This window comes from Akkermansia sp. (genome assembly GCF_020860705.1).
Lineage (GTDB): Bacteria > Verrucomicrobiota > Verrucomicrobiia > Verrucomicrobiales > Akkermansiaceae > Akkermansia.
The window spans coordinates 1-57,671 of record NZ_JAJBTT010000036.1 but is presented as its reverse complement, the minus strand read 5'-3'; the positions used below and the strand labels follow the sequence as shown (position 1 = coordinate 57,671).

Annotated in this window: 45 protein-coding genes, 1 tRNA gene and 1 pseudogene (1 of these 47 running past the window's edge); 23 read left to right on the top strand and 24 right to left on the bottom strand. The window is 56.7% G+C overall.

Features of this window, described 5'->3' with window-relative positions:
* Positions 1 to 134: the 5' portion of an NADP-specific glutamate dehydrogenase gene (gdhA, locus tag LIO64_RS08005; protein WP_290548919.1), read on the bottom strand. Its footprint begins 1,222 nt before the window's first position; 134 of the gene's 1,356 nt are visible here — the first part of the coding sequence; it begins with the start codon at positions 132 to 134; its stop codon lies beyond the left edge, outside the window.
* A 459-nt stretch (positions 135 to 593) separates the two neighbouring features.
* Here gdhA and LIO64_RS08000 point away from each other — a divergent pair, with 459 nt between their 5' ends.
* Complete coding sequence (locus LIO64_RS08000; RefSeq protein WP_290548918.1) at positions 594 to 1,319, top strand: hypothetical protein; 726 nt, start codon at positions 594 to 596, stop codon at positions 1,317 to 1,319.
* 156 nt (positions 1,320 to 1,475) lie between these two features.
* On the opposite strand, the gene LIO64_RS07995 is transcribed toward LIO64_RS08000, so the two are convergent.
* From LIO64_RS07995 to LIO64_RS07985, 3 genes are all read right to left on the bottom strand, one after another.
* Complete coding sequence (locus tag LIO64_RS07995) at positions 1,476 to 2,486, bottom strand: transposase (RefSeq protein WP_290548917.1); 1,011 nt, start codon at positions 2,484 to 2,486, stop codon at positions 1,476 to 1,478.
* 515 nt (positions 2,487 to 3,001) lie between these two features.
* Positions 3,002 to 4,792, bottom strand: coding sequence for a chloride channel protein (locus LIO64_RS07990; protein ID WP_290548916.1), 1,791 nt, complete (start codon positions 4,790 to 4,792; stop codon positions 3,002 to 3,004).
* On the bottom strand, positions 4,789 to 5,232 hold the full coding sequence (locus LIO64_RS07985; RefSeq protein ID WP_290548915.1) for a PTS sugar transporter subunit IIA: 444 nt from the start codon (positions 5,230 to 5,232) through the stop codon (positions 4,789 to 4,791). Before LIO64_RS07985 ends, LIO64_RS07990 begins: the two co-directional genes overlap by 4 nt.
* 216 nt (positions 5,233 to 5,448) lie before the next feature.
* Between LIO64_RS07985 and LIO64_RS07980 the strand changes: the two genes are divergently transcribed.
* Positions 5,449 to 5,988, top strand: coding sequence for a hypothetical protein (locus LIO64_RS07980; protein WP_290548914.1), 540 nt, complete (start codon positions 5,449 to 5,451; stop codon positions 5,986 to 5,988).
* 98 nt (positions 5,989 to 6,086) lie between these two features.
* The gene (locus tag LIO64_RS07975; protein WP_290548913.1) at positions 6,087 to 6,707 is read left to right on the top strand and encodes a hypothetical protein; all 621 of its coding nucleotides are present in this window, start codon (positions 6,087 to 6,089) and stop codon (positions 6,705 to 6,707) included.
* A 145-nt stretch (positions 6,708 to 6,852) separates the two neighbouring features.
* On the opposite strand, the gene LIO64_RS07970 is transcribed toward LIO64_RS07975, so the two are convergent.
* From LIO64_RS07970 to LIO64_RS07945, 6 genes are all read right to left on the bottom strand, one after another.
* The gene (locus tag LIO64_RS07970; protein WP_290548912.1) at positions 6,853 to 9,879 is read right to left on the bottom strand and encodes a GDSL-type esterase/lipase family protein; all 3,027 of its coding nucleotides are present in this window, start codon (positions 9,877 to 9,879) and stop codon (positions 6,853 to 6,855) included.
* Positions 9,880 to 9,974: 95 nt separating this feature from the next.
* Positions 9,975 to 10,748, bottom strand: a complete 774-nt coding sequence (locus tag LIO64_RS07965; RefSeq protein ID WP_290548911.1) for a PEP-CTERM sorting domain-containing protein — start codon at positions 10,746 to 10,748, stop codon at positions 9,975 to 9,977.
* Positions 10,749 to 11,451: 703 nt separating this feature from the next.
* Positions 11,452 to 12,885 (bottom strand): efflux transporter outer membrane subunit, encoded by a 1,434-nt coding sequence (locus tag LIO64_RS07960; RefSeq protein ID WP_290548910.1) that lies wholly within the window; start codon positions 12,883 to 12,885, stop codon positions 11,452 to 11,454.
* A 43-nt stretch (positions 12,886 to 12,928) separates the two neighbouring features.
* On the bottom strand, positions 12,929 to 16,144 hold the full coding sequence (locus LIO64_RS07955) for an efflux RND transporter permease subunit (protein WP_290548909.1): 3,216 nt from the start codon (positions 16,142 to 16,144) through the stop codon (positions 12,929 to 12,931).
* Positions 16,145 to 16,216: 72 nt separating this feature from the next.
* The gene (locus LIO64_RS07950; RefSeq protein ID WP_290548908.1) at positions 16,217 to 17,488 is read right to left on the bottom strand and encodes an efflux RND transporter periplasmic adaptor subunit; all 1,272 of its coding nucleotides are present in this window, start codon (positions 17,486 to 17,488) and stop codon (positions 16,217 to 16,219) included.
* A 196-nt stretch (positions 17,489 to 17,684) separates the two neighbouring features.
* A complete protein-coding gene (locus tag LIO64_RS07945; protein ID WP_290548907.1) occupies positions 17,685 to 19,889 on the bottom strand; it encodes a M3 family metallopeptidase in 2,205 nt (734 codons plus the stop codon).
* A gap of 61 nt (positions 19,890 to 19,950) precedes the next feature.
* Between LIO64_RS07945 and cimA the strand changes: the two genes are divergently transcribed.
* Entirely contained in the window at positions 19,951 to 21,585 is a 1,635-nt protein-coding gene (cimA, locus tag LIO64_RS07940; protein WP_290548906.1) for a citramalate synthase, read from the top strand.
* 251 nt (positions 21,586 to 21,836) lie between these two features.
* Here cimA and LIO64_RS07935 read toward each other — a convergent pair whose 3' ends face one another.
* Positions 21,837 to 22,256 (bottom strand): hypothetical protein, encoded by a 420-nt coding sequence (locus LIO64_RS07935; protein WP_290548905.1) that lies wholly within the window; start codon positions 22,254 to 22,256, stop codon positions 21,837 to 21,839.
* A gap of 252 nt (positions 22,257 to 22,508) precedes the next feature.
* Positions 22,509 to 23,252, bottom strand: coding sequence for a hypothetical protein (locus LIO64_RS07930; RefSeq protein WP_290548904.1), 744 nt, complete (start codon positions 23,250 to 23,252; stop codon positions 22,509 to 22,511).
* A gap of 545 nt (positions 23,253 to 23,797) precedes the next feature.
* Here LIO64_RS07930 and LIO64_RS07925 point away from each other — a divergent pair.
* The 3 genes from LIO64_RS07925 to LIO64_RS07915 all read left to right on the top strand — a co-directional run bounded on the left by LIO64_RS07925 (position 23,798) and on the right by LIO64_RS07915 (position 26,844).
* Positions 23,798 to 24,010 (top strand): RNA-binding protein, encoded by a 213-nt coding sequence (locus LIO64_RS07925; RefSeq protein WP_128220696.1) that lies wholly within the window; start codon positions 23,798 to 23,800, stop codon positions 24,008 to 24,010.
* 240 nt (positions 24,011 to 24,250) lie between these two features.
* Positions 24,251 to 25,327, top strand: coding sequence for a P-loop NTPase (locus LIO64_RS07920; RefSeq protein ID WP_290548903.1), 1,077 nt, complete (start codon positions 24,251 to 24,253; stop codon positions 25,325 to 25,327).
* Between the two features lie 140 nt (positions 25,328 to 25,467).
* Positions 25,468 to 26,844: an MATE family efflux transporter gene (locus LIO64_RS07915; protein WP_290548902.1), complete on the top strand. Its 1,377-nt coding sequence runs from the start codon at positions 25,468 to 25,470 to the stop codon at positions 26,842 to 26,844.
* A gap of 25 nt (positions 26,845 to 26,869) precedes the next feature.
* Here the strand turns inward: LIO64_RS07915 and LIO64_RS07910 are convergent, their stop codons facing one another.
* Positions 26,870 to 28,057 carry a hypothetical protein gene (locus LIO64_RS07910; RefSeq protein ID WP_290548901.1) on the bottom strand — a complete coding sequence of 396 codons (1,188 nt, stop codon included), beginning with the start codon at positions 28,055 to 28,057 and terminating at the stop codon, positions 26,870 to 26,872.
* Between the two features lie 260 nt (positions 28,058 to 28,317).
* On the opposite strand from LIO64_RS07910, the gene LIO64_RS07905 reads away from it, so the two are divergent.
* The 7 genes and pseudogenes from LIO64_RS07905 (at position 28,318) to LIO64_RS07880 (ending at position 35,654) form a co-directional block, all read left to right on the top strand.
* Complete coding sequence (locus tag LIO64_RS07905; RefSeq protein WP_290548900.1) at positions 28,318 to 29,412, top strand: sugar kinase; 1,095 nt, start codon at positions 28,318 to 28,320, stop codon at positions 29,410 to 29,412.
* 19 nt (positions 29,413 to 29,431) lie between these two features.
* Positions 29,432 to 30,601, top strand: a pseudogene (gene uxuA / locus LIO64_RS13040) (mannonate dehydratase); the annotation flags it as partial.
* The gene (locus LIO64_RS13035; RefSeq protein ID WP_345779580.1) at positions 30,590 to 31,432 is read left to right on the top strand and encodes an SDR family oxidoreductase; all 843 of its coding nucleotides are present in this window, start codon (positions 30,590 to 30,592) and stop codon (positions 31,430 to 31,432) included. The pseudogene uxuA and the gene LIO64_RS13035, both read left to right, overlap by 12 nt.
* Positions 31,433 to 31,447: 15 nt before the next feature.
* Entirely contained in the window at positions 31,448 to 32,848 is a 1,401-nt protein-coding gene (gene uxaC, locus LIO64_RS07895) for a glucuronate isomerase (protein WP_345779579.1), read from the top strand.
* A gap of 4 nt (positions 32,849 to 32,852) precedes the next feature.
* On the top strand, positions 32,853 to 33,497 hold the full coding sequence (gene eda / locus LIO64_RS07890) for a bifunctional 4-hydroxy-2-oxoglutarate aldolase/2-dehydro-3-deoxy-phosphogluconate aldolase (protein WP_290548897.1): 645 nt from the start codon (positions 32,853 to 32,855) through the stop codon (positions 33,495 to 33,497).
* Positions 33,498 to 33,517: 20 nt separating this feature from the next.
* Entirely contained in the window at positions 33,518 to 34,801 is a 1,284-nt protein-coding gene (locus LIO64_RS07885; RefSeq protein WP_290548896.1) for an MFS transporter, read from the top strand.
* Between the two features lie 145 nt (positions 34,802 to 34,946).
* Entirely contained in the window at positions 34,947 to 35,654 is a 708-nt protein-coding gene (locus LIO64_RS07880; protein ID WP_290548895.1) for a hypothetical protein, read from the top strand.
* A 112-nt stretch (positions 35,655 to 35,766) separates the two neighbouring features.
* On the opposite strand, the gene LIO64_RS07875 is transcribed toward LIO64_RS07880, so the two are convergent.
* Together LIO64_RS07875 and cls are read right to left on the bottom strand one after the other, a co-directional pair.
* Positions 35,767 to 37,290 carry a pyruvate carboxylase subunit B gene (locus LIO64_RS07875; RefSeq protein ID WP_290548894.1) on the bottom strand — a complete coding sequence of 508 codons (1,524 nt, stop codon included), beginning with the start codon at positions 37,288 to 37,290 and terminating at the stop codon, positions 35,767 to 35,769.
* 106 nt (positions 37,291 to 37,396) lie between these two features.
* Positions 37,397 to 38,851: a cardiolipin synthase gene (gene cls, locus LIO64_RS07870; protein WP_290548893.1), complete on the bottom strand. Its 1,455-nt coding sequence runs from the start codon at positions 38,849 to 38,851 to the stop codon at positions 37,397 to 37,399.
* A 143-nt stretch (positions 38,852 to 38,994) separates the two neighbouring features.
* On the opposite strand from cls, the gene LIO64_RS07865 reads away from it, so the two are divergent.
* Both LIO64_RS07865 and LIO64_RS07860 read left to right on the top strand, forming a co-directional pair.
* Positions 38,995 to 39,810 carry a thymidylate synthase gene (locus LIO64_RS07865; RefSeq protein WP_290548892.1) on the top strand — a complete coding sequence of 272 codons (816 nt, stop codon included), beginning with the start codon at positions 38,995 to 38,997 and terminating at the stop codon, positions 39,808 to 39,810.
* Positions 39,811 to 39,830: 20 nt separating this feature from the next.
* Entirely contained in the window at positions 39,831 to 40,301 is a 471-nt protein-coding gene (locus LIO64_RS07860; RefSeq protein ID WP_290548891.1) for a dihydrofolate reductase, read from the top strand.
* Positions 40,302 to 40,411: 110 nt separating this feature from the next.
* Here the strand turns inward: LIO64_RS07860 and LIO64_RS07855 are convergent, their stop codons facing one another.
* From LIO64_RS07855 to LIO64_RS07845, 3 genes are read right to left on the bottom strand one after another with little or no spacing between them, the layout of a single operon-like run.
* Entirely contained in the window at positions 40,412 to 43,519 is a 3,108-nt protein-coding gene (locus LIO64_RS07855) for an efflux RND transporter permease subunit (RefSeq protein ID WP_290548890.1), read from the bottom strand.
* A gap of 7 nt (positions 43,520 to 43,526) precedes the next feature.
* Positions 43,527 to 44,663 carry an efflux RND transporter periplasmic adaptor subunit gene (locus tag LIO64_RS07850; protein WP_290548889.1) on the bottom strand — a complete coding sequence of 379 codons (1,137 nt, stop codon included), beginning with the start codon at positions 44,661 to 44,663 and terminating at the stop codon, positions 43,527 to 43,529.
* A gap of 6 nt (positions 44,664 to 44,669) precedes the next feature.
* Positions 44,670 to 45,140, bottom strand: coding sequence for a MarR family transcriptional regulator (locus LIO64_RS07845; RefSeq protein ID WP_290548888.1), 471 nt, complete (start codon positions 45,138 to 45,140; stop codon positions 44,670 to 44,672).
* 236 nt (positions 45,141 to 45,376) lie between these two features.
* On the opposite strand from LIO64_RS07845, the gene LIO64_RS07840 reads away from it, so the two are divergent.
* From LIO64_RS07840 to ruvC, 5 genes are all read left to right on the top strand, one after another.
* Positions 45,377 to 45,454, top strand: a tRNA-Asp gene (locus LIO64_RS07840).
* A gap of 396 nt (positions 45,455 to 45,850) precedes the next feature.
* A complete protein-coding gene (gene pyrC / locus LIO64_RS07835) occupies positions 45,851 to 46,852 on the top strand; it encodes a dihydroorotase (RefSeq protein WP_345779578.1) in 1,002 nt (333 codons plus the stop codon).
* Positions 46,853 to 46,943: 91 nt separating this feature from the next.
* Positions 46,944 to 47,573: an MBL fold metallo-hydrolase gene (locus tag LIO64_RS07830; protein ID WP_290548886.1), complete on the top strand. Its 630-nt coding sequence runs from the start codon at positions 46,944 to 46,946 to the stop codon at positions 47,571 to 47,573.
* A 61-nt stretch (positions 47,574 to 47,634) separates the two neighbouring features.
* Complete coding sequence (locus LIO64_RS07825; RefSeq protein ID WP_290548885.1) at positions 47,635 to 48,837, top strand: DEAD/DEAH box helicase; 1,203 nt, start codon at positions 47,635 to 47,637, stop codon at positions 48,835 to 48,837.
* A gap of 41 nt (positions 48,838 to 48,878) precedes the next feature.
* Positions 48,879 to 49,382 carry a crossover junction endodeoxyribonuclease RuvC gene (gene ruvC / locus LIO64_RS07820; RefSeq protein ID WP_290548884.1) on the top strand — a complete coding sequence of 168 codons (504 nt, stop codon included), beginning with the start codon at positions 48,879 to 48,881 and terminating at the stop codon, positions 49,380 to 49,382.
* A gap of 118 nt (positions 49,383 to 49,500) precedes the next feature.
* On the opposite strand, the gene LIO64_RS07815 is transcribed toward ruvC, so the two are convergent.
* Positions 49,501 to 50,022, bottom strand: coding sequence for a hypothetical protein (locus tag LIO64_RS07815; RefSeq protein WP_290548883.1), 522 nt, complete (start codon positions 50,020 to 50,022; stop codon positions 49,501 to 49,503).
* A 249-nt stretch (positions 50,023 to 50,271) separates the two neighbouring features.
* Here LIO64_RS07815 and LIO64_RS07810 point away from each other — a divergent pair, with 249 nt between their 5' ends.
* Complete coding sequence (locus tag LIO64_RS07810; RefSeq protein ID WP_290548882.1) at positions 50,272 to 50,622, top strand: hypothetical protein; 351 nt, start codon at positions 50,272 to 50,274, stop codon at positions 50,620 to 50,622.
* 173 nt (positions 50,623 to 50,795) lie between these two features.
* On the opposite strand, the gene LIO64_RS07805 is transcribed toward LIO64_RS07810, so the two are convergent.
* Positions 50,796 to 51,851, bottom strand: a complete 1,056-nt coding sequence (locus LIO64_RS07805) for a DUF2971 domain-containing protein (RefSeq protein WP_290548881.1) — start codon at positions 51,849 to 51,851, stop codon at positions 50,796 to 50,798.
* A 368-nt stretch (positions 51,852 to 52,219) separates the two neighbouring features.
* On the opposite strand from LIO64_RS07805, the gene LIO64_RS07800 reads away from it, so the two are divergent.
* Positions 52,220 to 52,696 carry an NUDIX domain-containing protein gene (locus LIO64_RS07800; protein ID WP_290548880.1) on the top strand — a complete coding sequence of 159 codons (477 nt, stop codon included), beginning with the start codon at positions 52,220 to 52,222 and terminating at the stop codon, positions 52,694 to 52,696.
* A 94-nt stretch (positions 52,697 to 52,790) separates the two neighbouring features.
* Here the strand turns inward: LIO64_RS07800 and LIO64_RS07795 are convergent, their stop codons facing one another.
* The 4 genes from LIO64_RS07795 to LIO64_RS07780 all read right to left on the bottom strand — a co-directional run bounded on the left by LIO64_RS07795 (position 52,791) and on the right by LIO64_RS07780 (position 57,543).
* Positions 52,791 to 53,240, bottom strand: a complete 450-nt coding sequence (locus LIO64_RS07795; protein ID WP_290548879.1) for a hypothetical protein — start codon at positions 53,238 to 53,240, stop codon at positions 52,791 to 52,793.
* 254 nt (positions 53,241 to 53,494) lie between these two features.
* Positions 53,495 to 54,514, bottom strand: a complete 1,020-nt coding sequence (gene meaB, locus LIO64_RS07790) for a methylmalonyl Co-A mutase-associated GTPase MeaB (protein WP_290548878.1) — start codon at positions 54,512 to 54,514, stop codon at positions 53,495 to 53,497.
* Between the two features lie 16 nt (positions 54,515 to 54,530).
* Positions 54,531 to 56,009, bottom strand: a complete 1,479-nt coding sequence (locus tag LIO64_RS07785) for a beta-N-acetylhexosaminidase (RefSeq protein ID WP_290548877.1) — start codon at positions 56,007 to 56,009, stop codon at positions 54,531 to 54,533.
* Positions 56,010 to 56,061: 52 nt separating this feature from the next.
* Positions 56,062 to 57,543 carry a beta-N-acetylhexosaminidase gene (locus LIO64_RS07780; protein ID WP_290548876.1) on the bottom strand — a complete coding sequence of 494 codons (1,482 nt, stop codon included), beginning with the start codon at positions 57,541 to 57,543 and terminating at the stop codon, positions 56,062 to 56,064.
* Between the last annotated feature and the right edge of the window lie 128 nt (positions 57,544 to 57,671).

Sequence of the window (57,671 nt, the reverse complement as noted above, 5' to 3'; positions counted from 1 at the left end):
TCATACTTGGAATTCGCGGACAGAACCGGCTCAATCGTGTTGAGCACTTCCTGAACGGCCTGGATGAATTCTTTTTCGTGGCTGTTCTTGGCTTTAACCAAGTCGAGCACGCGCTGGGAATATGTCTGTGCCATCTTTCTGTTGTTATCTATTTGGGTTGACGCTTTGCGCACGATGGTTCGCACGCGCTTTCCGTTTATCATTCCACAGCGCTGACTGGCAATCATTTTTTTCCCGGGAAAGCATCAGGGGTCAGCAGGAAAATAGAAAATATTTTTACCTGTTGTGATTTTTAAACTGACCCCATTAAGAAGGGGACGGCCGTTCATGCACCATACTCCTGAAGGCGGAAACCGCAGAGTGGTCCTGACGATTCGGTTTCTTTTTTGATGGATGCGGATTTTGAATCCGTTGTCAATAAAGAAGAAATAAAAAAGAAAAAGTTATTAGAAAACGCCGTTGCCATCATGATGGAATTCGTCCGTGGCAAATAGGCGGGGTATTTTTCATAAGCAATCTTTTTTGTATGCCTTGCGTGATATCCGGATTCAAAATCCTTACATTGAATCCATCGTTAAAAATAACAAAAAACCATGAAGAAAACATTATTCCTGCTTATTGCCGGAGGGACTTTTTCCCTCGCTCAGGCGGCTTCCGTTTTTGTAGATGTGTACAAGGATGGTACGGGAAGGGAGGGCATGAACCAGTACACTTCCAATACTGCAGCCATTCTCCCGTTGCAGGATGCTTCCGGAAATGATACTCCTTATACGCTTAAAATCGTTAAAAGCGGCGGGAATTTTTTTAACACGGGTATTACCGCCGTTACTCCCGGAGAAGAAGACCCGGCTTACTGCGTTTATTACCAGAACAAGGCGGCCATGGCGGACCTCGTCAACACCCTCGGTTCCTTTGATGCCGGCGCGTTGTCTTCCTACATGGCTCCCGGGGCCGGAGGCTCAACCACGTCCTCCATTCAACTGGGAGGCCTGTCCGTGGGAGACACAGTGACGTTTTACATGTTTGTTTCCAGCACGGCGGCCGCTCCCGGGGCCACCACCATGACAGGGGGAACGGGGGCCTTTGAATATGCGGCAACGGACGGGGACGGATTCTCTCCGGATCCTTCTTTCACCAATGGAAGGCTTACCCTGGTCAAGTGGACGGGGAAGGCAACGGCCAGCACCCTTGATTTCCACATCGGCGGCCAGAAGGCCGGCGCTGCGGCTATCGCCTTTGCGGTTGTTCCCGAGCCGGCCGCGGCATCCATGGGGATGCTGGGCCTGGCCGCTCTGCTGATGCGCCGGCGCAGGGCGTGACTTCTTCCTCTCCGGCAGGGGGGGCATTACAAGACTCGTCCACCACACGGAATGCGCCCCGTTCTCCGGCGCTTTCCTGGTGATGGAAGGGAAGGGGCGGAAAGCGGGAAGGAAAGAGGAAAAGTACCTTCCGTTCCTCCGGTCCGTAAGATGGAGTCAGGCGGTCAGCCGTTCAATCCATGCCCGTGTTTTCAGATCCGTTTCCGCCATTTTCTTGGCACGGTGGAGCAGGGTTCCCATGGATTTGGAGATGCCCATGTGCAGACGGTTGCTGATCCAGGCGTACGGAACCAGAGTGCTTTGCCGGACGGCCAGGGCGATGATGAGCTTGGACGGGTGGCTGTAGGGCGTGACGAGCAGGTCTTCTTCTGACAGGCCGAATGCTTTCAGTCCGTTTTTCACAATGATTTCCGCCTGGTATTCCCCTATTTCCAAGGCGCGGATGCCCGTTGTGACAGGTTTTCTGCGCGCCAGACGGGGAAGCTCGCTCACCAGCCTGGCGCGGAAGGCGCTGGACCCGTAGCACCACCCCCGCTGGACGGTGCCGGGGCCCACGTGGCCGGCCGGGAGCAGGGAGCGTTCATCCATGCGTTCCGCTTCAAAGCGGCCCATCAGGTGGTTGAGGTATTTCTGGCGGCCGTCCTCCGTATCATCACAGCCAAAGCAGACGAGGCCGCGCTCCGGATGAATCCATTTGGGCCTTTTGGCGGGCGCGTCCAGCCATGCGGGCAGGCTGGTCCATTTGCAGCCGGAAAGGAACGTGTGGCGGCGCGCCAGGCCGGAGCGGGCCGGGTTTAAGTGGATGTAATCAATGATGGTGGAAAAATAGTGGGCGTTCTCCGCTTCCACCACCATGGCGTGGTATCTGCCTGCAAACAAGTGGCCCCTCATGCGGTGGCGCGCGTTAAAACGCTGGGTGTAGGCGGTCTGGAGCCATTTCATGCCGTCAACCAGATTGGCGCGCGCGGTCTGGAAAAGAATATGGTAGTGGTTGGCCATCAGCGCATAGGCATACACGGTCCAGCCGCTTCTGCGGGCGGCTTCCTGGAAGGTGCGCAGAAAGGTTTCCCTGTCTTCGTCATCCAGATAAATGGCGTCCCCCCGGTTGCCTTCGCTCTGTACGTGGTAGACCGCTCCGGGGTATTCTATTCTCAGGGTCCGGCTCATGCCGGAAGCGTACCGGATGAGAGTAAAAATACAAGCCTGTTGTTATTTTTAACCTGACCCCTATGTATTAAAAGAAAGGTGAAAAAAATGCTTCTTCAGGCGCGTCCCACGGTAGGGACGGGGCAATGCCGCGGGAGAAATGAGGGAAACGTTTCCTGCGTTTTCCGGATAGGCTGTTGAGTGGAGTTACTATTACCTATCAATTTTTAACTCATAGTGGAGTGTGGAGAGTGTGATGAGGGGCGGGAGCCCCTCATTCCCAAGGGCCGGAGGCGAAAACCAGCTGTTATTTAATACGGAGAGTTTCCGGAAAATTCCTTCTCATGGCCGGGAACCTCTTGACCGCCTGACCTTCCGGGTCGCCAGTTTACCCAGATCACACAGTCCACTCTTAACTCTTAACCATTAACTCTTAACTATTAACATTGACAATTAACCCTGCCCATTCCTGCTTCAATCCTTCCGCTTCTCCGGCGGATTCAAAAATCCGGACCGGTTCCGGACAGAGGGGGCCTTTATTGCAGTTTCTCCCTACGCATGATTTCGGAGAGCACCAGATAGAGGTCCGTCTTGTTGACGACTCCCAGCAGCAGGTCGTTGTTCGGATTCACCAGCGCCAGGGACTCCGCGCAGTGGGGGCGGGAGAAGATGCCCAGGGCTTCCGGAAGGTGCATGTCCGCGGGCAGGGTGGGCATGTCGCTGCGCAGCACGTCCATGGCCAGGACGGCCTGGGCCAGTTCCTTGTTGCGGGCGAAGGCCGCCACGTCTTCCGCCACCACGCTGCCCAGGTATTTGCCCGCCGGGGAGGTGACGAAGATCGGCTGGGCCGGGTTCTTAATGAGCATGGAGGCAATCGTGCCGAATTTGTCCAGGGGGTGGACGACGGGCGGATCCTTGCGTGCCACGTCCTGGAGCTGCACCTGGGACAGGGGTTTGTCAAAGGTGCTTCTGGGCCCGAAGGCCAGTGAGTCATGATACATGGACTGGGCCTTGGTCAGCCTCGCCATGCCGTAGGAGACCAGAACGCCAATGATCAGGGGGAACATCATGTGCCCGGCCATGGTGAATTCCACCACCAGCACCAGGGAGGTGATGGGGGCGTTGGCCGCCGTGGTGAAGAAGGCGGCCATGCCCACCAGGGAATAGGCGATGGCATGGTCCCCCGGCACGCCCATCTGGGTGAGCGCCGTGCTGAACAGGAAGCCGCAGACGCTGCCGATGGTCAGGCTGGGCGTCAGGGCGCCCCCGACCGTCCCCACGCCGAAAACGATGGCGACGGTGAAGATTTTCAGGAACAGCAGGATGCTTGCCCTCGTGGCGTCAAATTCATAATGAATGAGGGAGGTGATGATATTTTTACCATTGCCCACGATTTCCGGGTAAAAAATGGCGATGACGCCCACCAGCATGCCCGCGGCCATCAGGCGCACGGGCAGCCACTGGCGTTTCCCGTTCAGGTACTGGCGCGATTTTTTAAGGATCATCAGCCAGAAACTGGCGACCAGGGAGGCCAGGGCCCCCAGCAGAACGCACCAGAGCACATGCTGGTTGCCCGTCAGGGAAACCTCCTGCTGGAGCTGGTAGATGGGGGACGGTTCATGGAACAGGCCCATGGTGAAGTACCCCGCGCAGCTGGCCACCAGCAGGGGGGCCAGGAAATCAATGGTCAGGGCGCCCAGGACGATTTCACTCACAAACAGGCCGCCGGCCAGGGGCGTGTGAAAGGCGGAGGACATGCCGGAGGCCGCCGCGCACGCAACGACCAGGCGCAGACGCGGAGCGGAAAGATGGAAAAAGCGCCCCAGGGCGGATCCTGCCACGGCGGCGGCCTGCACCAGCGGGCCTTCACGGCCGATGGAGGCGCCGGACCCCACGGAAAAAACGGCGGACAGGGCGCGCAGCAGGCTGGGCTTGGGGGGCACGTAGCCATTGCCCAGCGCCACGGCTTCCATGTATTCCGTCGCCTTGGCCGGAACAAAGCGGTGGGTGAAGAGAAGGGTGAGGCCCGCCAGCAGACCGCCCGCTGCCGGGACGAAGATGCACCAGGCCCAGTCCTGGCTGGCCATTTCCTGGAAGACCTGGATCTGCTTGTAGCTGGTGCGGCCCGTCAGGAGGTCCTGCACCAGTTCCACCCCCATTTCAAAGACAAGGGCCGTCAAGGCGCCCAGCGCGCCGACGACGACCGCCCAGATGAAGATGACCTGCTTGTCCCCCAGCTTGACTTTTTCACGCAGGCTCAGCGCCATGCGGAGCCATGACCAGGAAATGCGCGTGTTCGCCTCAGGCTGGTTCTTCTTGTCCGTCATTGCAGGGCGTGTTGAAGGGATGCCAGCAGGCTGGCTTCATCTCCCGTCCATTCCCCGTTGGGGCCCAGGGGAGCGTTTTTATGCCACCGCAGCAATTTCTGCATGGTTGTCAGGTAGCCGGTCACCATGGCGGTTGGAACGCCCAGCATGATGATGAGATGGGCATTGCTGTCTCCGTCCGGCCAGAGGATGCCCTCCGGGCTGATGCCTACGGTGACTTGCATGGAGTCCAGCGCGCTGGTGCGCCCGTGGGGCACGGCCAGGCCGTGGTCAAGATAGGTGGTTTGCGTTTCCTCGCGCAGGAGGACGGCATTCTTGATGTGCCTTAGCTGACGTTCGTCAAGGACTTCCGCCATGGAATCCGTCAAAGTTTCCAGGGCCTGTTCCTGAGTGGTCGCGGGCTGGAATGTGCGTACGTGAATTTGAAGATTGTCTGCCACCGGATCTGCTAAAGGCTTTTGGCTTTTAATTCTATGACGGGAACCATGATTATCAAGGAAATTCTGGCTTGCGTACGGGGAAGGGGGCTTTCCCGGGGAATTGGGAGCAGGGAAAAAGGGCGGAGGCCTTTCCACGGCGTCCTTTTTGACACAAACGCGGGGAAAGGGCCTGTTTTTAGGCTTTCTCTTCCGCGGGAATGAAGCTACCCTTCCGCCATGATGCAGGATTCAGAGGTCATCAAACTCGTCAAGCCCGTGCCGTCCGACCGGCTGGCGACCCAGGTGCTGGTGATGTGGTACAATACGGTGCGGCCCAGGTGGAAGAAGCCCCTGGACCTGTCCATTACCGCCTTCTTTGTGCTGATGACGCTGTATTCCTTTTCCCTGCGTCCTTTGCCCCTGTTTGCGTGGCTCTCCCTGGCCGGGGCGCTGATGGCGATCATCCTGTCCTGGTTCTACGTTCCCTTCCTGGCTAAGGCCGCTCTGGCCGCCAACAAGAAGGTGCCCATGTACCATCAGGAAAAGGATTACGTTTTTCACGAGGATTACCTGACTTTTTCCAGCAAGGGCGTTGACCCCATGAACATTCCCTACGACCGCTTCACCACCCTGTGCAAGACCCGCCACGCCCTCCTGTTCCTGTTTGGCAAGAAGCTGGTGCTGTGGCTGCCGCTCCAGCTGATGAGCGCGGAACAGCTGGAAAGCATCATGAACAGGTTCCGGAACCATGGCGTGGAGGTCCGGGAGCTCTCCTGATCCGGAAAGCTGTTTGCGGCTGGTCCGGAGGGGATTCAAAATTTCCGTTGCTGCGCCTTTTTTGTTGAGCGCAGGGGTAAAACGGGTAGGGTATCCCCATGTCACGTTACAATGGAGAACAGGTTCTGGTGGTTCCCCGCGCCACCTTTGAGGAGGCAGGCTATTTCCAGGGCCACCGGGAAGGCGGAGATCATTATTTGGATGCTTTCATGAAGCCGGGAGTGGCCTCGTTCATGGACCGGGAGGCGGCGGAGAACGATCCCTCCCACAAGCAGATCATCGCCTACGCCATTTTCTGCCACCGGGGGCGCATCCTGCATTACACGCGCGGCGGCTCCGGCGGGGAGGCCCGCCTGCATGACAAGGGCTCCATTGGCATTGGCGGCCACATCAATCCGGTAGACCGCCAGTCCGGCCATGACGACGTTTCCACTTATCTGGCCGGTGTGGAGCGTGAAATCCGGGAGGAACTGGTCATTGACGGGAATTGCACCCAGCGGGTGCTTGGCGTGATCAATGATGATTCCAATGAAGTAGGGGCCGTTCACCTGGGGATCGTCCATTTGTTTGAACTGGATACGGACCGGGTGCGCGCGAATGAAGCCGCCCTGGACAATCTCCGTTTTGTGACTCCGGAGGAATTGTCCGGAGAGATGTTTGACAAGCTGGAAACCTGGTCCCAGCTGGCGCTGGAATTGTTTAAGAACAGGGGAGCCTGAAGGGGCCGCTCCATGGAGCGCCGGAGAAGGGGAGGCATTCCCTTTCTTACCTTTTGATCATTTCTGCAACGGGAAAGCCCCCGCCGCGTGATGCGCCGGGGGCTTTCTTTTGTCCATTCGGGCCTGAAGAAAACAAAGGGCCTTCTCAATGGGACATTTTTCTGCGTCTGCGCCACAGCAGGGCGGCCAGTCCGGCCAGGCCGAGCGTGGCGCTGCCCGGTTCCGGAACCTGGGCGAAGACCATGGCGGAATTGGCCTGCGGGTCCGTCGTCATCTGCGCGTCATAGAGGACGCCGTTATTCAGGAATTTGATATTATCCAGATTGGCGGGGATTTCCGTCAGGGAAAGCGTGTAATTGGCCGTTCCGGTAATGTCCACGATGACCGTCTCCGCGGTAAGCCCCTGGAGAGTCAGGGAGGCATGTTCCCCCAGAATGAGGGAGGTCATGCCGGAAACGCCGTTCAGGACGAGGCTGCTTCCCGCCTCAATGGTCACGGTGAGCGCGCCTCCCAGGGAATCCAGCGTGGTATTGGTGCGGTTAACTACGGAGACGTGGGTAAAATCGGTCAGGGAGGCCAGGAAATGGTCCACGGTCACGTGGTCCAGCACCAGGGTGCGGCTGCCGCTGACGTTCGTGCCGCCGCTGATGGTCCCGGCGTACTTGTCAAAGCCGTAGGCGGCCGTGCCGGAAGAGAGGTCCTTGATGCGCACCTCGGAATTGCCGCTGACGGCGCCTCCGGAGCCTCCCCCGGAAATGTCTCCCCAGGAAGAACCGTTGTAAAGCACGGCGGAATTTCCTGCCAGGGTGACGGACGTATTCCCCTGAACGGTTCCATTGGTGCCGCCCGCGTAAATGTTCCCCCGGATGATGCCGCCTGTAATGCGCACGGCGCTTCCCTGCCGGATGTCGCCTCCCTTGCCCGCTCCGTAGACGGAACCGGAGATGACTCCACCCGTGACGGTGGCGTTCGTGCCTCCGTCAATGGTTCCGGTCAGGCCGCCGCCCATCACGTCCCCGTTCACGCTGCCGCCGTTGACGTAGACGTTCGTGCCTCCCCCGATGGTGTTATTGTTTCCTGAATGAATGCCGCCCATGACCTGGCTGGTAAACGTGCCTGAATTGATCACGATGTCCACGTTTCCTCCAATGTTGGAGTTGAAGGCTCCTACCACGGAGGAGGCGTTGGTGCCGGTAAAGGAGTTGAAGGAAGCGTTTTCCGCGGAGAATTCCAGATAAACGTTTCCGGTAACGCCGGAGGCGTTCACGGCGCCGAAGACGGTGTTTCCTCCCACGGCGGAACCCGTGAAGCGCAGGTAGGCGCTGCCGTCCAGCGTACCGGCGTTTTGTCCGTATTCGGCTCCGTGGGCTCCATACCAGGAGGAGGCGTTCCCTTCCCCGGAGATAGTCAGCCAGACATCGCCCGTGTAGTCGCCTTTGTTCGCGAAAATATAGTCGGCGCTGCCGGAAACGATGGTCGCGGAGACGGAGTTCCCCGCCGCCCCTGTGGAAGAATCCGCCATGTCGCGCGCGTTGAAGACCCCGGAGCAGGCCAGGCCGTCCTTGACGTGTGTGAACCCCGTCTGCGGCCAGGTGATATTGCCTTCCGGGGTACTTCCGGAGCCGCTGGTGCCCTGGCCGGAGGAAATGAAGGCGTTTTCCTGGTTGGCCAGGCCGGAGGTGGTGGGCGCGTACGATCCCGTGCCGTCCAGGGACAGGTCTTTCAGGAGGGCGTTTCCGCTCCCGCCGTACTGGATGACGACGCCGTTGACGCCGGAACCGGAGGTGACGGAAAGAGCCTCCCCGATCAGCATGTCCCCCAGCCAGATGTAATAGCCGCCCTTCAGCCCTTCCAGTTCATTGCCGTTCACATAGGCCATGCGCAGGCTGTCCGTGTTGAGGGACATGTCCGTGGAATACAGGATGGTGTCCCCCCACTTGATGTAGGCTTCATTGATGTTAAGCGTTCCGTAGAAAGAGCCGTTCCCCAGGCTGACGCTGAACTGGTCGGAGATGTTCCAGCCGTTGTCCGCGCCGTCCCCCAGGCTCAGCGTGAAGTCAAAGGTAAAGCCGTGGGACAGGTCCGTTCCTTCCGCCCACTCATAGCTGATGGAACTCATCCCGGCCTGACCCAGGCTGATGCCGCCGGAGGACACCGTGACGTTGGATACGGCAAACCCGGCGTTTACCAGGTCCTGCACCCCGGTCCATGCGGGGGCCTGGCCTCCCTGGTGGAAATTGACGGCCAGTTCCGAGGCTGCCCTGCGCTCCTGCCCGGCGGTGCGGCCCGCGTAGCCCATGGCCCTGGCGATGTTGCCCGCCATGATCAGGTCCCCCTGGGCGTTGGGATGGATGCCGTCCGTCCCGGGATTGTGGAACATGGAGCTGACCCCGTAGAACGGGGTTTTGGAAGCCACGTCAATGATGCCCTTGTTGACGTCAATGACCGTGACGCCCTGCTTGTTCTGCCCCCAGGTTTGAAGGGAGGAATTGTAGGTGTTCACGGCCTCGTGGGTGGAGTCCAAATTGCCGTTGGCATGCTCTGTCCAGCAGGGGATGGTCATTACGATGACGTTCGCGTCCTTGTTGGCCGTGAGCATGGCGTCCACGATGGTGTCCATGTCTCCCAGAAGAGTCTGGGTGACTGAATCAAGACGGTTGGCCAGCGTGGCGTTGTTGTCATCTGACAGAAGATCGTTGGTGCCGATCATCAGGAAAAAGGTATCCGGGGTATTCGTTCCCGTGAAGGGGGCCTTCTGGTAGGGCGTTCCGTCCGTCTTGGTGGGGTCAAGCCCCAGCCAGTTCTTGATGTTGGAACCTTCAAACCTGGGCGGGGTGGGTGAAGGCGGTAACTTTCTGCCGGATATTTCCCAGGCCCTCGCGCTGGACTGGGAGGAGTGAGCGTTATTGAAGACCCGGCCCCCGTAGGAAGTCCCGGCCGTGACGCCGCTTCCGTTGTTGCCGGTGTTCACGCCTTCCGCGTTGTAGGAAATGCCGTTGTCGGCAAAGATCTTGTGCAGGGCCCAGCGGTAGGAGGCGCTGTTGATGCCATGGGTGATGGAATCCCCCACGTACATGACGTTGCCCAGATCCGTACCGGAGGGGGCGGCAGTTGCGGCGGGAACAGCCGCCAGCAGGGCAGCGAGCAGGGAGAGAGGAAGTCTGGTTTTCATGAAGGCGGCCGGAAGGAATAAAACGGGCGTTTGAAAAAAGGGGAAAAAACGGCCATCCCCGGACTGTACCCGGGATGGCCGTGGATAGAAAAAGTCTAGGCCCTGCGGCGGCGTACCAGCAGCATGCCCAGGCCAAGCAGGCTCAGGGACGCTGCGGCCGGTTCCGGAACAGCGCTCAGGGCGTATTCCTTCATCTGGTCTTCTGTCAGAGTCCCCATGTACAGGTCAAAGTTGTTCAGGGTATATTCCCCGTTGACTCCATTCGGGGGGGTCCATGTGTTTCCAGAACCCATGGCAGAGAAATTGATCTGCTGCATGTTTTGGTTGGAGAAACTAGCACTCCCGCTAAGGCTTCCAAGGGTAGTCAGAGTACTGGTGTCATTACCCAGTATAGCAGAGATGTTGACGGTTCCATTGTTGAATGTGTAAAACAGGGTAAGGGGCTGTTCTGGGGAATAACCGGACAGGGTATTCGTTTTCCAGGGAGAGCTGGCAGCAGCGCCGCCGTTATAATTATAGCCTCCCACGCACAGAGTGAGCTCCCCAGCTTCCGTCAGCTGGTAGCCCATTCCCTCCAGATTCTGATGAGATTGGGTATTGTAGGTAAACAGCAGGCCTACATCAGATCCGGAGGTAGTACCTAGATTGGAAATGGTGAATGCCATCGTCCATGAATTTGGTGGTTGTCCATTTCCACTACCATATCCTGGAATGGTGGTAGGGGAAGAGACATTCAAGGAATCCCCGTTTTGTCCGTTATAGACGGTGTGCTCCTTTGAATATGTAGAATCCAGGCCGGAGATGGAAGCCCCGAAGGATAGACCGCCTCCCAGAAAGGCGATGAGAAGGGATAGGTATTTGGTCTTCATCTTGATGTTATAAGCGGGTTAGAAAAGAGTTCCCGTTGCCAAGGAACATCCGGCTTTTAACGAATTCCTAATCCGCCTGTAACCTCCACTTGAACTGGCAGGGATAAAGACTAGAGAACCATGGAGAAATGAAGGGTCAAAAAAAGACCAGTTCTGCTAAATTTCCATGAAACTCAATCTTTTATCATAAACAATCCATTCACCGTTAATATTTTTAATTGTTGCCGGATTAGGAATCCGTTACGGCGCTGAAAATGAACCGTAAAGGCTGGAATTGGACCGGGTTACAGGAAATTATGGAGTAGGAATTTTATGAAAAATTAATTCCTTAAAAACAAAATAAATCGTTTTTCTGTGTTTTAATGGTCAATGAATTATGAATTTGAGACAAATTCAGGCATGGTTTCTTCCTCCTGGCTTCCTCTGCCGGGAAGGGAGAAAGGAAGTGAGGGAGACGCCGCTCCTTCAACCGGAACGATGCGGAGGGAGGATACAGGATAACCTGTTGAGCAGGGCAGTTCAAACGTACAGACCACTTTTGCCGGAGCGGTGGAGGGCGTATGCCCGCCGGCTTGACGGGGCCGGACAGGCCCGTACGCCTGTTTCTCCGCTGCGCCGGAAAAGAATCCCCCCGGCAAGTTGTACTTGCCGGGGGGATGGAAAAACAGTCAAGGATTCTCCCGATTTTGAGGGGCTGCTTTTTTTATCGCTTAGGCGGGCCATCCATGATAGCCTTGTGACTCATGTTCCAGCCGCCTCCCAGCGCCGTGTACAGGGACACCAGCGTACTGGCGTGCTGGTAGTAGTACTGGGAAAGCTGGATTTGGGCCGGATACAGGTTCTGCTGGGCGTACAGCACTTCAATGTAGTTGGACAGGCCCGTGCGGTAGCGTTCAAAGGAGAGCTTCACCGCCGTCTGGTAGGCCTCCACGGCCTCGGACTGGATGGCCGTGATATCGCGCAGCTTGGCCCGCTGGATAAGCGTGCTGGAAACTTCCGCCAGTGCATTGAGCACCGTTTGTTCATAGTCCTTGCTGGCTGCCAGGAATTCGGCCTTGGCCGCCTTTTCGGAAGCCGTGAGTCGTCCTGCCTGGAAGAGGGGGCCGGTCAGGTTGGTTCCCACGCCCCATCCGCTGCGGCGTCCCTGCACGTGGCGCAGGTCATTGGAGGCGAGACCGCCCGCCGCCGTCAGGGAAATGGTCGGGAAGTAATTGGCAATGGCTACGCCCACGTCCGCATTGGCCGCACGCAGCTGGTATTCGCTCTGGCGGACGTCGGGCCTTCTGGAAAGAATATAGGCCGGAATGCCGGCAGGAACCTTGACGTTGTAAGCGATGTCCCTGGTGCTGCCGGAACGGCGGATGTGGCCCGGAGCGCGGCCGGCCAGGGCGGAAACGGCGTTTTCCAGATTGGCAATCTGCGACTGGATGGCGGGAATCTGGGCCTGGGAGGAGGCCAGGGCCGCCTTGGCGGAAGACACCTGGAGCCTGTCACCCACCTCGCCTGTAAGCTGTTCGTCAAACAGGCGCAGGCATTCGGAATAGGATTCCACGGATTTTTGAACAATGGAAAGCTGTTCGTCCAGCTGGAGAAGCTGGAGGTAGGAGTCAGCCACCTGGCGGAGCAGGGAAAGCATGAGCGCACGCTGGCCTTCTTCGGAAGCCAGGTAATCCGCGCGCGCCGCTTCCGTCATCCGGCGCGTCTTGCCCCAGATGTCCAGCTCCCAGGAGATTCCGGCGTCAATCGTGCCGGGCGCCAGCGTATTGCCGGTAGTCTGGATCACATTGCCGTTGGTGTAGTTGGCACCCTTGCTGAGGGAGCCGGAATAATCCGCCCACGGGAAGAGCGGGGCTTCCGTCACGGTGATGTACTGGCGGGCCTTTTCCACGCGCGCCATGGTGGCTTGCAAGTCGCGGTTGTTGTTGTAAGTATCTGTCAGGAGGTCCTGGAGGTCCTTGTTCTTGAAGACTTTCCACCAGGGGAGGTCCGCGATGGATTCCGTGGCCGTGCCGGCGCCTCTGAATGCCGCAGGCATGGGCATGTCCACCGGCTTGAAGTCGGGTCCCATCATGCAGGAGGAAGCCGTGATGGCCGTACCCAGCAGGATAGCGCGTGTGATGTATTGATTCGGTCGCATAATGGCGTTTTGTCTGTTTTTAAATGGTTTCAGGGGCGACGTTTTATCCTTTCAGTGATTCATGGGCCTCGTGGAACAGATGCTTGCGGGCAATGATTTCATCCGGGTCATCCGTTTCCACCGTCTTCCGGGCGATGCGGACGCGGAAGAGCTTCATAATGAAGTAGAAGGAGCAGGGGATCAGGAAGACGCCCACCACCGTCGCCATCGTCATCCCGGCAATGACCACAATCCCGATGATGTTGCGGGAGTAGGCGCCGGAGCCGGAGGCCAGGGCCAGCGGAACGCAACCCAGAATGAAGGCGAAGGAGGTCATCAGGATGGGGCGCAGACGGATTCTTGCCGCGGAGAGCGTGGCCTCCATCAGCGTCTTGCCGCGCTCCATTTCAATCACGGCGAATTCCACGATCAGAATGGCGTTCTTGGCCGCCAGGCCGATGAGCATCACCAGGCCGATCTGCGCGTACAGGTTCAATTCATAGCCGAACCAGTACAGGCCGAGGAACGCGCCCAGGGCCGCGATGGGCACCGTCATGAAGATGCTGAGCGGCAGGGACCACCGTTCATACAGGGCGGCCAGGATCAGGAAGACGAAAACGGAGGAAAGCATGAAGATCTGCACGATGCCGATGCCGTTCTGGATCTTTTGTTCCTGGTAGCTCATGTCCGCGTAGCTGTAGCCCATGTCCGTGGGCATGCAGGCGTCAAAGGTCTGTTCCAGCGCTTCCATGGCCTGGGAGTTGGAGTAGCCCTGGGCAGGGGTGACCATGAGTTTGGAGGAGTTGTACAGGTTCTGCCGCAGCAGGAATTCCGGTCCCTTGATGTCCGTGATCTTGACGAGGGTGGAGAGGGGGACGGAGCTGCCCGTGTTGTTCTTCACATAGAAGTTTTTCAGCATGTCCGTTCCGGTTCGGTCGCTGCCCTGGGCCTGAATGTACACCTGCCATTGCTGGCCGTACAGGGTGATGTAGTTGATGAACAGGGACCCCATGTAGGCCTGGAGCAGGTTGTTGGCCTCACTGATGCTGACGCCCAGCGTGGCGCACTTTTCTTCATCCAGCCGCACGTCTTTCTGTTCCACGGCAAAGGACATGACGCTGCGCACCCCTCCGTTGTTCAGCTGGCTGAAGATCGGGAGCTTGCTCGCTTCCTTCACAAAGATGTCCGTTTGTTCCGCCAGGTATTCCGTGCCCCGGCCGTCGCGGTCTTCCAGCATGAAGGTGACGCCGTTGGCGGACCCCACCCCCGCAATGGCCGGGGGCTGGAAGCACATGGGGATGCCTTCCGGGACCTTGGTGGTCAGCAGGGCGTTGAGCTGGGCGGTGACCGCCTTGGCGCTCTGGTCCGGATTGGGGCGATCCTCCCAGGGCTTCAGCATGACGAAGAAGAAGGCGTTGTTCGTGCTCTGCACTCCGGTCAGCAGGCTGAACCCGGAAATGGCGATCACATCCTGGACATTCGGGTTCTGCCGGATCAGTTCGCTGACCTTGTCCGCAGCGGCGGTCGTCAGCTGGAGGGAGCGGGCTTCCGGCATGATCAGGGCGGAGAACAGGTAGCCCTGGTCTTCGTCCGGCAGGAAGCCGTTCGGGATGTGCTTGGCCACGGGGATGATGCAGTATGCGATCAGGGCCAGCAGAGGAATGGAGATAATGAGCTTGCGGGTCAGGAAGTGGCACACCTTGGTGTAGCCGCTGGCCGTGGCGTCATAACCCCGGTTGAAGACACGGTAGAAGAGCTTCAGCGGGCCGCCCTTGTTCGGGTCCTTGGGCTTGAGCAGGATGGCGGAGAGGGCCGGGGAAAGCGTCAGCGCATTGAACGCGGAGATCAGCATGGAAATGGCGATGGTGACGGCGAACTGCTGGAACAGCGTTCCCGTAATGCCCGGCAGCAGCAGGGAGGGCAGGAACACCGCCGCCAGCACCAGGGCGATGGCGATGACGGGGCCGGACACTTCCTCCATGGCCGCGAAGGCCGCCTGGCGCGGCGTGAGGCCCCGCTCCATGTGGGATTCCACGGCTTCCACCACCACGATGGCGTCATCCACCACCAGGCCGATGGCCAGCACCATGCCCATCAGGCAGATGGTGTTCAGTGTGAAGCCCAGGAGCGGGAACAAGGCGAAGGTGGCAATGATGGAGACCGGCACGGCGATCGCCGGAATCAAGGTGGCGCGCCAGCCCTGCAGGAAGACGAACACCACCAGCACCACCAGGAGGAGGGCTTCCACCAGCGTGTGCTCAATTTCCACAATGGAGGCGCGCACGGCCAGCGTGGTGTCCAGCGTCAGGTTGTATTTCATGCCGGCGGGGAAGCTGCGGGAGCGGTCTTCAAAAAGCTTTTTCAGCGCGTCCACCGTATTGATGGCGTTGGAGCCGGGAGCGGCGTACACGGCAATGGCGCCGGAGTCCTTGCCGTTGTATTTACTGGATACGTTGTAGGTTTGGGAACCTAGTTCCACCTTGGCGATGTCTTTCAGGTAAAGGAGCTTGTTCCCGTCCGCACGGATGATGATGTCACCGAATTCCTCCGCGGTCTGAAGGCGGCCCTTGGTCTGGATGCTGTACGTGAATTCCGTTCCGGGAGGCGCCGGTTCCGCGCCGATCTGGCCGCCGGGAATCACGGTGTTCTGCGCCCGGATGGCGGATTGGACTTCTCCCACGGAGATGTTCTGGGCGGCCATCTTGGTGGTGTCCAGCCAGATGCGCATGGCGTAGCGTCCGGCGCCGAACACCTGCACGTCCCCTACGCCGGGAACGCGCTTGACGGGGTCCACCAGGCTCACATAGGCATAATTGCTCAGGAAGATGGCGTTCAGGCTGTCATCCGGGGAGTACAGGTTGAGTACGGCCAGCGGGCTGCCGGTGGACTGGGTGATGGTGATGCCCATCTGGGACACTTCCGAGGGAATCTGGGCGGTGGCCTGCCCGTAGCGCATGTAGGCCAGCGTCTGGTCCATGTTCGGGTCCGTGCCCACTTCAAAGACGATGCTCAGGGCGCAGATGCCGTTGTTGGCGTTCGTGGAAGTCATGTAGTCCATGCCTACGACGCCGGAAATGGACTGCTCAATGGGGGAGGCTACGGAGTTGGCTACCGTCTCCGCATTGGCGCCCGGGTAAGTCGCCTGCATCTTGATGGTGGGCGGGACGATGTTCGGGTACTGCTCAATGGGGAGCCCCAGCAGGGACAGGCCGCCGAGCAGGATCATCACGATCGAGATGACGATGGCGATGGTCGGGTGTTTGATGAAAAAGCTGGACATGGTGTTAAATCATGAAAGTACGGGGAAAAACGGGGGAGGAAAATACGGGATCCCCCCCTGAAAAAGGAAGGGTTATTGGGCGGCCGGCTGGGCTTGGGGCTGGGCTTCGTCGTGCTTCATTCCTTCAGGCGTTTTGGCCTTTTTAAAGGACTGCGCGCCTACGGAAGGCATGACGGGCTGGGAGACGACGGGATTGTAGGGCAGGGGCTTCACGGGGGCCTGTCCCTGGAGTTTGGCCGCCTGCATGATTCCTTCCACCACGATGGGGCTGTCCTTCGTGAAGGTGGAGTGCGGCATGGGAATGATGTTGATCACCTGCATGCCGTCCACCACGGGGCCGAGGGTCACCACCTGCATGTGGGGAATGTCCTTGTCATCCAGGTAGATGATGAATTTGGCGCTCTGGGCGGACAGAACGGCGCGGGGAGGGACCAGCGTGGCGTTTTCCAGCGTCTTCACCGTGGCTCGGACGCGGACGAACATGCCGGGCCGCAGCGTCAGGTTCGGGTTGGGGATGTGGCCCACGATGTTGATCGTGCCGGTCTGGGCGTCCACGTTTCTGTCAATGGCCACGGGTTCGCCCTGCATGGGGAATTCCGTACCGTTGGCCAGGATGACGTCAAATTTAAGGTGATCCTGCCGGGTCAGGTTGCTATCCATGGAGTTCAGGAAGTCCTGTTCACTGATGGAGAAATCCACGCGGATGGGGTCAATGGCGGAAATGGTGGTCAGCGGATTGGGGTTGGAAGGCGTCAGCAGGTTGCCGATGGAAGGGGTAGCCAGCCCGGCCAGGCCGGAAATGGGCGCCGTGATGGTGGTGAATTTAAGGTTGATCTTCGCTTCATCCACCTGGGCTTTTGCCGTGGCGATGGCGGCTTCCGTTTCCTGGACCTGCTGCAGGGCGTCGTCCAGCTGCTTGCGGCTGACGGAGCCGGTCTTCACCAGCGGGGTGTAGCGTTCCACGTCCAGCTTGTACTTTTTCAGCGTGGCTTCATACTGCTCCAGGCGCCCCTGGGCCTGGTCCAGCGTCGCCTGGAAGGGGCGGGGGTCAATCTGGAAGAGAACCTGTCCCTTCTTAACGTAGGCGCCGTCCTTGTAATCCTTGGAAAGAAGGTACCCCGTCACCTGGGAGCGGATTTCGGCATCTTCCGTACCACGCAGGGTGCCCACCCACTCCTGCTTGATGGGAACGTCCTTGGTCACCAGCTTGGTTACTTGTACTTCAGGAACGAGCGCCTGGGTCTGGCCTGCGGAATCCTTTTTCCCTTCACAGGAAGTTAAAATCATTACCGGAGAGCTCAGAAGGAGGGTTGTGGCGGCAATCGTCAAAGGCTTGTTGTACATAAATGGATGCGGTTGGTTGCAACTGGTGCCGGAAGATGCGGCAGAGCGAGCGAATTTTGCTTCTTTTTCTTATAAAGTCAACGCAAAGATGTGTTCTGCTCCCCGTGAAATATTCGTAACCTTTGCATATTGAATAGATAATTTAATTAAACAAATGTATAATATGTTGTTCTCCATTTTATCGCCGTTCCCCGGTTCAGGAGGACAGCCGCCTTTTGCGGAGCATGGCGTCCATGCACGGCTTCCTGCCCATGAAATCAATGAATTGCTGCATGGGAGGAACCGTGTACCCCTTTTCCAGAATGGTCTTCCGGAATTTCCGGGCGGTTTCCCTGTCTGCGCCTCCCGCCCGTTCAAAGGCTTCAAAAATATCCTTGTCCAGAACTTCCGCCCAGCGGTAGGCAAAGTAAAAGGAGGCATAGCCCGCGGGAGAGGAAAACAAATGACGCGCCGTGCGCAATTTTCCGGCCCGTTTGAATCCTGGGAAATATTCCATGTCTGCCGCTACGGCGGCGTCCGCATCGTCAAGAGGTCCGGCGGTGAAGCGTTCCGGCTCCATGTGCACGGCCAGGTCCGTTTTTGCGTACAGGAGCTGCCCGGCCAGGAGGATGGCGGGCGTATTGCCCCGGGAGGCGTCCAGGGAATGCAGGATGTCCTCCGGCAGGGGCTGCCCTGTTTTTTCATGGCGTGCAAAGCTTTTCAGTACGCCCGGATGCCAGCACCAGTTTTCCATGAACTGGGAGGGAACTTCCACAAAATCCCGCGGCACGCTGGTGCCGGCCAGGGAGGGAATGGAAACCCTGGTAAACATCAGGTGCAGCAGATGGCCGAATTCATGAAACAGCATTCTGGTTTCCTGATGGGACAGAAGTACCGGATCCCGGCCCGCGGGAGGATGGATGTTGAGGCAGACCATGCCCAGGCGGGGAGCTCCGGGATTCTCCTCCGTGGGGGGAATTCCCGTGTCCAGGGCATTCATCCACGCTCCGGCCCTTTTATTTTTACGGGAAAAAAGATCCAGGTAAAAAGACCCCAGGGGGACGCCTTTTTCATCCTCAATGGTGAAGAAACGGACGTCCGGATGCCAGACCTCTACGGCGTTGGCGTTTTTCCCCGCTGGCATCTCCGTCACCCGGATGCCGTATAACTGTTCCGCCAGGGAAAACAGGCCGTTCAGAACGGAGGGAAGGGGGAAGTAATGGCGGAGTTCCTCCGGGTCCAGCTGGAACTGTTCCGTGGCCTGGAGGCGGGCATAGTACGCGACGTCCCAGGGATTCAGGCGGGCGTTTTCCTGCCTAGTGAGCCGGGCCTTGAGCCGGCGCAGGGCTTCCATTTCACGGAAAAAGGGGGCTTTTACCTTATCCAGCAATTCATTGATGAACTTCATGGCGTTTTCTCCGTTGCCCGCCATGCTTTCCCGCAGGGCGTAATCCGGATACGTTCCGTACCCGCATAAATGCGCCTTTTCCCGGCGCAGGAAGAGGATGTTCCGGATGACGGGCTCCGTGTCATAGGTTCCCGTGGCGACCGTCTGGAGATGTTCCCACAAATCCTTCCGGCTTTCTTCACGGCAGGCCGTTTCCATCACGCGGGCGGAAGCCGCGGAATCCAGGGTAAACGTCCAGCCCGGTCCGGAATGTCCCGGATGGCGTGACTGGAATTCTTCCTGCGCCTGTTGAATGGCTGTGCGCTCTATCCCTTCCAGCAGGGCGGCGTCCCGCACCGTCCAGGTCCAGGCCTTCCGCGCATCCATGTACAGGTTGTTGAACCGCTGTGAGGCGAGGGTGAGTTCCCGGTCAATAACTTCCAGCCGGGCGCGTTTGTCCGGCGGAAGGTCCGCTCCGTTGTCCCGGAAGTTCTGCATGCACAGCTCCATATACCGTTGTTGTTCAGGGTCCTGGTTTTTGTTCCGCAGCCGGGCTTCCGCGGTTTTCAGGACGTTCCACAGGGCCTGGTTCTTCGTGACGGAGGAAAGGAAGGCCGCTACGCGCGGAGCGATCGAATCCATGGCCTGGCGCAGTTCCGCGTTGTCGCACAGGCTTTTCAGGACGTAGGCCTTGCGCATGCCTTCCAGGAGGAGGTCATTGCTGTGTTCCAGGGCCCCGAACGTGTTTTCATACGTCATTTCCTCCGGTTGGAGGCGGCTGATCTCTTCCACGGCGGCCTGGGTGAGGCTCATGGCTTCCCGGATGTCCGGTTCCAGCCTGTCCGGAGTCAGGAGGCTCCAGCGGATAGGCCGGGAATGATCCAGAAAAGGATGGGCGGGAGAATCCGCCGGGGAGGGGAGGATCCCTGAAAGAAAGAGGGAAAGGATGCAGAAAAACTGGCGGGGCGACCACATGGCGGCTATCCTACCGGAAGCTTTTCCCTGCTTCAAGCTTCCGGCTTTTCGTGTCTGCATCCGGGGAAAAACCGGGCCCCGGTCTTGAACGGAACCCTGTTTGCATGTATGAACAAAGGCGATGTCCACCAAAATCTTTCTCTATGATACCACGCTGCGCGACGGCGCGCAGAGCGAAGACGTCAATCTAAGCGCGACGGACAAGGTCCGCATCGCGCGTCAGCTGGATTATTTGGGCATGGACTATATTGAAGGGGGCTGGCCCGGAGCCAACCCGGTGGAAACGGAATTCTTCAAGGCCATGAGGGACGTGGAGCTCAGGAACGCGAAGCTGGCCGCCTTTGGCAGCACGCACCATCCGGCCCAGACGCCGGAGACGGATCCCACGCTGAATGCCCTGGTTTCCTGCGGCGCACGCGTGGCCACCATTTTCGGAAAATCATGCCCCCGCCATGTGGAAGTGGCGCTGGGCATCTCCCGTGAGCGCAATCTGGAAATCATCGGGAATTCCATTTCCTTCCTTAAAAAGCATCTGGAAGAAGCCTTTTTTGACGCGGAACACTTTTTTGACGGTTTCAAGCGGGACCCGGAATACGCCCTTGCCGTGCTCCGCGCGGCCCATGAGCACGGGGCGGACTGCCTGATCCTGTGCGATACCAATGGAGGCGCCATGCCGGAGGAAATCAGTTCCATCATCCGGACGGTCAGGGAGCGTCTGCCGCAGGCCTCCCTGGGCATTCACGCCCATAATGATTGTGAACTGGCCGTCGCCAACAGCCTGGTGGCCGTGCGCCAGGGAGCCGTCCAGGTCCAGGGCACCGTGAACGGCATCGGGGAACGCTGCGGAAATGCCAACCTGTGCTCCGTCATTCCCAACCTGCAAGTGAAGATGGAAGGTTTTTCCTGCCTCAGCGAGGCCTCCCTGACGCGGCTCAAGTCCACGGCCGCCTTTGTTTCGGAAGTGTCCAACCTGGCTCCCTTCCGTCGGCAGCCCTTTGTAGGGAACGCCGCCTTCGCCCACAAGGGCGGCGTGCATGTAAGCGCGATCATGAAGGATGCCGCCCTGTATGAACACATTGACCCCTCCCTGGTAGGGAACGCCCAGCGCGTGCTGATGACGGAGCAGGGGGGCAAGAGCAATATTCTTTCCCTTTCCCGCACCCTGGGCTTTGAGCTGGAGAAGGGGGACCCCCTGCTGGACGTGCTTTCCGCCGCCGTGAAGAAGAACTCCGCGCTGGGGTATGACTACGTAGCGGCCCCGGCCAGTGCGGAGCTGCTCTTCCTGCGGCACATGCCGGACAGCGCCCTGAAGCCCTACTTCAACATCCTGCGCACCGTGGTGCTCACCTCCCGCCATGAAATGGACCCGGACATGATGGTGGAAGCCTCCCTCAAGCTGGACGTCCACGGCAATGTGGAGCACACCGCCGCCGGCGGCTTCGGCCCCGTGCATGCGCTGGACCGCGCCCTGCGCCGCGCCCTGACACGCTGGTACCCGGAGCTGGAGCAGATGCACCTGATCGACTACAAGGTGCGCGTGCTCTCCCCCACGCGGACGAACATTCCGGACGCCGCGGAGGAAAACGGCACCGGTTCCAACGTCCGCGTCCTCATTGAATCCTCGGACGGCGTCGCCACCTGGACCACGGTGGGCGTTTCCTACAACATCATTGAGGCCAGCCTGGAAGCCCTGGCGGACGCCGTGACGTACAAGCTCTACAAGACGGAGCAGGCCAGATGGCGTGCGGAATGCTGAGGGGTGATAAGAAATCCCGGGACGGCAGAAACTATTTGCATGAAAAAGGAATGCGTTTTTTTGATAGAGTCAAAAAACGCCAGGGCTTTTGAGTATATTGCCGTCAGCAGGTTTGTTTGAAGCGGACGAATAAAGTTGTTGGCTTGCGGAAAAGCTTTCATCCTGATCCTGAAGGGGATGAGGGTTGATTCTGTTTGAATCAAGGTTGGGACCATGATGTTTTTATTTATTGGGGTCTGTTCCCCGATGCCTCAATTTAATTTAAAAAATCCGTTTTTTGATAACTCGTGTTCTATATGTGAAATAATTTCTGTGGTCGGATTGCATTCTTTTTCTTCATAGGCTCCGTCAAGAGTTATTTGGAACCATTTATCAAATTTGGATAAACGCCCTCCATACCATATTTGGACGCTATCGCCTTTTCTTTTAATAATGATCAGGTCCTGTGGAATGAATGCAGGGATTAAACTTTCTTTTTCATAAACGTAGAAATCATCGTCAATTCCATTGTTCGGCTGATATAAAACGATTTCTGAATTATTAACGTCTGGTCCGTTTTTTAAATTATTCAGAGCATGGATTGCATGGAATAAAACGTAAAATACATTAATAATATATATTATTAAGAGGGAAGAAACGATTATAAGAAAGATTTTTTTTATTTTTTTCATAAAGTCTAAAATGAACGGAAAGCATGAGTTCTTCCTGCACAGGGAATACCATGGCCTGTTGCGTCAGCTTTCAACCGGGTTTTCCAAACAGGAGATGCTCCAAGACGGCAGATGTCAATGCGAGAGTGCATGTTGAGAAGAATTTAATACTTGGTAACATATCAGATATTCGGGTTGTATTGAAGCCGGCTTGAGCAAGCTCTATCGGACGGGACAGCATGGGCGGTGGGCGGAATGCCCAGGCCGCCCGATTTACATGGATGCCGCCCCCGTTTCGGAAACATATTCGGAACCGTGATATAGCAGTTTGCCGTCCTTGATGCTGAAATACAAATCAGCATACCAGGAACGGACCTGATAGCTGATCAACAGGAGCGGCCTCCCGTCTTCGCATTCGTGGAACCAGTTAATCAGGGCGTCAAGAAATACCATCGTGTTGGAGCTCCCCTGCTCAACGGTGCCTCTCGTCAGGATGCACGGGACCATCCTGCCCCGGATGTCCACGTACCATTTTTTCCGGTCTTTTTTGGCAAACAGGGACAGAGTGCGCGTTTTCCCGTCCCGCTCGCAGGTGATGTCCCACTGGTGGACATAAGGGGGCCGTTCATGGGGTTTCAGGCCTCTTCTCGTTTCCCGGCACCATGCGGGAGGTTGTGCTGCTTCCGTATAAACTTCTGGTTGGGATGAGGTCACAAGTCCTGTCCATTCGGGATTAATGGAGAAAACGGTTTCAGCGGCCTGTTCGGGAGTGAAGATGTTGACTCCCTGGCTGTAGGGCACGGGAAGGGAAGAGACTGGGGGCAGTGGTTTTTCCGTTTCACCTCTCTGCAACGCATACTTTTCTTTGTTGCTTCCCATGGGCGGCAGGAGGGTTCCCTGTCCGGAAGCGGAAGACTCGCACACTTTTCTTTCCCGCGGCAGTCCGGCATCTGAAATATTTCTGGGCCGTAACTGATGAGGAAGCGCCGTCAGACTCATGGACATAACTATTCCCATGAGTGGAAGGATGTAGAGGATGAAAAACAATACCTGTGATTTTTTGTACACAAGGAAGCAGTTGAAGAAGCAGATCATGAAAATCAATACTGACAGGGAACTGATCAACAGGAAATTTTCATCGAGACGCAAGGTTCGGGGAAAGAACAGGAACATGCTTCCGAAGAACAGGTATGTAAAAAGAAGGTAACTGGCAATGCTTTTGCTCCTGCCGTATTTGTTTCCTTGGAAAAACAGGTCGAACGAGATGATCTTCATGAACGGGCCGGGAAGGCGGCTGCATTCTTTCTTGTGCTGGCCCATGATCCTCCTGTAACCCATTCGTTTTTTTAAGTCAATCAAGTTGGAGACGTAAATGTTGACGCTCCTGTTTTCAGCCGGTCTTTCCGGAGAAGGAATGCGGAAGTTCAGATGGAGGAAATGACGGTATTTTCCCGGCTTCTGCCTGACCGCCGCATCTGCCAGGGGTGCAAATAAAACATTGACCCGCCCGCAGTAAAGCACTATTCTGAAAGCCTAATTTCACTGGAGGAAGATTTACAGCCGTGGAGGACGATATTATTTGTACAGAAAAAATCATTGCGGAACGCAAGACGTTCTTTCTTGATCTCAAGCAGAATACGCGCGGCAAAGTGGTGCGTATTACGGAAAAGGTGAGTTCCAACAGGGACCGGATCATGGTGCCTGCGGAAATTCTGGATGACTTCATTGCGGCTCTCCAGGATATCCGGGAAACGCTGAAGCAGCAGGGGGAATAACATCCCTCTGTTTTTTCTTCTTTTAACGGTGGCGGGGCGGTGTCTGTCCCGCTTTTTTCGGATGTCTGGACGGTTGGACGCCTGACAGACAAAAAGTCGTTTTGTCTGAATTAGGCGTTGTCAAAAATAAAAAAGGGAGTATTTTCGCTTCCCGGTTTTTTGCCGTTTCTTTTTTGTATTCCGGCCCCCATGGCGTTCCGGAGACGATATGTTTATTGTAACCATTAGTATTTCAGACACATGACGACACAACAGGAATTGACTCCGGAGCTGATACGGGCCGCGCTGACCACGGTTAAATTTCCGGGCTTCAGCCGCGACATTGTATCCTTCGGGCTGGTGAAGAAGATCGACATTGACGCTGAAAACAACGTCACGATTGATTTGGTGATTGAGAGCAAGAATGCGGATATCCCCCGGTACATTTTTGAAGGCGTTCATGGCGTGATGAAACATTTGCCCGGCGTCAAGCATTGTGATGTCAACATTGAGCACAAGGCGCCGGAAGCCAGGAAGGGAGTCAATGACGATCCCTCCACCTGGAAGTCCTCTGTTCCCGGCGCAAAGCACGTGATAGCCGTAGCCTCCGGCAAGGGGGGCGTGGGCAAATCCACTGTTTCCGCCAACCTGGCGGTGGCCCTGAGCAAGCTGGGCTATTCCGTGGGCTTGGTGGACCTGGATATTTACGGACCGTCCATGTCCCTGATGTTCGGCACCAAGGAACGGCCCGGAGCCAACGAGAATGACGAGTTCCTGCCGGTAACGGCCCATGGCGTGAAGCTTCTTTCCATGGGGCTGCTGATCAATGAATCCGATCCGGTGGCCGTGCGCGGCCCCCTGGCGACGCGCTACGTCCAGCAGTTCCTGCGCAACGTAGCATGGGGGGACGTGGATTTCCTGATTCTGGACCTGCCTCCCGGCACCGGGGACATCCAGCTTACGATTGTCCAGACGGCTGAACTGGACGGCGTGGTGGTGGTCACCACCCCGCAGGAAGTCGCGCTGATTGACGCCCGCAAGGCAATCGGCCTCTTTGAACGGGTGAAAACCCCCATTCTGGGGGTTATTGAGAATATGAGCTATTTCCAGTGCCCCTCCGACGGCAAGATTTACCATATCTTCGGCGAAGGCGGCGGCGAGCGTGAAGCGGCCAAGCTGGGCGTGCCCCTCCTTGGCAAGATTCCGCTGGACATCGCCACCCGCTCCGGCGGGGACGAAGGCCGCCCCGTGGCCCTGGAAGACCCTGAGCAGAACCCGGTTTCCGCCGCGTTCCGCCAGGTGGCTGAACAATGCGCCCGCGTGGTGCTTGACCGCTGAATGTCCGGACGGGGCAGGAGGCCCCGGTCCGGTGATCCCTTTAACCGTAAAGCCGGGTTGGAGCCAGCCGCTCCAGTCCGGCTTGTTTGCCGGGATGCTCCGGCTTCCTGATGGAGGAATGTATGGAAGGAACGAGAAAAATGAATGAGACGTGGAGTTTGAAGGAACTGAAAAAACTGATACCGCTGGCTCTTCCCGTGCTGGTGGTGAATCTCTCCATTGTGGGCATGGGGGCGGTGGACGCCATTGTGGCCGGGAGCGCCGGGGTGACGGACATGGCTGCCGTGGCGCTGGGGTCTTCCGTGTATTTGCCGGTGGCCCTGTTCGCCTGCGGCGTGCTGATGATCATCGGCCCCGTGATTGCCAACATGCGGGGGAAAAGCCATGAGAGCCGCGTGGGCTACATGGCCAACCACGGCTTGTGGCTGGCATTGATGCTCAGCCTGGTTTCCATGCCGGTCATCGATGTCTTGAGAAACGTGTTCGGCTGGATTTCGGATGACGCCGCCATGTGCCAGATGGCTTCCAACTATATGTTCGCCATCATGTGGGGGCTTCCCGCCAATCTGGGGTTCGTGGCTCTCAAGAGCTTGAACGAGGGGTCCAACATGACCCGGCCCGCCATGTACGTAGGGGTGTCCGGCCTGTTGTTGAACATTCCGCTGAACTACATCTTCGTCTTCGGCATGTACGGCTTTCCACGCATGGGGGGAGCGGGCTGCGGTGCGGCCACGGCAGTTATTTTCTACATTGAATTCCTGCTGATGTTCCTGCTGGTGTATCTCAATCCCAAGCACAGGCCGTACCGCAGGCACATCGTCTCCTGGCGGTGGCCCACGCCTTCCGTCATCACCCACCTGGTGCGGCTCGGCGTGCCGATAGGCGTTTCCCAGTTGTGCGAGGTGATGCTCTTCTGCGCCGCCGCCCTGGTTCTGGCGCCCCTGGGAGAGGCTCAGGTGGCCAGCCACCAGATTGCCGGGAATGTAGGCGGCTTGGTTTTCATGCTGCCGCTCTCCGTAGGGCTGGCGGCCTCCATCCGCGTGGCGTACCACCACGGCAGAAAAGACCTGGCGGGCACCAAATCCGCCATTCTGTCCTCCTATCTGCTGGTGCTTACCATCTGCCTGTGCACGTTTGGCGGCATCACCCTGTTCCGGGAGCAGATCGTGCATTTGTACAATGACTCGGAACTCATTGTCGGCACGGCCTCCGTCCTGCTGGTTCTGGCGGCGGCCTACCAGCTGCCGGATTGTCTTCAGGTGCTCTCTGCCGGGGTGCTGAGAGGTTTCCGGGATACGGCCTCCATCACCATCATCACCTTCTTTTCCTACTGGATGGTGGGATTCCCGGCATGCTACATTCTGGCCCGTACGAACTGGATTGTGCCGGCCATGGGCGCGCGCGGCATCTGGATAGGATTCATCATCGGTTTGTCTGTGGCGGCTGTGCTGCTGCTGTGGCGCGTAAAGTGCACCACCAGGCGGGAATTTGCCCTGATGAGGGAGAACGGAAAATGATCTTTTCCCCGGAACGGGAATGGAGTCATCTTTCCCGTTCCGTAGGAATGTCCCCGCTCCGGAGCCTCTTGAGGATATCCACCGCTTCCCGGGCGTTGATGATGTCCTTGAACCGGCATATTTTTTTCTTTCCGTATTTCAGGATGATGTTTCCGGAACCGTTCCGGCGCAGCCGTTGCCGGACTTCCCTGATTTTGTGGACGGAACAGGTTCGGATGTGTTGATCCGTCACCGTGATCAGGCGGTGTTGCGTCAGTACGTAAAAGGTGTTGCGGCGGAGCTTCCGTTCCTTCCAGATAGACGCAAATGCCTTGATGGGATAAGCCCAGACGACGCTTGCAATGAGCACCCCGAGGATGAAAAAATAAAAGGTGGGGGTGTACAGGGTATCCGCCGTCAGCTCAATGGCCGTCTGCCAGGTTGCAAAAACAAGTGCGAGGGGAAGAAGGAGCAGGGCGGTTCCGTACAGCATTTTCCTGACGACGGAGAAAGTCCAAAACCTTTTCACGGGACGGTTTTTCCACAGGATCTGTTCTCCGGTCTTGAGTTTTCTGTTCAGGTTCTTTTCAGGAAAAACAGAGGAAATAGAGGCGTTTCCCGTGCACGATGGGATTCTCTTCGTCACCTGACGAGGGCCATGCTGAAGCGCAGGGGAGGAATGAAAATTCATCAGCTTTTCCAGGGTGTCTGCTGTTTGCCGTGGATCCTCCATATCCTTTATTTCAAGGCTTCTTTTCCGGTATTTAAGAATGACATCCCCGGTGCCGTCTTGATGCGGATGTACGTGCAGGCGTACCCGTTTGGGAATGGGATCAGCAGAGAAGAATTCCCGGATGATCGTGATGATGCGCTGGTCCGTCAGTGCATAAAGAGTATTGCGCCGTTTTTTTCGTTTTCGCCACGGAGATAAAAGCGAATGCAGGGAAGAGGTCAGCAGTGATACAACCGTGAAGACGGTAATCATAAGACCAATACAGGAAAGGAGCTGAAAAAAATTCGGCCTGGTATGCAGGCACAAATGCAGGAAGTGCGGAAGCATGAAGAAGAATGCCAGGCACAGGCTGAGTAGAATTGTTCCGAGAAGAAGTTTTCTGGTGTCGTCCACGGTCCAGTTCCGTTCAACGGGACGGCACTTCCATAAAACCCGTTCTCCGGGTTTGAGCTTGCTGTCCAGCAGTTCTTCTTGAGACTGCCTGTCCTTGTTTCGTCTCATCGTGATTTCGGTATACGGACGTGAAGCCTCTGCGTCAATTATTTATGGAAGAAGTGGAACTAGAGTGCCTTGCGTTGCTTTTCAGTTTGCAGAATTCCTGGGGCTTTTCCTGCAATACGTTTTTTTCTTGGTTGAAATCAGGGTTGAAAATTCTTAACATCAATATTTTGGCGCATGTCTGGTCTTTTTTCGCCGTTTTCCCTTGTGGAGAAAAACAGTTCTTTTATACTAAACGGAACCGTACCGTTTAAGGTTTTTATATGTCGTTAATTATTAAATCGGAACAAGAATGCCGCTGGGACATTGTCTCCCTGGGCGAAGTGATGTTGAGACTGGATCCCGGCGAAGGCCGCATCCATACCACCCGTTCCTTCCGCGTGTGCGAGGGCGGCGGGGAATATAACGTGGCCCGCGGCCTGAGGCGTTGTTTCAGAATGCGCGGAGCCATCGTCACCGCCATTTGTGACAATCCCGTGGGGCGCCTGCTGGAAGACTGCATGCTCCAGGGCGGCCTGGACATGGATTATGTGGCCTGGAAACCCTTTGACGGTATTGGGCGCGACTGCCGTGTGGGATTAAACTTTACGGAGCGCGGCTATGGCGTGCGCGCCGCCGTGGGCTGCTCCGACCGTGGCCTGAGCGCCGCCTGCCAGATGAAGCCCGGCGAGGTGGACTGGGATGCCCTGTTCGGCAGGGATGGCGTGCGCTGGTTCCATACGGGCGGCATTTATGCAGGCCTTTCGGAAACGACCAGCGCAGTGGTGCTGGAGGCCGTGCAGGCCGCCCGCAGGCATGGCACGATTGTTTCCTATGATTTGAATTACCGCCCATCCCTCTGGAAGAGCATCGGCGGCCAGCCCCGTGCGCAGGAGGTGAACCGCGCCATTGCGCCTTTTGTGGATGTGATAATCGGCAATGAAGAGGATTTCCAGGCCTCCCTGGGGCTTTCCATTGAAGGGGCCACGGAGGATTTTTCCCACATTGACCAGAATTCCTACCGCCAGATGATCCGCCGCGCCGTGAAGGAGTTCGGCTTCAAGGCGGCGGCCACCACGCTGCGCGTGGCCCGTACGGCCACCCTGAACGACTGGGCGGCCATGCTGTATTACGATGGAGAGTTTTATGATTCCCTCTCCCTCCCGAACCTGGAGATTCTGGACCGCGTGGGCGGCGGAGATTCCTTTGCCTCCGGCCTGATTTACGGCCTGATGTCCGGCAAGGGCCCCCAGTATGCCGTCAATTGCGGCTGCGCCCACGGCGCGCTGGCCATGACCACGCCGGGGGACACGTCCACGGCCACCCTGGCGGAAGTGGAAAAAGTCATGAAGGGCGGAACCGCCCGCGTGGACCGTTAACCTTTTAATTTTTACCGACATGATTGAGAGCTGGAGATGGTACGGTCCAAGCGACCCGGTTACCCTGAGGGACATCCGCCAGGCGGGCGCCTCTGGCATTGTAACGGCCCTGCATGAAGTAAAGTGCGGGGACCTCTGGACGGAGGAAGCCGTGGCCGAACGCGTGCGGATGGTTGAAGAAGCCGGCATGAAATGGGTGGTGGCGGAAAGCATCGCCGTGCATGAGGACATCAAGACGCGTTCCGGGAACTGGAAGCATTACCTGGACATTTACAAGCAGAGCCTGCGCAACCTGGCCGCCGGCGGAGTGAAAGTGGTGTGCTACAATTTCATGCCCGTGCTGGACTGGACGCGTTCCGACCTGGCCTTTCCCATGGAGGACGGCAGCAGCGTCCTGAAATATGATGCCGCCCGGGTGGCTGCGTTTGACCTGTTCATTCTGGAACGGGAAGGGGCTGAGGGCGATTATTCCCCGGAAACGGCGGAGCGCGCCCGTGAACTTTTCCAGTCCATGGATGCGGGAGCCCGCAAGGCGCTGGCGGATTCCATTCTGCTGGGTCTTCCCGGCACGGTGGATGACCTGACGCCGGAGCAGTTCAGGGAAATGCTCAAGCGCTATGAGGGCATAGACGATGCGCAGCTGCGCCGGAACCTGTACGATTTCCTGAATGAAATCATGCCCGTGTGCGAGGAAACGGGCATCCGCATGGCCATTCATCCGGACGACCCTCCCCGGCCCATCTTCGGGCTGCCCCGCATCCTGAGCGATGAGGAGGACATGCGCCGGATGGTGCGTGAAGTTCCCTCCCCGCATTCCGGCTTCACGCTCTGTACCGGATCCCTGGGCGGTCTTTATTCCAACGCTCCGCACCTGCTGATGGAGGAGTTTGCGGACAGGGTGTATTTTGCCCATTTCCGCAATACGGTGTTTGACCGGGACCATGAAAGCTTCCGTGAATCCGGTTCCCACCTCTGCGGCCATACGGATATGGCCTATGCCATGCAGTGCCTTCTGGAAGAGGAAGCCCGGCGCAAGGCCGCCGGATGGGCGGAGTGGCGCATTCCGGTTCGGCCGGACCACGGGAAGCTGATGGACATTGATCTGGAAAAACATTGTTATGCCGGGTATTCCTACGGCGGCCGCTTAATCGGCCTGGCGGAGCTGCGCGGGCTGGCGATGGGGCTTCAGTCCTTCCGCCCGCTGGTGGGCAGGACGGCTGTGGTGACCGGAGCCGCGGGCGTGCTCTGTTCCGTCATGGCCAGGGATCTGTTGAAGGCCGGAGCCAGGGTGGCGCTGCTGGGCCGCACCCGTTCCAAACTGGAAGACCTCCAGCGGCAGCTGGCGGCGGAAGGACTGGGGCAGACGCTGGTGCTGGCCGCGGACGTGCTGGACAAGGCGGCTCTGGAACAGGCCTGTTCCCGCGTGAAGGAAGAGTGGGGACGGCTGGACATTCTGGTGAACGGCGCGGGCGGCAACGACCCGCGTGGAACCAGCCCCGCGGAGCAGTGCACGCCGGAGACCCCCGCGGAGCAGGGCTTCTTCGGCATGGACATGGAAGGCTTTGAATACGTGAACCGCCTCAATATGATCGGCACCATCCTGCCCTCCCAGGTGTTCGGGGAACTGCTGGCCGCTTCCGGCGGCTGCATCGTGAACATTTCCTCCATGGCCGCCTTCCAGCCTCTGACCAAGGTGGGCGCGTATGGAGCCGCCAAGGCCGCTGTGGACAACTTCACTAAGTGGCTCGCCACGCATCTGGCGCCGCTGGGCGTCCGTGTGAACGCGATTGCCCCCGGCTTCTTCATCACGGATCAGAACCGCTTCCTGATGATGGAGAAGGATGGGGAAACCCCCACGCCGCGCGGCCGGAAGGTGCTTGCGAAGACGCCCATGCACCGTTTCGGTGATCCGGAGGACCTCTGCGGGGCGCTCCGCTTCCTCGTCTCTCCTGCCGCCTCCTTCGTGACGGGGACCATCATTCCCGTGGACGGGGGCTTTCTGGCCTATTCCGGAGTATAACAGCCCATCTTCACCATCATGTTCATCAACGACGATTTCCTGCTGGATACTCCCCAGGCAAAGGCGCTTTTCCATGAGTACGCCGAGAACCGGCCGATCATTGACTACCATTCCCATCTGGATCCTGCCGCCATTGCGGACAACCGCCAGTTCTCCAACATCGCCCAGCTCTGGCTGGACGGTGACCATTACAAATGGCGCGCCATGAGGACGAACGGGGTTCCGGAACGCCTCTGTTCCGGAGACGCCCCGGACCGGGAGAAGTATGACGCCTGGGCGGCTACGGTGCCGCGCCTGCTGCGCAACCCGCTTTACCACTGGACGCATCTGGAACTGCGCCGCCCCTTCGGCATTTCCGGCCTTCTGCTGGGGCCGGACACGGCGGGGGAAGTCTGGGAAAAGACCTCCGCCATGCTCCAGTCCGGACAGATGGGCGCCCTGGATATCCTGAAAAAGATGAACGTGGAAGCCGTGTGCACCACGGACGACCCCTGTGACGACCTGGCCGCCCACCGGAGGCATGCCGCTTCCGGGGATTCCGTCAAGCTGCTCCCCACCTTCCGCCCGGACAAGGCGCGCGCCGTCCATCAGGGCGCGGCATGGCGGGAATGGGTGGAACGCCTGGAACGGGCTTCCTCCATGGAAATCCGTGATTTGGCCGCTTTCAGGAAGGCGCTTGCCGCCAGGCATGACTTTTTTGCGCGGAACGGTTGCAAGCTTTCGGACCACTCCCTGGAAGCGTTTGACGAGGAAAGCCTTTCCGGAGAGGAAGCCGCCGCCCTGTTCAGCACCGCCCTCCAGGGCGGGGAAATAGTGCCCCGGGATGCCGCCCGTTTTTCCAATTTCCTGATGGATTTCTTCGCGGAACTGGACTCCGGGAAGGACTGGGTGCGCCAGCTCCACATAGGTGCCTTGCGGAATCCGAACGGCGCCGCCCTGCGGGATCTGGGGCCGGACACGGGTTTTGACGCCATTGCGGATTTCACGTACATGGCCCCCCTGGGCCGCCTGCTGGACCGTTCCGCTCAGAAGGGAACCCTGCCGCGCACCATCCTGTACAACCTCAACCCGCGGGACAACGCCGCCCTGGCCGTGCTCTGCGGCAGTTTCCAGGACGGCGGGACGGCGGGAAAAATGCAGTACGGCGCGGCCTGGTGGTTCCTGGACCAGATGGACGGCATGACGCGCCATCTGGAAACCCTCAGCCAGCTCGGGATGCTCTCCCGCTTCGTGGGCATGCTGACGGACAGCCGCAGTCTGCTGAGCTACACGCGGCATGAATACTTCCGCCGCATCCTGTGCCGCATTCTGGGGCAGGACATGGCCCGAGGCCTGGTTCCGGACGACATGGAGATGATAGGCTCCATGGTGGCGGACATCTCCTACCATAACGCCAAACAATATTTCAACTTTTAAACTGATGAAGACACTGCTGGAAAAATTATCCGCCATCAAGCTTGTACCCGTCGTCGTTCTCCATGACGCGGACAAGGCCGTACCCCTTGCCAAAGCCCTGCTGGACAACGGCTGCGGGTGCATGGAAATCACGTTCAGAACGCCTGCCGCCGCGGAGGCGATTGCCCGCATCTCCCGGGAGCTGCCCGGAATGCTGGTAGGGGCGGGCACCCTGCTGACGCCGGAGCAGGCGGCGGACGCGTGCCGTGCGGGAGCCGCGTTCGGCGTGGCTCCCGGTTTTGACCCGCAGGTGGTGAAGGCCGCCGCGGAGCTGGATTTCCTGTTTGTTCCGGGCGTTTCCACGGCTTCGGAAATGAGCCAGGCCCTTTCCCTGGGATGCCAGTTCCAGAAGTTTTTCCCGGCGGAAGCCGCGGGAGGCGTCAAGATGCTTAAATCCCTGCTGGCCGCCTTCCGCCATACGGGCGTGCGCATCATGCCCACCGGAGGCATCAACGCCGGCAACATCGGCTCCTGGCTGGAAATTCCGGAAGTGGCTGCCTGCGGCGGTTCCTGGATTTGCGAATCTTCCCTGATCCAGGCCGGAGACTGGGAGGAAATAGGAAAACGCACACGGGAAGCCCTGAAGGCCCTGCAAACAACCGCCATTTAACCCTGACCCGCATTTTACCTATGATCCAGGAACAACCCAGACAGGATTCCTTCCGGTGGATGATTCTCTTCATGCTCTTCGCGGCAACGACGATCAACTACCTGGACCGCCAGATTCTTTCCATCCTGAAGCCCGTTCTGGACCATGAACTGGGCTGGACGGACGCCCAGTACGGCATGATCATGTCCATCTTCCAGGCGTCCTACGCCGTGGGCCTGACCATGTTCGGGTGGATTATCGACAAATACGGGGCCCGCATGGGCTTTGCCATTTCCATCATGTGGTGGAGCCTTGGCGCGCTCTCCCATGCCTTCGCCGTGGGGGTCAAATCCATGGGGCTCAGCCGCATTATCCTGGGGCTGGGGGAAGGCGGCAACTTCCCGGCAAGCATCAAGACGGTGACCAACTGGTTCTCCTCCGGGGAGCGCGTGTTTGCCACCACGTTGTTCAATTCCGGGGCGAACGTCGGGGCGCTGGTGGCCCCGGCCACCATTCCGTTCATTGCCGCGGCGTGGGGCTGGCAGTCAGCCTTCATTGCCGCCGGCGTTCTCGGCTTCCTGTGGGTGGTGTTCTGGCTCCGGATGCCTAAAAACCCGCGCGTGAAGCTGGCGGAGGAATCCGCCGCACTGGCGCAGGCGGAAAAGGAGGAAGCCCGGGCGTCCATCCCGTGGAGAAAGCTGCTTGCCTACCGGCAGTCCTGGAGCCTCATCCTGGTCCGTTTCCTGACAGACCCCATCTGGTGGTTCTTCCTCTTCTGGCTGCCGGACTTCTTCAGCAAGCACTTTGGCTATGACATCAAGGAATCCGCCCTGCCGCTGATCGTCATTTACGCCCTGGTGACCGTATTGAGCATTCTGGGGGGTAGCCTGACCAAGTTCCTGGCGGGCAGGGGCTGGAGCCTGAACAAGGTGAGAAAAATCTCCATGCTTATCTTTGCCTGCTGCGTGCTTCCGGTGATCTTTGTGCAGTACTTTGACATGTGGAGCATTGTGGCCGTTCTCGGCCTGGCGGGAGGCGCCCACCAGGCGTGGTCCGCCAGCGTGTACACGCTGGGTTCCGACATGTTCCCGAAGTCTGACGTGGCGTCCATCACTGGCCTTTCCGGCATGGCGGGGCAGATTGGCAGCGTGCTGTTTCAGACGGCCGTGGGCCTGACCCTGTCCTGGTTCGCCGCGCAGGGGAATGCCTCCCACGGGTACGACATCATTTTCATGGTCTGCGGCTGCGCGTATCTGGCCGCCTTCATTATATTCAGCCTCATTATTCCGAAAATCAGCATGGTTGAACCCAGGGAAAATGGATAGGGCTTCTCTTTCCTTTCATGGGTCTGTTCCATTCGCTGGAAAGAAAGAAGCCGCCGCAGGAATGGCCGGGCATGCATTCGCCGCGTTTCTGCGCTGTAATAATGGCGTGCGGGAAATGAATCCCCCACGCCATTATTATTGAATTATGTCTATTACAATTACCAATCCGGAAGGCCGGAAAGTTGAATTCAAGGACCAGCGGGGGCCGACCTGCGGTCTCTATGCCCTGTCCTTTGTCCTGGAATATCTCTATAATATGAACATTCCCGCTACGGCAAACGGGGACAAAACAAAGGAATCCCTGAGGAACAGATTCAAGAAGGACGGGAAAACCATTGTTGGAGAATTATATGACGCTACGGCGGCCATGGCCGGTTATATCAATGCTCTGGCTTCTCCCAAAATCAAGTGCCGGTCTGTTGCCTGTGATGTTTCCTCCATTACTAAAACGTTGGATGAAGGAGGACTCTGCATGGTGCCGTTCTGCGTGGATGCCGGAGGCAACCCCAGTAATTCCGGAATTCACGCCCATTGGTGTGTGTTGCAGTCTATTCCGGATAAGGCTAAACCTGACGAAGTAATCGCCCTTCATTGGGGTGACAAGGTAAGATGCTTGTCCCTGACTGCTTTGAAGAACAGCAACCATGCCATCAAGGATGTCGATGCTTCCTGGTGGGGCAAGGAAAAGGACAGCACCCGGCTGAGTTATTACCGCTGTGAAGCGGCAGATAGCAGCGAGGCAGTGGATTCCCATGGCTTCACCCATCAGATCAAGCCCGGCTCCGTCAAGCAGATTCCGGCAACGCCCCTAGGTGAAACACTAGCAAGGAAAATGCTGGTCTTTGCCAAGTGAATGAAGACGTGACGGAGAGTCCTTTTTCAGGAATCCGTCATGACAAAGCGGGCTGCCCCTTCCATGAAGGGACAGCCCGCAAGTTGTTCAAATCAGGTATTCCGGAAGTTTGTTAACCGACGCGTTCCACCTTTACGGAGTGGGATTGTCCGTTGATGACGATGGTCAGGTCACGGGAGCCGGAGGAGCCACTTACCTGGGCGGTGATGCCGTTGTCGATGACGGTCATGGACGGAGCTGCAGGTGCGGGCGCGGCGGCAGGAGCGGTGTTCACCTGCACGGGAGCTTCCGGCTGCGGTTCGGGTTTCCTGTAGAAGTCTTCCACCTGCTGCGGGAACATGGCGTAGATCACGCAGTGTTCGTCGTCCGTGGGAAGGCCCTTTTCCGCAAGCTTCTTGCGCAGGTCTTCCATGCCGGGCTTGATCAGGTCCGCCGGGCGGCAGGTGATCGGTTCCTTGCCCATTTTTTCCGCGCAGAGCTTCTGCACTTCCGGGTCCACGGGGGCCGGGGTGCGGCCGTAGTAGCCCAGGGCGATGTCCGCCGCCTGGGGCGTGATGTTCTTCCAGCGGCCGAATTTCACGTTCAGCATGGACTGCACGCCCACGATCTGGGAGGTGGGAGTCACCAGCGGAATCCAGCCCAGGGCCTTGCGAACCACGGGGATTTCCGCAAACACTTCTTCAAACTTGTCTTCCATGCCCTGTTCCTTGAGCTGGGTGCGGAAGTTGGAAAGCATGCCGCCGGGCACCTGGTAGCGCAGCGTGTCGGAGTCTACCACTTCGTTGCGGTGGGAGGTGAACTTGCCCATGGATTCATAGATGGGCTTGAGCATTTCCGACACTTCAATGAGCTTGTCCGTGTCGTAATCCGGCTTGCGGGAATTGCCGTTCAGCAGGGCGAGCATGCGCAGGCAATCCGGCTGGCCCGTTCCGTTGGCGAAGGGGGCGATGGAAACGTCGCAGGCGTCCACCCCGGCGTCAATGGCGCTGAGGTACGTGGAGGCGCCGAGGCCCGCGGTGTCATGCGTGTGGATCCAGACGGGGATGTTGAGGTCCTTTTTCAGCGCGCTGACCAGTTCATGGGTCACATAGGGGGGGATGAGGCCGGCCATGTCCTTGATGACGATGGCGTCCGCTCCCATGTCCGCCAGCTCCCGGCCCATGTCCACGAAGCTTTGCGTGGTGTGCACGGGGGAGGTGGTGTAGCAGATGGTGCCGTGCGCCTGGGCTCCGGCCTTCTTGGCAGCGCGGATGGAGGTTTCCATGTTGCGCGGGTCGTTCACGCAGTCGAAAATGCGGAAGATGTTCATGCCGTGCTTGGCGCTCATGGCGACGAAGGCTTCCACCACGTCGTCCGCATAGTTGGTGTAGCCCACGATGTTCTGGCCGCGCAGGAGCATCATGTGCGGGGTCTTGGGAGCGGCTTTCTTCAGGGCGTCCAAGCGGTCAAACGGCCACTCCTTCAAAAAGCGCAGTCCGGCGTCAATGGTGGCGCCGCCCCAGGTTTCCAGGGCGCTGAAGCCCATGGAGTCCAGAATGGGGGCGATGGGCAGCATGTCTGCCGTCTTCATGCGGGTAGCCGCCAGGGACTGGTGCCCGTCGCGGAGAACAGTACAATTGAATGTAACAGGATTCATTATTTAGTTAACTATTGTTAAAAATTGAAGAGGTGGCTTCTTGAGGATTATTTTCTCACACGCGCCGTTACAGGTCAAGCATACAAGAACGGGCCGATTGGAAGAGTTACTGGACGGGAGCCATCAGCCGCGCCAGGTTGCAGAGCATTTTGAACCCCAGTGATTTGTTGTTGTAATCCTCCAGGGATTCCTTTTTGGAGGAGGAGAAATCCTTCTCCAGCATGGCTGCCACTTCCGCACAGGCGGCAGGGGAATGGATGACGGCCGTGAGTTCAAAGTTCAGGGCCAGCGAGCGGTTGTCCAGGTTGGCGGTTCCCACGGTGGCGATGTCGTCATCCATCAGGACCACCTTCTGGTGCAGGAATCCCTTTTGATAGGCCCATACCTGGATGCCGTACGTGTCCAGGTCCCGGAGAAAGGTGAAGGAGGAGAGTTTCACCAGAATGTGGTCCGCCCGTTCCGGGCGCAGGATGCGCACGTCCACGTTCCGTAGGGCGGCGGCCTGGAGGGCGGCCATGACTCCTTCATCCGGGACGAAGTAGGGGGTGGCTATCCAGAGCCGCCGGGTGGCGCTGTTCGCCAGGGCGATGATCGTGGTCTTCCATGCGGGAATGACGTCCGCGGGGCCGGACGGCAGGATCAGCAGGGTTTCATCCTCCGGCTGGGGGGTGATCTCCCAGGAGAGGCAGGGAAGGGAGGAAGGGCCGGATTTCAGCATGGCCCAGTTCCAGTCTTCCAGAAAGCTGATCTGAGTCTGCTGCACGGAGGGGCCTTCCAGCTGCACGAACGTGTCGCGCCAGTAGCCCAGGGCCCCCTTGCCCAGGTACTCCCGGCCGATGTTCATGCCGCCGATGAAGGCGGTGGAGCCGTCCACCACCACCAGTTTCCGGTGGTTGCGGAAGTTCAGCCGCAGGATGTTGCTCAGGAAGTGGCGCTTCCCGTTGAAGGGCTCAATGTTCACTCCCGCCTTCCGCAGGGCGGAGATGTAGCCGGGGGGGAGTTTGTGGGAGCCGATTTCATCATAAAGCATGTAGATTTGAATGCCGTCTCTGGCGCGTTCAATCAGCAGGTTTTTCAGGTTCTGGCCCACGGAATCATTCTTGATGATGAAGAATTCAATCAGGATGTAATGTTCCGCGTTCCTGATGGCGTCGTAAATGCGCGGGAAGGCATGGTCCGCGTCAATGAGCAGGCGGCAGGAATTGCCGCGGCAGACGGGCAGGCGCACGATGTTGGAAAGCGTATGCATGATGTTTCCCGCCTTGTCGGAGGGCTTGACGGTGTAGGGAGCCATGCAGTTCGTGATCTTATCCGTCAGTTCCCCCCAGGAGGATTCGGGATCCGTCTGCCTCCGGCGCGTTTCCGCATATCCGCTGAACCTCCGGCGCCCCAGGATCAGGTAAAAGGGCACCGCAATATACGGGAAAGCCAGCAGGGAGATCAGCCACGCGATGGTCCCCTGCGGCGTGCGCGTGTGGAGCAGGGCCGGAATCAGGCAAAATGCGCCTGCAATGTGGCACAGGGCGACAAATTCCAAATAAGGCTCTTCAGGGATGATCATGGGATGGAAACCGGAAAGAATGCGGAAAAGGAAAACAATGGGAAGCGGTGAAAAGGCTGGCTTTTAAAGCTGGAAATGATACTAAAGTGGCGCATGCTCGTATTATCACGAGCCCACGGATTAGAAAAGCGTAATTTAAGGGAATGAAGCAGTATTTGGCACTTTTGGAGGATGTTCTGACCAATGGAGTGGGCCGGGAGGACCGTACGGGGACGGGCACCATTGGCGTGTTCGGACGGCAGAGCAGGTATGACCTGCGCGACGGTTTTCCGTGCCTGACTACCAAGAAGCTCCACTTGCGCTCCATTATTTATGAATTGCTCTGGTTCCTGAAAGGGGAAACCAACGTCAAGTTCCTGAAGGACAACGGCGTCAGCATCTGGGACGAATGGGCTGACGAGAACGGGGAACTGGGGCCCGTGTACGGCGCGCAGTGGCGCTGCTGGCCGGGAAACGACGGCCAGCCTATTGACCAGATTGCCAGATTGATAGACGGCCTTAAGAATAATCCCTGGTCCCGCCGGCACATTGTCAGCGCGTGGAACGTGGCCGTGGTGGATGACATGGCGCTGCCTCCCTGTCATTCCCTGTTCCAGTTCTGCGTGATTCCCGCCCAGCCGGGCGAAGAGAAGCACGGTCTTTCCCTGCAGCTGTACCAGCGCAGTGCGGACCTGTTCCTGGGGGTTCCGTTCAACATAGCCTCTTACGCCCTGCTGCTGCTCATGACGGCGCAGGTGTGCGGATATGAGGCCAGGGAATTCATCCATACCTTCGGGGACTTGCACCTGTATCGGAACCATCTGGACCAGGCGCGGGAACAGTTGTCCCGCACGCCGCGCCCGCTTCCGGTCATGAAGCTCAACCCGGAGGTAAGGACCATAGACGGGTTCCGGTATGAAGATTTTGAACTCGTGGGGTATGATCCCCTGCCGCACATCAAGGCGCCTGTTTCCGTTTAACCTCCAGATCCAGCATCCTCATGTCACCGTCCGTTACGTACACAGGAGTGGTCGCCATGTCTCCCGGCCGGGGCATCGGCTACCGGGGCGCGTTGCCCTGGCATTTGCCGGACGATCTCAAGACTTTCAAGCGCATCACGACGGGCCATCCCGTGCTGATGGGGCGCAAGACTTATGAGAGCATCGGAAGGCCGCTTCCCAACAGGCAGAACATTGTGCTGACCCGAGACCCGGCCTGGACGGCGGAAGGCGTGCAGGTGATTCATTCCGTGGAGGAGCTGGAACAGATGGACCTGGCGGATCCGGAGGTCATGGTCATCGGCGGGGCGGAAATCTTTTCCCTGATGATGCCGTTCATGTCCCGCATGTGGGTGTCCCATGTGAAGGACGAGTACCCGGCGGATACCTTCCTCCCTCCGTTTGAAGACAGGCTGGGGCATGCCTCCCTGCAGGAGCGGTTTGACGGATTTGACCTGTATTTGTACGAGTAGGGGGAGCTGCCGTTTTCTTTTCCGCATTCCCTGCGGATGTTTGTTAAAGCGCAAAAAAAGACGGAGCGGCAGAACCGCTCCGTCCTCCGGGAAGAGAATTTCTTCTCCCGTTATGGGGCCTTTCCGGTGAACTGGGCCTTCACCCATTCACGATAGCGCTGGAACATGGCGTACAGGGCCGGAATGAACAGGATGCCCACTATGGTGGCAAGGATCATGCCGTAGAAGGTGGTGATGCCGATGGCCTGGCGGCTTGCCGCGCCCGCGCCGGAGGCGATGACCATGGGAAAGACCCCGATGATGAAGGAAATGGCCGTCATCATCACGGCGCGGAAGCGCTGCCGCGCCCCTTCCAGGGCCGCCTGCTGGATAGGTACGCCGCGCTCCCGTTCCATCTTGGAGAATTCCACCATCAGGATGGCGTTCTTCCCGGCCAGGCCCACCAGCATCACCAGCCCCAGCTGGGCGTAAATGCTCAGGGGGGTGTTGCAGATGAGCAGCCCCAGCAGAGCGCCCAGCAGGGCCACGGAGACGGAGACAATGACGGAAATGGGCACCGTCCAGCTTTCATACTGCGCTACCAGGAACAGGTAGCCGAAGAGCAGGGCCAAGCCCATCAGCAGGACGATTTTTCCGTCGTTCTGGCGTTCCTGGTAGCTCATGTCCGTCCAGGTGATGGAGTAATTTTCCGGCAGCGGAATGGCTTCAATCTGGTTCATCAGCTGGCCGCTGCTGACGCCCGGCTTGGCCTGGGCGGTTATTTCCGCGGACATGAGCTGGTTGAAGCGGGAGATCTGGCGCGGCCCGACCATGTAAGACAGGGTGGCTACGGAACTGAGCGGCACCATCTGGCCCTGGTCGTTCTGGATGTAGGTGTTCATGATGTCGTTGATGCTGGTGCGGTCCTGCGCCGCGGACTGCATCTTCACCTTGAACGTGTAGCCGATCAGGTTGAAATCATTGATGTACATGGAAGCCAGCTTGCTCTGCAAAGTCGTGAAAATGCGGTTGACGGGCACGTGCATGCTCTGCGCCTTTTCACGGTCGATGTTCAGGAAAAGCTGGGGCGTGTTGGCCTCATAAGGGCTGCGGGCGTACATGGTCCCCGGCAGCTTGTTGATCTTGTCCAGCAGGTCGTTCGTCGCGCGTTCCAGGTCCTTGGGCGTTTCTTCCCCGCTGGCCTGGAGCATGAAGGAGACGCCGCCCGTCAGGCCCAGCCCCATGATGGCGGGCGGGCTGAACACCGTGGCCTTGGCCGCGGGAATCTCATCACAGAGGATGGAAGCCTTCTGCATGATGGAGTTCAGGGAAAGGTCCGGCGTTTTGCGCTTGTCCCAGGAGTCTAGCTGGGCGATGCACATGCCCAGGTTTTCCCCGTTGCCGCCCATGAAGCTGAACCCGGAGGTGGAGGAAACCTGGCGCACGCCGGGAATGCTCATGAGCTTCTGTTCCGCACTGCGCATGGCCTGTTCCGTACGGCCCAGCGTGGCGCCCGGAGCCAGCTGAATGTCGCAGAAGACGGTTCCCTTGTCTTCCGGCGGAAGGAAGGATTTGGGAACAGTCTCAAACAGTTTCCAGTTGGCGAGCAGGACGGCGGCCAGCAGAATCAGCGTGAGCCACGCGCGGCGCACCATGACGCCGGCACATTTGATGTAGCTCCTGCGCGTCCATTCCAGCGTGGCATTGAAGGGGCGGAAGAGGCTGAACCTTCTCTGCGTCTTTTTCTTCCCTTTCAGCAGCAGCACGCACAGGGCGGGGCTGAGCGTCAGGGAATTGATGGCGGAAAGGCAGAGGGCCACGCACATGGTCACGGAGAACTGCATGTAAATGTTCCCCACCATGCCTCCGAAGAAGGCAATGGGCACGTAAATGGCCACCGTCACCAGCGTGGTGGCGATGATGGCCCCCGTAATCTGGTGCATGCTCTTCTTGGTGGCTTCTTCCGGGGACAGGTCTTCCGTTTCCAGAATGCGCATGGTATTCTCCACGACGATGATGCCGTCGTCCACCAGGGAGCCGATCACCAGGATCAGGCCGAACATGGTCAGCACGTTGATGGAAAAGCCCAGCGGCAGCAGGATGGCGAAGGTGCCGATCAGGGAGACGGGAATGGCCAGCGCCGGAATGAGCGTGGCGCGCCAGTCCTGAAGGAACACGTACGTGATGCCCACCACCAGGATCAGGGCGATGATCAGCGTTTCCAGGATTTCCGCCATGGTGGCGGAAATGTATTCCGTGGGGTCGTAGCTGACGACATAGCTGACTCCGTCCGGGAAGCGTTCCTTTAATTTTACCAGCGTATCCTTGACGCCGTTCATGGCTTCCAGGGCGTTGGCGTCGTCCAGGCGGTACACGGCCATGTTCACGGAATCTTCCCCGTTGTTGCGGCTGCTGCCCGTGTAGGTCTCCGCGCCCAGCTCAATGCGGGCAATATCGTCCAGACGGGTGACATGGCCGTTCTGTCCGGTGCGGACGATGATCTGGCTGAATTCCTCCACGGTTTTCAGGCGCCCGGTGACGTTCACCTTGTACTGGATGAAATTGTTTTCCCCTTCGGAGCCGATGGAACCGGCGGCGGCCTGAACGTTCTGCGCCTTGATGGCGTTGGAAACGTCATCCGGCGTGATGTTCAGGGCGGACATGCGCAGGGCGTCCAGCCAGATGCGCATGCTGTAATTCTTTTCCGGCATCAGGTTAACGGCGGAAATACCCGGTACGCGGGCGATCTCGTCCTTCACCCTGGACTTGACGAAGTTGTTCAGTTCCAGGGAGCTCATGCTCGTGGACCGGAAGGCGAAGAAGCCCAGGATGTCCGAGGAGCGTTTCCGGATTTTGATGCCCTGGTCCGTCACTTCCTTGGGAAGCTTGTACTCCACCCGTTTCAGGGCGTTCTGGACGTTCACCATGTTAATGTCCGAGTCCGTGCCGCTCTTGAACGTCAGGGACAGGGAATAGCCGCCGGTGTTGTCCGACTTGGAGGAGAAATAAAGCAGGTTTTCCAGCCCGTTGAGTTCTTCCTCAATGGGAGAGGCCAGCGTCTCCATCACCACCTGGGCGCTTGCGCCCGTGTAGGTAGCCTGCACGTTGATGCTGGTGGGGGCGATTTCCGGATACTCCGCAATAGGCAGCTGCTGCAGGCAGATGCCGCCCGCCAGAACCATCAGGATGGCGATGACAATGGCGAATTTGGGGCGTTTGATAAACAGGTCCGCAATCATGGGATGATCAGTTTTGAGCGGCAGACACCGGATTCACCTTGGCGCCGGGGCGCACTTTATGCATGCCGTCGATGATGATGACTTCCCCTTCCTTCACGCCGGAGCTGAAGCACTGTTGATTATTGACCGTGTTGCCCAGCGTAACGTCCCGGCGTTCCACCACGCCCTGGTCGTTCACCACGTAAACGTAGCTTTTGTAGGCGTCATGCATCACGGAGGAAATGTTGGCCGCCGGGAAGCGGTCCACATTCTTCTTGGAAAGATTGACCGTGACGATGCCGCCGGGTGTCAGCACGTCTTCCGGATTGGGGAACTTGGCCCAGACGTTCAGGGTATCCGTGGTTGGCTGGACGGTGTTGTCCGTCATGAAAATCTTGCCCGGCTGGTCGTACGCCTTGCCGTTGGCGAGAGTGACGGCCACAATGGCTTCCTTCTTCATGGTCTCCTGGGTGCCGAACAGGGAAAGAAAATCGCGTTCGCTGATGGGGAATTTCACATACACCTCATCCACGCCCGTGATGGTCACCAGGGACCCGGAGGTGGGGGTGATGTAATTGCCCGTGGAAAAAGTGACGCGGCCCGTACGCCCCGTGATGGGGGCCGTGAGCCTGGTGTAATTAAGATCGTCCCTGGCTACGGTGATGGCGGCGTCCGCGGACTGGATTTCCGCTTCCAGGGCATGCATGGTGCTCTTTGCGTTTTCCACCGTATCCATGGAAACGGACTTGGAGGCCAGCAGCCTGTTATAGCGCTCAAAGCTGTTCCTGGCATAAAGCAGCTTGGCTTGCAGCTGGGCCTTCTTGGCTACCGCTTCCTCCACGGCTGCCTTGTAACGCGTGTCTTCTATTTCGAAAAGGAGGTCTCCCTTCTTGACCACGTTGCCTTCCCGGAAGCGGGTGGCTACGATGTTGCCGGAAACTCGGGGCTGTACGGTCACCCGGTCAATGGATTCCACCTGGCCGATGTACTTCTTGTTCACCGCGCTGTCGATCGCCGCTGCTTTCTGGACAAGCACGGTGCTGGGCTTGGCGGCGGCTCCTCCCGGCGCCCCCTGGGAATAACCCGGCATGATGAGAGAGAAAAGCAGGCCGGACCCGGCCAGCAGGCGGAGGGGAACCTTCCGTTCGTGCGTATGTTTTTTCATATGGTATTATTTACTGTAAACGTGGTTGTAAAGGTTATCCACAATGCGGCAGAAATTCTCCCTGTCTTCTTCCGTCAGGATGCTGAACAGGGTGTCCACCCGTTTTTTCATGCCGTTGTAAAGCATCTGGAATCTGGATTCCCCCTCCTCGGAAAGGCGGATGCAGAGGGAACGCCTGTCGCGCGGATTCTCCTTGCGGTCAAACAGGCCTTTCTTCACCATGCTGTCCACCAGCAGGGAAGTGGAAGGAATGCTCATGCGGAGATGGTGCGCGAGCGTCTTCAGGGGAATGCCTTCATGGCGGTTGGTCATCAGCCGGTTCAGGGCGCCCAGGGCATTCATTTGCCGGACGGAGAGTCCCATGATCTTCTGGTAGTGGCTCTGGTCCACCTCATTCAGGTTATCCCGTTTAAACTGGTAGAGAATGGTCTCAAATTTGTGAACGGAGGTAGTGATATCCACGGCAGGTTGAAGCATGCGACTGTTATGTCAAAAATGGTTAACTGTTGTCAAACTAAAACAAATAAAGTTGAGGATTTGTTACCATTGATTAAATAATCGGAAAATAAAAAGCTTCCTCCCTTACCACCATACAAACTTCCGGCGGTTGGAGAAGTTGCAAAAAAAGACTTTTTTTCTTGTCACTGGGGTATAAAGGCGTGTATAAGCCTCCACGTCCCGGCCGCAAGGCCTGGGCAAGCACCCAAGGTCAGGGAGCGGTAGCTCAGTTCGGTTAGAGCGCCAGCCTGTCACGCTGGAGGTCGCGGGTTCGAGCCCCGTCCGCTTCGCCACCTTGTTCAAAAAAAGCCGCCTCCGGGCGGCCTTTTTTGTGTCCGGGACAGTCCGGTTCTACAGAATCCAGCCGTTTATCCTGTTTTCCTGAAACACATCCCGGCAGTGCGGGTCAAGAGTTACTGAGAAAGGGCAATTCCTCGTGATTTAAATGAAAGACATCCAGCTGGGAGCGGAGGTTTGATTTGTTTATCCTTCGGACTCACTCATCCTGCGGGCTTCGAGCTGTGCTTTCCGTCCAACCGGGTTTGCCCGGTTTCCCAGTCTTCGCATAAAACAATTCGAAGCGCAGCGAAGGGAAATTATCCCTTCTCCTTCTCTCCGGAAAATTTCTCCTTCCCGCGGAGCAGGGGACCATGCTTGATTTCGGTTCCGTCTTCCATCATGATGTCCGCATGATTCTGGAATTGCACTCCCCGTTGGACATGCACCTTCACCTGAGGGACGGCGACATGCTGAAGCTGGTCGCGCCCCTGAGTTCCTCTTCCTTTGCCGGAGCGGTCATCATGCCCAACCTGGTGCCCCCGGTGGCGGATGCGGAAGCGGTGCTGGCTTATCGGCAGCGGGTGATGGCCGCATGCGGGGGAAATGTCTTCCAGCCGTACATGACGGCGTTTTTCCGCTCCTATTCCGAAAAGGAACTGGCCCGGCTCAGGGAACTGGTGTTCGGTATCAAGCTGTACCCGGCGGGAGCTACTACGAACAGCGAAGGGGGTGTAAAGGCCATGAAAGATGCGGAAGCCACCATGTCCATCATGCAGGAAATGGGCATACCCTTGCTGGTGCACGGAGAAAGCCACGGATTCGTGATGGACCGGGAAGCCGAATTCCTGGATGTTTACCGTGATCTGGCTACCCGCTTCCCTCGGCTGACCATCTGCATGGAGCACATTACCACGGCTTCCGCCGTGCAGCTGCTGGATGAATTTGAAAACCTGGCGGCCACTGTTACCCTCCAGCACCTTCTCATCACCCTGGACGACGTAGCGGGCGGCATGCTGCGCCCCCACCTGTTCTGCAAGCCGATCGCCAAAAGGCCGGAAGACCGGGAGGCCCTGCTGAAGGCGGCTCTTTCCGGGCATCCTCGCCTCATGTTCGGCAGTGATTCCGCCCCCCATCCCGTTCATGCCAAGGAAGCGTGCGGATGCGCCGCCGGCGTATTCACTGCCCCCATCGCTCTGCCGCGTCTGGCGGCCCTGTTTGAAGAACACGGCGCCCTGGACCGCTTGCAGGGTTTTGTTTCCGGCCATGCCTGCGCTTTGTACGGACTGACTCCGCCAGTCAAAACGGTGCGTCTTCAACGGAGGGAAATGCTGGTGCCGGGGGCCTATGAGGGGCACGGCCAGAAAGTGGTGCCGATGGACGCCGGATGCGTCATTCCCTGGAGCCTGGTGTAACGGGCTGCCCCTTGGGAAGATGACAGAAAGCATTTTAAGGAAATCGTCTTTATACTGGATATTCCGGACGATCTCACTACAATCCCTGCTCATGGATCGGATTCGCGTTTATACGGGTGGAATAGCTTCCTGTAATGGTTATCTTTTCAAAACGAAAGATAACACTTACGTGGCAGTGGACGCCCCGTCAGGATTCGCGGACTGGATATACTCCAAGAAACCCGATATCATCATCACGGATCTGCTCATCACCCACCAGCACTTTGACCATGTGGAGGACGCCTGCCGCATGCGCCAGATCTTCGGCTGCCGCATTCATGCCGGGCAGCCGTACAATGAAGACCTGACGCTGGAAAAAATGGCCCGCGACGCCTGGGGGCTTCCCCTCACCGTCCAGCCGTTTGTGGTGGATGAAATACTCACCCAGGATATCCATACGGCTAATTGGGGCGGCCTGCTGTGGCACCTGCACCAGGTGCCGGGGCACTCTCCGGACAGCATCGTTTATGACCTTCCGGATGAAGGGATCATGTTCACGGGGGACGTCATCTTTGCCGGGTCCATCGGACGCACGGATCTTCCGGGAGGAAACCTGCGCCTGCTGAAACAGGGCATCGAAAAGAAAGTGCTCAACCAGCCCGCTACCACCATGATTTTCCCGGGACACGGTCCGTACACCACCGTGAAGAATGAACTGCTGACCAATCCGTTCATCTCCTGACCACGCTTCCTGCGCCATGGCGCGGGGCCGTGCTCTACTCTTTAGCAAGCATACAAGATCAATGTTATTTTCAGAATTAGGTTTATCGGAACCCGTCTTGAAGGCGGTGGAGAAATGCGGTTATGAACATCCCACCCCCATTCAGGAGCAGGCCATCCCCATCATTCTGGAGGGACGGGACCTCATCGGGGCCTCCCAGACGGGAACGGGAAAAACCGCCGCCTTTGCGCTCCCCCTGCTGACGAAGCTTCAGCCCATCGGCAAGCCCCAGATCCTGGTGCTGGAACCCACCCGGGAACTGGCGGACCAGGTGGCGGAAGCCTTTGCGGAATACGGTGAATTCACCGGGTTGAAAGTGGCCCTGCTGTACGGCGGCGTGGGCTACGGGAAGCAGACGGAAGACTTGAAGAACGGAGCGGACATCGTGGTGGCCACGCCCGGTCGCCTGGTGGACCACTTTTACCGCGGCACCATGCGCTTTGGAGAAGTCAAGGCCCTGGTGCTGGATGAAGTGGACCGCATGCTGGACATGGGCTTCCTCCCCATCGTCCGTAAAATCGTCAACCTCTGCCCGTGGGAGGGTCGGCAGACCCTCTTCTTCTCCGCCACCATGCCTCCGGTGATTGCCGGATTTGCCAAATGGTGCCTGACGGATCCGGCGGAAGTCACCATCGCCCGGCGTGAAGTGGCCGCCACCATCAGCCATGCCTTTTATCCGGTAGCACTGGACCAGCGGGACGAACTGCTGCTGGCGCTGCTCAAGGGAACGGACTTCCATTCCGTCATGATCTTCACCCGCACCCGCAAGGAGGCAGATGCCGTGTGCGGCATGCTCAAGCAGCATGGCTACCGCGGAGAAGTGGCCGTCATGCACTCCGACATTCCCCAGAAGGAACGCATGGAGGCGCTCAAGGGATTCAAGAGCGGCAAATATGATATTCTGGTAGCTACGGACGTGGCGGCGCGCGGCATTGACATCAGCGGCGTGACCCACGTCATCAACTACCGGGTGCCGGAAAATGCGGAAGACTACGTGCACCGCATCGGCCGTACCGGCCGTGCCGAAGCCTCCGGAGACGCCTTCACGATCATGACGGCGGATGAAGTGGACTTTGCCACGGCGGTGGAGAACTTCATCGGAAAGCCCATTGAACACAAAAAGCTGGACGGCTTCAACTACACGTATACCGCCCTGCTGGAAGACAAGCCCGTCAAATCCGTCCGCAAGGTCAAACCCGCCGGTCCCAAGCGCCGCAGACGCTAAGAGCGTGATGTGGTTCTCCGTGCGGGAGTGACGATGATCCCATGCGCATCCTTGCCATAGACCCGGCCATCCGCAACACGGGCTACGCCGTGGTGGAGGGCGACCATCGACGGGCGCGCGCCCTGGATTATGGAACGCTGTCCATTCCGCGGAGCGTGTCCCAGTCCGGCTGCCTGCTTGCCATCAAGCAGCATCTGGGCAACCTCATTGACAAATGGGGACCGGATGAAATGGCGGTGGAACGCATCATCTATGTCCAGTCCCACCAGACGGCTATTACGATGGGAGCGGCCAAGGCGGCCGTAGTCATCGCCGCGGCGGAAGCCGGACTGCGGATCATGGAATACTCCCCCAAAAGCGTCAAACTCTCCGTCGTAGGGCGGGGAAGCGCTCAAAAGACGCAGGTCGCCTTCATGGTGCGCGCTCTGCTGGAACTCCGGGAAACGCCGGAATCCGATGCCGCGGACGCGCTGGCGATCGGCCTCACCCACCTCTTCGCCGCGGACCCCTTGAAGGCCCACATGATGGAGAGGAAATATATTTGAGGAAAATACTAAAGACGAAATAAAAAAGACCAAAAGGAAATGGAGCCGGATAGGCAGTCTTCGAAGAAGGCAAACTTTAGTCTTTCATCATTAATATTTAGTATTTGGCGCCAGCCTTTCAGGGCTTGAACGTTCTTCCTTTCCCGTCCTGCCACGCCTTGAGGAGGGAGGCATACATCTTGTTGAGCTGTTCCAGCGTGGCTACGCGGAACTCGACGGTATTCGTGTTCGGGTAGGCCTTGACGACAGTGGTATCCGGGTCAATGCCTCCGCCTGTCGCACGGTTGACGGCGCCGGAGCCGAGTTCCTTCGCCCGCTCGGTCACATTCTTGATGGCATTGATGCCGGAACCCTGTCCCAGGTTTTCCAGATAGTAAAATTTGGTGGGCGTATTCCCCATGGTAATCAGTGTCACTTCATACACCATGCAGGCATTGTCCAGAATATACTTGTGCTGGGCTACAGCCACAATCCGGCTGAGATGCACCACATACTGCCCCTCAGGAAAATTGCCGATCCAGAATTGGCTCTGGTTGTAATCATCCGTGGACTGGGTAGGAGCCCCCGTCCTGGACTGGGCGGAAAGAGGAGCAGCGGCACAAACGCACAACGCCAAAGCGGAAAGAAAAAAGCGTTTCATAGCTCTTATTTAATATCAGGTATTAAGCTGTGTGAAGGAAAATTTATGGGAATCCTCCTAATAACCTAATGGCTCGTTTATAAACTGAGAAAATGATGGTTGTTTCTCACTCTGAAGCACATATTTTTTGGAATGACTCAATTAGGGGAAGATGAATCCTCCTACCTTCTGGAGTAGAGAATATGAGAGAATGGAAAAATGCGTGTAATAGATACTAGACAAAAATCATATAATTGATAACCTGAAACTATGTCTAATAAAAAATATCGTTACTATATTTATAATGAGACTACTGGAGAAGAAATTGATTTTACCTCAAATATTGATGATGCCTTATTATCTCAAGAAGTTGCTACTGAAGACGGTTGTGGCACAATTCAACAAATAGCAGTCATAGATACAGAAACAGGTGAAATTGTATCCCCTCCCATTTACCAATTAATAGATAGACGAAAACTTTGTTCCGAAGAAAATGACGTTCGAGTTGCAAAGTGGAAATATCGAGCAACTACGGCAGAGAAGAAATTAGCTGATATTAAAGAAGAAATAATATATTTAAGGGAGTCTCTTATAAAATTGATTGCTATAGTAAATGAATGAATTATTTTATTTAGATGAAGTAGAAAATGAAATCTTAGAGCAGAATGGACATCGGAGCGAGAAACGAGAAATATGAAGAATGAATTATCTCATGATGATATGATAACTGTTAATAATATGAATATAATAATTTTATGTTCTAAAAATGATTTTTTAGAATTTTAATTAAACAATTAAATATTTCCATATCTCCCGAATGGAAATTCTCGAAATCTTATTTTAGAGGAACTTTTTAATTGAGCTTCATAATATTTGATTTTGCTATTATGTTTTGACTCCATTATTGCTATTATGCGATTTTTGACTTCAATGGAAGTGTTAATTCCAAAGTAAATACCAGTTAAGTAGTCCAAAGGATAATTTCTAATTCTCTTTTCGGGATATTCATTTGTTTCAAAATTCATGGAGATTATACGCCATTCTTTCTCATATTCCCATACTGGCGTTTTTATAAGAAACTTATCTGCTACTTCGTTTGTATATGGATGCATCCAACTTTTAGATATTCCTATGACATCACAATCATTTTCATTGGCAAATACATAAGAAAAATTAAAAAAATTAATATTTGGGAGAAGTGGTTGATATTTTACTTTTCTAATCTCGTCCTCGTATCTAATAGATCTTCCCTGCCATGATGCCACACCTTCTTTGTATTCTGCACTATCTTTATTGTAAAAATCAATTAACTCAAAAGGAAACGATTTATTTTCTATTGTAAATTCTAAACATATTCCTGTATGTTTACTTGCGTAATGTGACCACATTAGAAAGTTATTATTTGTTTCAGAAAAACAACTTACATAACTTTTTTTGAAGAACTTAGTGCGTAATCTAACTACTTCTGATTTAAAAATATCACCATCAAAATAAAAATCACTGTTTAGTTCGTTAATGGACATCTCTATGATTTCAGTTATTCTGTTCAATGAGATACATTCAAGAGGAGAATAATCATTAATTTTTTTCCAAATTCTATCTCTCAAATTTTTGTATTTAGGGAATATATTACATTGTTTAAGATGTTTATGATTATTAAGAATAAAATGGCATCTATTGATAAAATTTAAAAGATAATTTACATATTTAATTTCTAATGGTCGAAAATCAATTTGTATAGACATATCCAATGGATCATTTAATTCTGCATAGGATGCAAAATAAATTTCCTGGTAATATAATTCCTTAAACAATAATTCAGATAAAGGTCTATATCTATAAAATTTCATAATAGAAATATTTTCGAGAAGATTTTGATATAAATTAGTTTTTTCTTTTATCGAGAAAAGAGATCCATGTCCCAACTATAACAATCCCGTGTATAATTACAATGCTACAACTTTTGATATTTTGTTTTCTATTTTCTCAATTCATCTTGCCCTAATTTCCATTTTTTTCTGAAATCCTCTTCTATCTATTCCTCCCTCCATTTGTAGTAGAACCGATCCTCCAAACATTCACCTTATTGATATGAATCTTAACCAGCCTAATAATGCTTAGAACTATTCCTCTCATTTGATAAGAAAATAATATTGATGGATTAATCTTTATCAAACATGGCTGGAAATGCAGGGAATGCTGTGCTAGGTAAGAAGGCATGGAAAAAATGTATCGCCCCAATGTGGCGGGGCTATTGGTTCGGAAGGACGGAAAATTATTGATTTGCGAACGGTCCAGGCAGGAAGGGGCTTGGCAGTTTCCTCAGGGAGGGATTGATCCGGGGGAGACGGCTTTGGAAGCTGTGCGGCGCGAGATTGGCGAGGAAGTCGGTTTTTTTCCGTCCCAATATAATGTCGTGGAGTCCCGGAGCGGGTATCGTTACGATTATCCACCGGAGGTATTGGAGTACGTCCGTGAAAAACGGCACCAGCCTTTTGTAGGGCAGGAGCAGGAGTATTTCCTGTGCCGACTGCATGAGGATGCTCCGGAACCCTCCCTAGACCATCGGGAGTTCTGCGCCTACCGGTGGATCATGCCGGATGAGTTCAAGCTGGAATGGCTGCCGGAGTTCAAAAAGGAAGTGTATGCCAGGGTGCTGGCGGATTTCTTCAATGTCCGGCCTACGATGAACTAGAGGCAGAGACAAAAAGGTGGAACCATGTTCTGATTCCATCTTTTGATTACAATTGAGACTGCCAGAGACTATGTCTTACGGAAAGTGAAGCGGATTAATTTACTTGGCCTGATATAAAGGACAGGTAATTGCTTTCCAATTCCTCTATTTTTAACTTTGTTTCTTTATCCTTGGATTTTAAGCTCTTGTAGACTTCTGTCATATCGAAATGAAGTAGAGCTTTTTTGCCTTCAAGGTTTACAAGTGAAAGTGTTTCTACAAAACGGTTCTTGTTGTCTTTGATAGGTATGCGAAGGATGATATGATAACCAGGATATAGTTTTTTAACATATTCCTCTTGAACTTTTCCAATCATATCAATTTTTCTGACGCTTTCAGGGTTAAGAATAATAATTCCGTCCCATTCACTTTTGAAGTTGGCAGATTGAAATGATTTATTTTCAAGAGAGGTGATAGGTTTTTCTTGAGAGATTCCAACAGTGAGTAACATCAAAGAACATGTTACGGAAAGAGTAAAATATTTTAATACGGGTTTCATCATCATAGGCAATATTATTTATTGCATCCTTTTTCTTTACATAATTCTTGAGCTGCAGTCATCATTTTTTATCGCTGCAGGCCGATCACATGCTTTACTGATGCCATCAGGACCGTGCCGGCTGCATGAGGATGCTCCGGAACCCTCCCTGGACCACCGGGAGTTCTGCGTCTACCAGTAGATAGCGCCGGACGAGTTCAAGCTGGAGTGGCTGCCGGAGTTCAAGAAAGAAGTGTACACCAGGGTGCTGGCGGATTTCTTCAATGTCCGGGTACGGGATAAGTGAAGTGGCTCAGCAGGTCGTGCGCGGCGGAGACGGGGTCCATTTTGTCCCCCGCCACCATGTTTTCCAGAACGGGCATGCGGGACGCCACGGCGGGATGCTGTTCAAAGGCGGTGAGCAGGGCTTCATGCACCAGGGCCTGAACCCATGAGAGGGACTGGTTCCGGCGGCGGTTGTACCAGAAGCCGGATTCCTTCATGCTGTCCCGGAAACGGAAGAGCGTTTCTTCAATGGTGTCCAGCCCTCGCCCTTCCAGGGAGGAGCAGGTCAGGACGTAGGGCGTCCAGCCGGGGGTGGGGCTTTGCAGGTAGTGGAGCACCATTTTCAGTTCCTGGCAGTGGGCTGCCGCCCGCTGGCGGTTGTCGCCGTCGTCCTTGGTGACTACCAGGATGTCCGCCAGTTCCATGATGCCGCGCTTGATGCCCTGGAGGTCGTCTCCGGCTCCGGTGATGAGCAGGAGCATGAAGATGTCCACCATAGAGCGCACCGTGGTTTCCGACTGGCCGACGCCTACGGTTTCAATGAGAATGATGTCAAAGCCCGCAGCCTCGCACGCGATCATGGTTTCACGCGTTTTTCTGGCTACGCCGCCCAGGGAGCCGCCGGAAGGGGAAGGGCGGATGAAGGCGTTCTCCTCCCCGGAGAGTTCCTCCATGCGGGTTTTATCCCCCATGATGGAACCGCGGGAGACGGAGGAGGACGGGTCAATGGCGAGCACCGCCACCTTGAAGCCTTTTTTGCACAGGTAGGTGCCGAAGGCTTCAATGAAGGAGGATTTGCCCGCGCCCGGAACGCCCGTGATTCCGATGCGGACGGCCTTGCCTGAGTGGGGCAGGAGCTTGGAGATGAGTTCCCGTGAAGATTCCTGGTCCCTGACGGCGTTGCTTTCTATGAGGGTGATGGCCCGGCCCAGCAGGGCGCGGTTTCCGGCCAGGACTCCCTGGGCCAGTTCTTCTACGGAAGGGCGGTGCGGACGGACAAATTTAGCGTTGCTCATGAAAAGAGGGTGCGGATCATTTAAAAGGAGGTTCGTTTTCCTTCGTGCGTTCCATGTCGTAGTGGAAGCGCTTGAGGACGAATTGGCGATGGTCTGCCAATTTGCGCTGGAAGTTTTCCCAGGAACGCACGTTCATGGGGGACCAGCCCGCTTCCGCAATGGCGCAGGCACGCGGATAGGTGCGGTAAAGCAGGTGGTTCAGGGTGGGGAGCTGTTCCGCCCACATGGTGGCCTGAACGCCGATGATGTGGTCCGTTTCATGTTCCGGCCTGCCGTAGGCAGGATCCAGTTTATAGCTCTGCGCCAGCGTGGTGGTGGGCATCCAGCCCCGGTTGTCCTGGCCCGGAATCTGCGGGTAGTCCAGGTAACAGTGTTCCCCGGCGGCGATGATGAGGGGAAGTCCCTGCTTTTTGGTTTCCGTGATGGTGGAGGGCGTCAGCCCCATGCGCCAGGTGAAGACGGTGTCTCCTTTACGGTAGATGTTGGCCTGAGCCCACGGTTTTTCGTACCAGAGCTGCACCCGCTTGCCGCGGGCGGCGAGCATGGAGGCCATTTTCCCTTCAAATTCTTTCAGTTCCTCATGAACGTCCTTCATTCCCTTCTGCTGGCGGTATTTGATGCTGAGGGGGCATTTTTCCCATGTTTTTTCCAGCGGAGCCTCATCTCCGCCCAAGTGGACGATGGAGGAGGGGAAGATGTCCTTGAGCTCATCAAAAACGGCGGCGTAGAATTTCCAGATTTCCGGCTTGTGGGGGCACACCAGGTACAGGGTGACCCCTCCCGTCGTGCGGACTTTTGTCTTGGGATCCGGGAAGCAGAAGAATTCCGGATAGGCGGCGGCCAATGCCTGGTTGTGGCCTGGCATGTCTATTTCCGGGATGACTTCAATGCCGCGCGCCGCGCAGTACGCCACCAGGTCTTTCAGCTCCTTTTTGGTGTACATGCCTTCATGGGGAACGCCGTTGCCAAAGCTTTCCGTCCGTTTGGAGGCGATGCTCTGCAGCTTGGGATAGCCGGGCACGGGCAGCCGCCACCCCTGGTCGTCCGTCAGGTGGAGCTGGAGCTTGTTGAATTTGTAGTAGACCATCATGTCCACGAATTTCTTCAGGTCCTTGACGGGGTAGAAGTGGCGCGCCGGGTCCACCATCAGGCCGCGCCACGGATAGCGGGGCTTGTCCTCAATGACGCCGCAGGGGATGCCTTTCGGCTGAGCGGCCAGCTGGTCCTGAAGCTGCTGCAGGGTAACGAGTCCGTAGAGCCTGCCTTCCTTTCCTCCGGAAGAAAGATGGACTCCCTGCGGAGTGATGGAAAGCTGGTAGGCGTCCTTGCCCAGGGACGAGGAGGCCTTGTCGGAAAGGAGCTTGAGCGTCCTGGTCGTTTCCTGCTTGAGTTCCGTTTTCGCCGGTTCAGGAATTACGCTGTAAGTCGCCTGCTGGGCGGCTGCCAGATGTACGGAGAGGACCGCACAGGCAAGAAGGTGGAATAAGAGATGCATGCGGGATGTTTTTAGCATGCCGGGCTGCGCATGGTAAAGAAAAACAAAGGAATTACTTTTTGTTTTCCCACGGGAAGGATGGTTCGTTTTCCTTCGTGCGTTCCAAATCGTAATTGAAACGCTTGAGAACGAAGTCGCGGTGGTTCTTCACTTTCTGCTGGAAGTTTTCCCAGGAGCGCTTTTCCGGCGGGGACCATCCTGTTTCCGCAATCGCCATGGCGCGCGGGTAAGTGCGGTAAAGGAGGTGCCCCAGGGTAGGGAGGTGTTCCGCCCATACTGCGGCGTGTACTCCTTGGATGTGGTCGGCATCCCGGCCAGCGCTGCCGAAAGCGGGATCCAGTTCATAGCATTTTTCCAGCGTGGTCGTCCTCATCCAGCCCCAGTTGTATTGCCCCTGGAATTGCGGAAAGTCCAGGTAGCAGTATTCGTTGGAAGCCATGACCAGTTTCAATCCGGCCTTTTTCGTTTTTTCAATGGATTGCTTCGCCTGGTCGGCCCTCCATGCATAAACCGTTTCCCCCGGATGGTAGATGCCGGCGTTGCCTTCATACCAGAATTGCGGGGTTTGTCCGTTCCTGGCGAGCAGGGAAGTCATTTTGGCGAAGAAGGCTTTCATTTGCTCCTGTTCGTCCTTCAGTCCGGCTTTGGCGCGCGCTTCTCGGCACAGAGGGCATTTTTTCCAAAGTTCCGTGGGGGCTTCGTCGCCGCCCAGATGAACGATGTTGGACGGGAAGATGTCCTTGAGTTCCTTGAAAACGGCGGCATAGAATTTCCAGACTTCCGGCTTTTGCGGACAGACCAGTTCCTTGCTGTTGCCGGCCACCGTCCTCACGTTCATATCCGTCTTGGGGAAGCAGAAGAATTCCGGATAGGCGGCATGCAGGGCCTGGTTGTGGCCCGGTACGTCTATTTCCGGGATGACTTCAATGCCGCGCGCCGCGCAGTACGCCACCAGGTCTTTCAATTCCTGCCTGGTATATATTCCTCCGTGGGGCGTTCCGTCTCCGAAGCTTTCCGCCCGTTTGGAGGCGATGCTCTGTAGCCGGGGATAGCCGGGCACGGGCAGCCGCCACCCCTGGTTGTCCGTCAGATGCACGTGAAGCTTGTTGAATTTGTAGTAGGCCATCAGGTCCACGAATTTCTTCAGGTCCCTGGCAGGGATGAAGTGGCGCGCCGGGTCCACCATCAGGCCGCGCCACGGGTAGCGGGGCTTGTCCTGGATGACGCCGCAGGAGATGCCCTCCGGCTGAGCGGCCAGCTGGTCCTGAAGCTGCTGAAGGGTAACGAGTCCGTAGAGCCTGCCTTCCTTTCCTCCGGAAGAGAGATGGACTCCCTGCGGAGTGATGGAAAGCCGGTAGGCGTCCTTGCCTAGGGATGGGGTGGCCTTGTCGGAAAGGAGTTTGAGCGTCCTGGTCGTTTCCTGCTTGAGTTCCGTTTTTGCCGGTTCAGGAATCACGCTGTATTTATCCGCTGCGCCTGCCGGGATGGAAAAGCCGAGCAGGATGCCGCCAAGAATATGTCGCAGGCGTATCATGTTTTCAATATAAGCCGGAAGGAAGCCATAGCTATCAAAAAATCAGGTTCAGACGAAAGTTTTCTGCCGCCAGTTTTGGGTCAACGCCAAAATCGGTGGGAAGAGGTATTTGAGGTAGTTTTTCATCA

Excerpts from the sequence above, each read along its gene's own strand:
- LIO64_RS07965 (WP_290548911.1), bottom strand. The coding sequence starts at position 10,748 with ATGAAGACCAAATACCTATCCCTTCTCATCGCCTTTCTGGGAGGCGGT.
- LIO64_RS07955 (WP_290548909.1), bottom strand. The coding sequence starts at position 16,144 with ATGTCCAGCTTTTTCATCAAACACCCGACCATCGCCATCGTCATCTCG.
- LIO64_RS07780 (WP_290548876.1), bottom strand. The coding sequence starts at position 57,543 with ATGATACGCCTGCGACATATTCTTGGCGGCATCCTGCTCGGCTTTTCC.
- LIO64_RS07980 (WP_290548914.1), top strand. The coding sequence starts at position 5,449 with ATGATGCAGGATTCAGAGGTCATCAAACTCGTCAAGCCCGTGCCGTCC.
- cls (WP_290548893.1), bottom strand. The coding sequence starts at position 38,851 with ATGATCATCCCTGAAGAGCCTTATTTGGAATTTGTCGCCCTGTGCCAC.
- LIO64_RS07810 (WP_290548882.1), top strand. The coding sequence starts at position 50,272 with ATGTCTAATAAAAAATATCGTTACTATATTTATAATGAGACTACTGGA.
- LIO64_RS07815 (WP_290548883.1), bottom strand. The coding sequence starts at position 50,022 with ATGAAACGCTTTTTTCTTTCCGCTTTGGCGTTGTGCGTTTGTGCCGCT.
- LIO64_RS07975 (WP_290548913.1), top strand. The coding sequence starts at position 6,087 with ATGTCACGTTACAATGGAGAACAGGTTCTGGTGGTTCCCCGCGCCACC.
- LIO64_RS07885 (WP_290548896.1), top strand. The coding sequence starts at position 33,518 with ATGATCCAGGAACAACCCAGACAGGATTCCTTCCGGTGGATGATTCTC.
- LIO64_RS07855 (WP_290548890.1), bottom strand. The coding sequence starts at position 43,519 with ATGATTGCGGACCTGTTTATCAAACGCCCCAAATTCGCCATTGTCATC.
- LIO64_RS13035 (WP_345779580.1), top strand. The coding sequence starts at position 30,590 with ATGGGGCTTCAGTCCTTCCGCCCGCTGGTGGGCAGGACGGCTGTGGTG.
- LIO64_RS07915 (WP_290548902.1), top strand. The coding sequence starts at position 25,468 with ATGAATGAGACGTGGAGTTTGAAGGAACTGAAAAAACTGATACCGCTG.
- LIO64_RS07825 (WP_290548885.1), top strand. The coding sequence starts at position 47,635 with ATGTTATTTTCAGAATTAGGTTTATCGGAACCCGTCTTGAAGGCGGTG.
- cimA (WP_290548906.1), top strand. The coding sequence starts at position 19,951 with ATGTCCACCAAAATCTTTCTCTATGATACCACGCTGCGCGACGGCGCG.
- LIO64_RS07935 (WP_290548905.1), bottom strand. The coding sequence starts at position 22,256 with ATGAAAAAAATAAAAAAAATCTTTCTTATAATCGTTTCTTCCCTCTTA.
- LIO64_RS07865 (WP_290548892.1), top strand. The coding sequence starts at position 38,995 with ATGAAGCAGTATTTGGCACTTTTGGAGGATGTTCTGACCAATGGAGTG.
- LIO64_RS07990 (WP_290548916.1), bottom strand. The coding sequence starts at position 4,792 with ATGACGGACAAGAAGAACCAGCCTGAGGCGAACACGCGCATTTCCTGG.
- LIO64_RS07805 (WP_290548881.1), bottom strand. The coding sequence starts at position 51,851 with ATGAAATTTTATAGATATAGACCTTTATCTGAATTATTGTTTAAGGAA.
- LIO64_RS07910 (WP_290548901.1), bottom strand. The coding sequence starts at position 28,057 with ATGAGACGAAACAAGGACAGGCAGTCTCAAGAAGAACTGCTGGACAGC.
- LIO64_RS07905 (WP_290548900.1), top strand. The coding sequence starts at position 28,318 with ATGTCGTTAATTATTAAATCGGAACAAGAATGCCGCTGGGACATTGTC.
- LIO64_RS07960 (WP_290548910.1), bottom strand. The coding sequence starts at position 12,885 with ATGCGACCGAATCAATACATCACACGCGCTATCCTGCTGGGTACGGCC.
- LIO64_RS07850 (WP_290548889.1), bottom strand. The coding sequence starts at position 44,663 with ATGAAAAAACATACGCACGAACGGAAGGTTCCCCTCCGCCTGCTGGCC.
- pyrC (WP_345779578.1), top strand. The coding sequence starts at position 45,851 with ATGATTCTGGAATTGCACTCCCCGTTGGACATGCACCTTCACCTGAGG.
- LIO64_RS07945 (WP_290548907.1), bottom strand. The coding sequence starts at position 19,889 with ATGCAGACACGAAAAGCCGGAAGCTTGAAGCAGGGAAAAGCTTCCGGT.
- LIO64_RS07860 (WP_290548891.1), top strand. The coding sequence starts at position 39,831 with ATGTCACCGTCCGTTACGTACACAGGAGTGGTCGCCATGTCTCCCGGC.
- LIO64_RS07880 (WP_290548895.1), top strand. The coding sequence starts at position 34,947 with ATGTCTATTACAATTACCAATCCGGAAGGCCGGAAAGTTGAATTCAAG.
- LIO64_RS07795 (WP_290548879.1), bottom strand. The coding sequence starts at position 53,240 with ATGATGATGAAACCCGTATTAAAATATTTTACTCTTTCCGTAACATGT.
- LIO64_RS07995 (WP_290548917.1), bottom strand. The coding sequence starts at position 2,486 with ATGAGCCGGACCCTGAGAATAGAATACCCCGGAGCGGTCTACCACGTA.
- meaB (WP_290548878.1), bottom strand. The coding sequence starts at position 54,514 with ATGAGCAACGCTAAATTTGTCCGTCCGCACCGCCCTTCCGTAGAAGAA.
- LIO64_RS07845 (WP_290548888.1), bottom strand. The coding sequence starts at position 45,140 with ATGCTTCAACCTGCCGTGGATATCACTACCTCCGTTCACAAATTTGAG.
- eda (WP_290548897.1), top strand. The coding sequence starts at position 32,853 with ATGAAGACACTGCTGGAAAAATTATCCGCCATCAAGCTTGTACCCGTC.
- LIO64_RS07950 (WP_290548908.1), bottom strand. The coding sequence starts at position 17,488 with ATGTACAACAAGCCTTTGACGATTGCCGCCACAACCCTCCTTCTGAGC.
- LIO64_RS07785 (WP_290548877.1), bottom strand. The coding sequence starts at position 56,009 with ATGCATCTCTTATTCCACCTTCTTGCCTGTGCGGTCCTCTCCGTACAT.
- ruvC (WP_290548884.1), top strand. The coding sequence starts at position 48,879 with ATGCGCATCCTTGCCATAGACCCGGCCATCCGCAACACGGGCTACGCC.
- LIO64_RS07970 (WP_290548912.1), bottom strand. The coding sequence starts at position 9,879 with ATGAAAACCAGACTTCCTCTCTCCCTGCTCGCTGCCCTGCTGGCGGCT.
- LIO64_RS07800 (WP_290548880.1), top strand. The coding sequence starts at position 52,220 with ATGGAAAAAATGTATCGCCCCAATGTGGCGGGGCTATTGGTTCGGAAG.
- LIO64_RS08000 (WP_290548918.1), top strand. The coding sequence starts at position 594 with ATGAAGAAAACATTATTCCTGCTTATTGCCGGAGGGACTTTTTCCCTC.
- LIO64_RS07930 (WP_290548904.1), bottom strand. The coding sequence starts at position 23,252 with ATGGGAATAGTTATGTCCATGAGTCTGACGGCGCTTCCTCATCAGTTA.
- LIO64_RS07920 (WP_290548903.1), top strand. The coding sequence starts at position 24,251 with ATGACGACACAACAGGAATTGACTCCGGAGCTGATACGGGCCGCGCTG.
- LIO64_RS07830 (WP_290548886.1), top strand. The coding sequence starts at position 46,944 with ATGGATCGGATTCGCGTTTATACGGGTGGAATAGCTTCCTGTAATGGT.
- LIO64_RS07875 (WP_290548894.1), bottom strand. The coding sequence starts at position 37,290 with ATGAATCCTGTTACATTCAATTGTACTGTTCTCCGCGACGGGCACCAG.